The organism is Bacillus sp. NTK074B (assembly GCF_017303375.1).
Taxonomy (GTDB): domain Bacteria; phylum Bacillota; class Bacilli; order Bacillales; family Bacillaceae_B; genus Rossellomorea.
The window spans coordinates 228,771-283,874 of record NZ_JAFKOH010000006.1 but is presented as its reverse complement, the minus strand read 5'-3'; the positions used below and the strand labels follow the sequence as shown (position 1 = coordinate 283,874).

74 protein-coding genes and 2 pseudogenes (2 of these 76 running past the window's edge) are annotated in these 55,104 nt (G+C 43.6%); 65 read left to right on the top strand and 11 right to left on the bottom strand.

Annotated elements, in window-relative coordinates:
- Nucleotides 1–1,512 carry the 5' portion of a sensor domain-containing diguanylate cyclase gene (locus JI667_RS12685; protein WP_206854342.1) on the bottom strand. Its footprint begins 591 nt before the window's first position, so the window shows 1,512 of its 2,103 coding nt (coding positions 1–1,512); its start codon is at nt 1,510–1,512; its stop codon lies off the left edge, out of view.
- Nucleotides 1,513–1,859: 347 nt separating this feature from the next.
- Between JI667_RS12685 and JI667_RS12680 the strand changes: the two genes are divergently transcribed.
- The 3 genes from JI667_RS12680 (at nt 1,860) to JI667_RS12670 (ending at nt 3,714) form a co-directional block, all read left to right on the top strand.
- Nucleotides 1,860–2,237: a DUF3021 family protein gene (locus JI667_RS12680; RefSeq protein ID WP_206854339.1), complete on the top strand. Its 378-nt coding sequence runs from the start codon at nt 1,860–1,862 to the stop codon at nt 2,235–2,237.
- A 306-nt stretch (nt 2,238–2,543) separates the two neighbouring features.
- Nucleotides 2,544–3,083 (top strand): sigma-70 family RNA polymerase sigma factor, encoded by a 540-nt coding sequence (locus JI667_RS12675; RefSeq protein ID WP_206854337.1) that lies wholly within the window; start codon nt 2,544–2,546, stop codon nt 3,081–3,083.
- On the top strand, nt 3,076–3,714 hold the full coding sequence (locus tag JI667_RS12670; RefSeq protein WP_206854334.1) for a hypothetical protein: 639 nt from the start codon (nt 3,076–3,078) through the stop codon (nt 3,712–3,714). Before JI667_RS12675 ends, JI667_RS12670 begins: the two co-directional genes overlap by 8 nt.
- A gap of 42 nt (nt 3,715–3,756) precedes the next feature.
- Here the strand turns inward: JI667_RS12670 and JI667_RS12665 are convergent, their stop codons facing one another.
- Nucleotides 3,757–3,954 carry a hypothetical protein gene (locus JI667_RS12665; protein ID WP_206854332.1) on the bottom strand — a complete coding sequence of 66 codons (198 nt, stop codon included), beginning with the start codon at nt 3,952–3,954 and terminating at the stop codon, nt 3,757–3,759.
- A 164-nt stretch (nt 3,955–4,118) separates the two neighbouring features.
- On the opposite strand from JI667_RS12665, the gene JI667_RS12660 reads away from it, so the two are divergent.
- The 4 genes from JI667_RS12660 to JI667_RS12645 all read left to right on the top strand — a co-directional run bounded on the left by JI667_RS12660 (nt 4,119) and on the right by JI667_RS12645 (nt 5,908).
- Nucleotides 4,119–4,424, top strand: coding sequence for a DUF3784 domain-containing protein (locus tag JI667_RS12660; RefSeq protein ID WP_206854329.1), 306 nt, complete (start codon nt 4,119–4,121; stop codon nt 4,422–4,424).
- Between the two features lie 234 nt (nt 4,425–4,658).
- The gene (locus JI667_RS12655; RefSeq protein WP_206854326.1) at nt 4,659–4,874 is read left to right on the top strand and encodes a hypothetical protein; all 216 of its coding nucleotides are present in this window, start codon (nt 4,659–4,661) and stop codon (nt 4,872–4,874) included.
- A 13-nt stretch (nt 4,875–4,887) separates the two neighbouring features.
- Nucleotides 4,888–5,445 (top strand): TVP38/TMEM64 family protein, encoded by a 558-nt coding sequence (locus JI667_RS12650; protein WP_206854323.1) that lies wholly within the window; start codon nt 4,888–4,890, stop codon nt 5,443–5,445.
- A gap of 280 nt (nt 5,446–5,725) precedes the next feature.
- Complete coding sequence (locus JI667_RS12645; RefSeq protein ID WP_206854320.1) at nt 5,726–5,908, top strand: hypothetical protein; 183 nt, start codon at nt 5,726–5,728, stop codon at nt 5,906–5,908.
- Between the two features lie 70 nt (nt 5,909–5,978).
- Here JI667_RS12645 and JI667_RS12640 read toward each other — a convergent pair whose 3' ends face one another.
- Together JI667_RS12640 and JI667_RS12635 are read right to left on the bottom strand one after the other, a co-directional pair.
- The gene (locus JI667_RS12640; RefSeq protein WP_206854317.1) at nt 5,979–6,554 is read right to left on the bottom strand and encodes a hypothetical protein; all 576 of its coding nucleotides are present in this window, start codon (nt 6,552–6,554) and stop codon (nt 5,979–5,981) included.
- Nucleotides 6,555–6,664: 110 nt separating this feature from the next.
- Entirely contained in the window at nt 6,665–6,805 is a 141-nt protein-coding gene (locus tag JI667_RS12635; RefSeq protein ID WP_206854315.1) for a hypothetical protein, read from the bottom strand.
- A 436-nt stretch (nt 6,806–7,241) separates the two neighbouring features.
- Here JI667_RS12635 and JI667_RS12630 point away from each other — a divergent pair, with 436 nt between their 5' ends.
- The 9 genes and pseudogenes from JI667_RS12630 (at nt 7,242) to JI667_RS12590 (ending at nt 13,896) form a co-directional block, all read left to right on the top strand.
- Nucleotides 7,242–8,435, top strand: coding sequence for an MFS transporter (locus JI667_RS12630; protein WP_206854312.1), 1,194 nt, complete (start codon nt 7,242–7,244; stop codon nt 8,433–8,435).
- Nucleotides 8,436–8,772: 337 nt separating this feature from the next.
- Complete coding sequence (locus tag JI667_RS12625) at nt 8,773–9,561, top strand: hypothetical protein (protein WP_206854309.1); 789 nt, start codon at nt 8,773–8,775, stop codon at nt 9,559–9,561.
- 2 nt (nt 9,562–9,563) lie between these two features.
- A complete protein-coding gene (locus tag JI667_RS12620) occupies nt 9,564–10,025 on the top strand; it encodes a hypothetical protein (protein ID WP_206854533.1) in 462 nt (153 codons plus the stop codon).
- A 285-nt stretch (nt 10,026–10,310) separates the two neighbouring features.
- Nucleotides 10,311–10,922 (top strand): HD domain-containing protein, encoded by a 612-nt coding sequence (locus tag JI667_RS12615; protein ID WP_206854531.1) that lies wholly within the window; start codon nt 10,311–10,313, stop codon nt 10,920–10,922.
- Nucleotides 10,923–11,064: 142 nt separating this feature from the next.
- Nucleotides 11,065–11,238, top strand: a complete 174-nt coding sequence (locus JI667_RS12610; RefSeq protein WP_206854306.1) for a hypothetical protein — start codon at nt 11,065–11,067, stop codon at nt 11,236–11,238.
- A gap of 7 nt (nt 11,239–11,245) precedes the next feature.
- A pseudogene (locus tag JI667_RS12605) lies at nt 11,246–11,607 on the top strand (AAC(3) family N-acetyltransferase); the annotation flags it as partial.
- A 45-nt stretch (nt 11,608–11,652) separates the two neighbouring features.
- Nucleotides 11,653–12,036 carry a hypothetical protein gene (locus JI667_RS12600; protein WP_244668309.1) on the top strand — a complete coding sequence of 128 codons (384 nt, stop codon included), beginning with the start codon at nt 11,653–11,655 and terminating at the stop codon, nt 12,034–12,036.
- A gap of 16 nt (nt 12,037–12,052) precedes the next feature.
- Nucleotides 12,053–12,748, top strand: a complete 696-nt coding sequence (locus JI667_RS12595) for an ABC transporter permease (protein WP_206854285.1) — start codon at nt 12,053–12,055, stop codon at nt 12,746–12,748.
- A 407-nt stretch (nt 12,749–13,155) separates the two neighbouring features.
- On the top strand, nt 13,156–13,896 hold the full coding sequence (locus tag JI667_RS12590) for a phosphotransferase family protein (protein WP_206854281.1): 741 nt from the start codon (nt 13,156–13,158) through the stop codon (nt 13,894–13,896).
- Nucleotides 13,897–13,953: 57 nt separating this feature from the next.
- Here JI667_RS12590 and JI667_RS12585 read toward each other — a convergent pair whose 3' ends face one another.
- Nucleotides 13,954–14,724: an SGNH/GDSL hydrolase family protein gene (locus JI667_RS12585; RefSeq protein WP_206854278.1), complete on the bottom strand. Its 771-nt coding sequence runs from the start codon at nt 14,722–14,724 to the stop codon at nt 13,954–13,956.
- 106 nt (nt 14,725–14,830) lie between these two features.
- Between JI667_RS12585 and JI667_RS12580 the strand changes: the two genes are divergently transcribed.
- Both JI667_RS12580 and JI667_RS12575 read left to right on the top strand, forming a co-directional pair.
- Nucleotides 14,831–15,757 (top strand): ABC transporter ATP-binding protein, encoded by a 927-nt coding sequence (locus tag JI667_RS12580; RefSeq protein WP_206854275.1) that lies wholly within the window; start codon nt 14,831–14,833, stop codon nt 15,755–15,757.
- Nucleotides 15,750–16,748, top strand: coding sequence for an ABC transporter permease (locus JI667_RS12575; RefSeq protein WP_244668308.1), 999 nt, complete (start codon nt 15,750–15,752; stop codon nt 16,746–16,748). The genes JI667_RS12580 and JI667_RS12575 overlap by 8 nt, the downstream gene beginning before the upstream one ends.
- A gap of 84 nt (nt 16,749–16,832) precedes the next feature.
- On the opposite strand, the gene JI667_RS12570 is transcribed toward JI667_RS12575, so the two are convergent.
- Genes JI667_RS12570 through JI667_RS12560 form a run of 3 tightly spaced genes read right to left on the bottom strand, consistent with a single transcriptional unit; the run spans nt 16,833 to nt 20,616 of the window.
- Complete coding sequence (locus tag JI667_RS12570) at nt 16,833–18,200, bottom strand: PTS ascorbate transporter subunit IIC (protein WP_206854273.1); 1,368 nt, start codon at nt 18,198–18,200, stop codon at nt 16,833–16,835.
- A gap of 30 nt (nt 18,201–18,230) precedes the next feature.
- Nucleotides 18,231–18,497 carry a PTS sugar transporter subunit IIB gene (locus JI667_RS12565; RefSeq protein WP_098353994.1) on the bottom strand — a complete coding sequence of 89 codons (267 nt, stop codon included), beginning with the start codon at nt 18,495–18,497 and terminating at the stop codon, nt 18,231–18,233.
- A 19-nt stretch (nt 18,498–18,516) separates the two neighbouring features.
- Entirely contained in the window at nt 18,517–20,616 is a 2,100-nt protein-coding gene (locus JI667_RS12560) for a BglG family transcription antiterminator (RefSeq protein WP_206854270.1), read from the bottom strand.
- Nucleotides 20,617–20,860: 244 nt separating this feature from the next.
- Here JI667_RS12560 and JI667_RS12555 point away from each other — a divergent pair, with 244 nt between their 5' ends.
- From JI667_RS12555 to JI667_RS12455, 22 genes and pseudogenes are all read left to right on the top strand, one after another.
- Nucleotides 20,861–21,181 carry an HIT domain-containing protein gene (locus tag JI667_RS12555; RefSeq protein ID WP_206854267.1) on the top strand — a complete coding sequence of 107 codons (321 nt, stop codon included), beginning with the start codon at nt 20,861–20,863 and terminating at the stop codon, nt 21,179–21,181.
- Between the two features lie 16 nt (nt 21,182–21,197).
- Nucleotides 21,198–21,617, top strand: a complete 420-nt coding sequence (locus JI667_RS12550) for an HIT family protein (protein WP_206854235.1) — start codon at nt 21,198–21,200, stop codon at nt 21,615–21,617.
- Nucleotides 21,618–21,955: 338 nt separating this feature from the next.
- Nucleotides 21,956–22,216: a PH domain-containing protein gene (locus JI667_RS12545; RefSeq protein WP_206854231.1), complete on the top strand. Its 261-nt coding sequence runs from the start codon at nt 21,956–21,958 to the stop codon at nt 22,214–22,216.
- Between the two features lie 186 nt (nt 22,217–22,402).
- Nucleotides 22,403–22,678 (top strand): YesK family protein, encoded by a 276-nt coding sequence (locus JI667_RS12540; protein ID WP_206854228.1) that lies wholly within the window; start codon nt 22,403–22,405, stop codon nt 22,676–22,678.
- A gap of 197 nt (nt 22,679–22,875) precedes the next feature.
- Nucleotides 22,876–23,658, top strand: a complete 783-nt coding sequence (locus JI667_RS12535) for a phosphotransferase (protein ID WP_206854226.1) — start codon at nt 22,876–22,878, stop codon at nt 23,656–23,658.
- Nucleotides 23,659–23,670: 12 nt separating this feature from the next.
- Nucleotides 23,671–24,138 (top strand): GyrI-like domain-containing protein, encoded by a 468-nt coding sequence (locus tag JI667_RS12530; protein ID WP_206854211.1) that lies wholly within the window; start codon nt 23,671–23,673, stop codon nt 24,136–24,138.
- A gap of 2 nt (nt 24,139–24,140) precedes the next feature.
- Complete coding sequence (locus tag JI667_RS12525) at nt 24,141–24,392, top strand: hypothetical protein (protein WP_206854208.1); 252 nt, start codon at nt 24,141–24,143, stop codon at nt 24,390–24,392.
- On the top strand, nt 24,386–24,799 hold the full coding sequence (locus JI667_RS12520; RefSeq protein WP_206854204.1) for a hypothetical protein: 414 nt from the start codon (nt 24,386–24,388) through the stop codon (nt 24,797–24,799). The genes JI667_RS12525 and JI667_RS12520 overlap by 7 nt, the downstream gene beginning before the upstream one ends.
- A 79-nt stretch (nt 24,800–24,878) precedes the next feature.
- Nucleotides 24,879–25,430, top strand: a complete 552-nt coding sequence (locus JI667_RS12515) for an aspartyl-tRNA synthetase (protein ID WP_206854201.1) — start codon at nt 24,879–24,881, stop codon at nt 25,428–25,430.
- A gap of 11 nt (nt 25,431–25,441) precedes the next feature.
- Nucleotides 25,442–25,789 carry a YunG family protein gene (locus JI667_RS12510; protein WP_206854198.1) on the top strand — a complete coding sequence of 116 codons (348 nt, stop codon included), beginning with the start codon at nt 25,442–25,444 and terminating at the stop codon, nt 25,787–25,789.
- A complete protein-coding gene (locus JI667_RS12505) occupies nt 25,786–26,373 on the top strand; it encodes a histidine phosphatase family protein (protein ID WP_206854195.1) in 588 nt (195 codons plus the stop codon). The genes JI667_RS12510 and JI667_RS12505 overlap by 4 nt, the downstream gene beginning before the upstream one ends.
- Nucleotides 26,370–26,834, top strand: a complete 465-nt coding sequence (locus tag JI667_RS12500; protein WP_206854192.1) for an NUDIX hydrolase — start codon at nt 26,370–26,372, stop codon at nt 26,832–26,834. The genes JI667_RS12505 and JI667_RS12500 overlap by 4 nt, the downstream gene beginning before the upstream one ends.
- Nucleotides 26,835–27,154: 320 nt before the next feature.
- Nucleotides 27,155–27,646 carry an RNA polymerase sigma factor gene (locus JI667_RS12495; protein ID WP_206854189.1) on the top strand — a complete coding sequence of 164 codons (492 nt, stop codon included), beginning with the start codon at nt 27,155–27,157 and terminating at the stop codon, nt 27,644–27,646.
- Nucleotides 27,627–27,698 (top strand): annotated as a pseudogene (locus JI667_RS23165) (hypothetical protein); the annotation flags it as partial. The gene JI667_RS12495 and the pseudogene JI667_RS23165, both read left to right, overlap by 20 nt.
- Nucleotides 27,699–27,797: 99 nt before the next feature.
- The gene (locus tag JI667_RS12490) at nt 27,798–28,499 is read left to right on the top strand and encodes a hypothetical protein (protein WP_244668307.1); all 702 of its coding nucleotides are present in this window, start codon (nt 27,798–27,800) and stop codon (nt 28,497–28,499) included.
- Nucleotides 28,500–28,626: 127 nt separating this feature from the next.
- Nucleotides 28,627–28,974 (top strand): ArsR/SmtB family transcription factor, encoded by a 348-nt coding sequence (locus JI667_RS12485; protein ID WP_206854185.1) that lies wholly within the window; start codon nt 28,627–28,629, stop codon nt 28,972–28,974.
- Nucleotides 28,975–28,990: 16 nt separating this feature from the next.
- A complete protein-coding gene (locus JI667_RS12480) occupies nt 28,991–30,280 on the top strand; it encodes an arsenic transporter (protein WP_206854182.1) in 1,290 nt (429 codons plus the stop codon).
- Nucleotides 30,281–30,304: 24 nt separating this feature from the next.
- Nucleotides 30,305–30,724: an arsenate reductase (thioredoxin) gene (gene arsC, locus JI667_RS12475; RefSeq protein ID WP_206854179.1), complete on the top strand. Its 420-nt coding sequence runs from the start codon at nt 30,305–30,307 to the stop codon at nt 30,722–30,724.
- Nucleotides 30,725–30,961: 237 nt separating this feature from the next.
- On the top strand, nt 30,962–31,129 hold the full coding sequence (locus tag JI667_RS12470) for a Fe3+ hydroxamate ABC transporter substrate-binding protein (RefSeq protein WP_206854164.1): 168 nt from the start codon (nt 30,962–30,964) through the stop codon (nt 31,127–31,129).
- A 96-nt stretch (nt 31,130–31,225) separates the two neighbouring features.
- Nucleotides 31,226–31,765, top strand: coding sequence for a GNAT family N-acetyltransferase (locus tag JI667_RS12465; RefSeq protein WP_206854161.1), 540 nt, complete (start codon nt 31,226–31,228; stop codon nt 31,763–31,765).
- A gap of 16 nt (nt 31,766–31,781) precedes the next feature.
- Nucleotides 31,782–32,153 (top strand): iron chaperone, encoded by a 372-nt coding sequence (locus tag JI667_RS12460; RefSeq protein ID WP_206854158.1) that lies wholly within the window; start codon nt 31,782–31,784, stop codon nt 32,151–32,153.
- A 34-nt stretch (nt 32,154–32,187) separates the two neighbouring features.
- Complete coding sequence (locus JI667_RS12455) at nt 32,188–32,781, top strand: YdeI/OmpD-associated family protein (RefSeq protein WP_206854155.1); 594 nt, start codon at nt 32,188–32,190, stop codon at nt 32,779–32,781.
- 26 nt (nt 32,782–32,807) lie between these two features.
- Here JI667_RS12455 and JI667_RS12450 read toward each other — a convergent pair whose 3' ends face one another.
- On the bottom strand, nt 32,808–34,154 hold the full coding sequence (locus JI667_RS12450) for a polysaccharide deacetylase family protein (RefSeq protein ID WP_206854152.1): 1,347 nt from the start codon (nt 34,152–34,154) through the stop codon (nt 32,808–32,810).
- Nucleotides 34,155–34,272: 118 nt separating this feature from the next.
- Here JI667_RS12450 and JI667_RS12445 point away from each other — a divergent pair, with 118 nt between their 5' ends.
- The 5 genes from JI667_RS12445 (at nt 34,273) to JI667_RS12425 (ending at nt 37,304) form a co-directional block, all read left to right on the top strand.
- Nucleotides 34,273–34,620, top strand: coding sequence for a hypothetical protein (locus JI667_RS12445; RefSeq protein ID WP_206854134.1), 348 nt, complete (start codon nt 34,273–34,275; stop codon nt 34,618–34,620).
- A gap of 27 nt (nt 34,621–34,647) precedes the next feature.
- Complete coding sequence (locus JI667_RS12440) at nt 34,648–35,805, top strand: FtsW/RodA/SpoVE family cell cycle protein (protein ID WP_206854131.1); 1,158 nt, start codon at nt 34,648–34,650, stop codon at nt 35,803–35,805.
- A gap of 300 nt (nt 35,806–36,105) precedes the next feature.
- Nucleotides 36,106–36,294, top strand: coding sequence for an SE1832 family protein (locus tag JI667_RS12435; RefSeq protein WP_306465459.1), 189 nt, complete (start codon nt 36,106–36,108; stop codon nt 36,292–36,294).
- 107 nt (nt 36,295–36,401) lie between these two features.
- Entirely contained in the window at nt 36,402–36,587 is a 186-nt protein-coding gene (locus tag JI667_RS12430; RefSeq protein ID WP_206854129.1) for a hypothetical protein, read from the top strand.
- Nucleotides 36,588–37,079: 492 nt separating this feature from the next.
- Nucleotides 37,080–37,304 carry a hypothetical protein gene (locus tag JI667_RS12425; RefSeq protein ID WP_206854114.1) on the top strand — a complete coding sequence of 75 codons (225 nt, stop codon included), beginning with the start codon at nt 37,080–37,082 and terminating at the stop codon, nt 37,302–37,304.
- Nucleotides 37,305–37,592: 288 nt separating this feature from the next.
- Here JI667_RS12425 and JI667_RS12420 read toward each other — a convergent pair whose 3' ends face one another.
- A complete protein-coding gene (locus JI667_RS12420) occupies nt 37,593–37,751 on the bottom strand; it encodes a hypothetical protein (protein WP_206854111.1) in 159 nt (52 codons plus the stop codon).
- Between the two features lie 271 nt (nt 37,752–38,022).
- Nucleotides 38,023–38,442: a VOC family protein gene (locus JI667_RS12415; RefSeq protein ID WP_206854110.1), complete on the bottom strand. Its 420-nt coding sequence runs from the start codon at nt 38,440–38,442 to the stop codon at nt 38,023–38,025.
- Nucleotides 38,443–38,524: 82 nt separating this feature from the next.
- On the opposite strand from JI667_RS12415, the gene JI667_RS12410 reads away from it, so the two are divergent.
- The 20 genes from JI667_RS12410 to JI667_RS12315 form a co-directional block, all read left to right on the top strand.
- The gene (locus tag JI667_RS12410; RefSeq protein WP_206854107.1) at nt 38,525–39,193 is read left to right on the top strand and encodes an RNA polymerase sigma factor; all 669 of its coding nucleotides are present in this window, start codon (nt 38,525–38,527) and stop codon (nt 39,191–39,193) included.
- A gap of 137 nt (nt 39,194–39,330) precedes the next feature.
- The gene (locus JI667_RS12405) at nt 39,331–41,316 is read left to right on the top strand and encodes a PhoX family protein (RefSeq protein WP_206854104.1); all 1,986 of its coding nucleotides are present in this window, start codon (nt 39,331–39,333) and stop codon (nt 41,314–41,316) included.
- A gap of 147 nt (nt 41,317–41,463) precedes the next feature.
- Nucleotides 41,464–41,952, top strand: coding sequence for a hypothetical protein (locus JI667_RS12400; protein ID WP_206854102.1), 489 nt, complete (start codon nt 41,464–41,466; stop codon nt 41,950–41,952).
- 130 nt (nt 41,953–42,082) lie between these two features.
- On the top strand, nt 42,083–42,703 hold the full coding sequence (locus tag JI667_RS12395; protein WP_244668306.1) for a kinase: 621 nt from the start codon (nt 42,083–42,085) through the stop codon (nt 42,701–42,703).
- Between the two features lie 15 nt (nt 42,704–42,718).
- Nucleotides 42,719–43,063: a hypothetical protein gene (locus tag JI667_RS12390; RefSeq protein ID WP_206854099.1), complete on the top strand. Its 345-nt coding sequence runs from the start codon at nt 42,719–42,721 to the stop codon at nt 43,061–43,063.
- Between the two features lie 50 nt (nt 43,064–43,113).
- Entirely contained in the window at nt 43,114–44,373 is a 1,260-nt protein-coding gene (locus JI667_RS12385; protein WP_206854096.1) for an ATP-binding protein, read from the top strand.
- A 279-nt stretch (nt 44,374–44,652) separates the two neighbouring features.
- Nucleotides 44,653–45,138 (top strand): P1 family peptidase, encoded by a 486-nt coding sequence (locus JI667_RS12380; RefSeq protein ID WP_368077905.1) that lies wholly within the window; start codon nt 44,653–44,655, stop codon nt 45,136–45,138.
- A gap of 16 nt (nt 45,139–45,154) precedes the next feature.
- A complete protein-coding gene (locus tag JI667_RS12375; protein ID WP_206854092.1) occupies nt 45,155–45,646 on the top strand; it encodes a kinase in 492 nt (163 codons plus the stop codon).
- Between the two features lie 15 nt (nt 45,647–45,661).
- A complete protein-coding gene (locus JI667_RS12370) occupies nt 45,662–46,093 on the top strand; it encodes a cytidine deaminase (RefSeq protein ID WP_206854090.1) in 432 nt (143 codons plus the stop codon).
- 22 nt (nt 46,094–46,115) lie between these two features.
- Nucleotides 46,116–46,925: an MBL fold metallo-hydrolase gene (locus JI667_RS12365; RefSeq protein ID WP_206854087.1), complete on the top strand. Its 810-nt coding sequence runs from the start codon at nt 46,116–46,118 to the stop codon at nt 46,923–46,925.
- 54 nt (nt 46,926–46,979) lie between these two features.
- A complete protein-coding gene (locus tag JI667_RS12360) occupies nt 46,980–47,537 on the top strand; it encodes an AAA family ATPase (RefSeq protein ID WP_206854084.1) in 558 nt (185 codons plus the stop codon).
- A 52-nt stretch (nt 47,538–47,589) separates the two neighbouring features.
- The gene (locus tag JI667_RS12355; RefSeq protein ID WP_206854081.1) at nt 47,590–48,495 is read left to right on the top strand and encodes a PhzF family phenazine biosynthesis isomerase; all 906 of its coding nucleotides are present in this window, start codon (nt 47,590–47,592) and stop codon (nt 48,493–48,495) included.
- Between the two features lie 14 nt (nt 48,496–48,509).
- On the top strand, nt 48,510–49,106 hold the full coding sequence (locus tag JI667_RS12350; protein WP_244668305.1) for a GNAT family N-acetyltransferase: 597 nt from the start codon (nt 48,510–48,512) through the stop codon (nt 49,104–49,106).
- Between the two features lie 67 nt (nt 49,107–49,173).
- Nucleotides 49,174–49,587, top strand: a complete 414-nt coding sequence (locus JI667_RS12345; protein WP_206854062.1) for a DUF4181 domain-containing protein — start codon at nt 49,174–49,176, stop codon at nt 49,585–49,587.
- A 245-nt stretch (nt 49,588–49,832) separates the two neighbouring features.
- The gene (locus JI667_RS12340; RefSeq protein WP_206854061.1) at nt 49,833–50,390 is read left to right on the top strand and encodes a class I SAM-dependent methyltransferase; all 558 of its coding nucleotides are present in this window, start codon (nt 49,833–49,835) and stop codon (nt 50,388–50,390) included.
- A 285-nt stretch (nt 50,391–50,675) separates the two neighbouring features.
- Complete coding sequence (locus JI667_RS12335) at nt 50,676–51,968, top strand: histidine--tRNA ligase (protein ID WP_280515490.1); 1,293 nt, start codon at nt 50,676–50,678, stop codon at nt 51,966–51,968.
- Between the two features lie 40 nt (nt 51,969–52,008).
- Nucleotides 52,009–52,539: a GNAT family N-acetyltransferase gene (locus tag JI667_RS12330; RefSeq protein WP_206854058.1), complete on the top strand. Its 531-nt coding sequence runs from the start codon at nt 52,009–52,011 to the stop codon at nt 52,537–52,539.
- A gap of 229 nt (nt 52,540–52,768) precedes the next feature.
- On the top strand, nt 52,769–53,203 hold the full coding sequence (locus JI667_RS12325; RefSeq protein WP_206854056.1) for a DUF4367 domain-containing protein: 435 nt from the start codon (nt 52,769–52,771) through the stop codon (nt 53,201–53,203).
- 194 nt (nt 53,204–53,397) lie between these two features.
- Complete coding sequence (locus tag JI667_RS12320; protein ID WP_206854053.1) at nt 53,398–54,231, top strand: glycerophosphodiester phosphodiesterase; 834 nt, start codon at nt 53,398–53,400, stop codon at nt 54,229–54,231.
- Between the two features lie 102 nt (nt 54,232–54,333).
- On the top strand, nt 54,334–55,104 hold the 5' portion of the coding sequence (locus tag JI667_RS12315) for a Nif3-like dinuclear metal center hexameric protein (RefSeq protein WP_206854050.1). 144 nt of this gene lie beyond the right edge of the window; 771 of the gene's 915 nt are visible here — the first part of the coding sequence; the start codon lies at nt 54,334–54,336; its stop codon lies off the right edge, out of view.

Sequence of the window (55,104 nt, the reverse complement as noted above, 5' to 3'; positions counted from 1 at the left end):
GCTCCAGACGATGAAGCAACCAGTGTGGGACCGGGATGTGATCGGGACGGTAAAAGTGGAACCGTCCATAATGCCGGAACGACCATTCTGAAATGATGCATACTGATCGATATAAAAATCCTCGAGGTCTGCCTCTACATTCACCTTTGATACAACATTCCATCCGGTACGATCTCTCGTCAGATAAAAACCTTTCTCAAAATGGGTAATATCCATCAAGCAACGGAGTCCCTCTTGAGAGAGGGGGGTGAAATCGTCTATTTCAGTCATCCGTTGCACGGCATTCTGCAAAAGAGTATGGACGTAGTATTTCTTTGTTTCATACGCTTTTTCTTTCCGTGTCCGCTTGATCCTGTCGGCGAGACCGAGGGAAAGGACCAATACTTCAAACGCAATCCCGACCTTAGGGGCATAGAGAGTCAGGTCCGTTAACGGAAGAAGTTGAAATGCCGCCAGGATGTTCAAGAGTACGCCAATGAAAAGAAGGGACCAGGCAGTGAGATAGAATCGAGCTTCCCTTGTCTTCAGCCTGACCGTCACGGCGATGATGATCAGAAAGAGAACGAACCCTGCGGCCATCACCGTGCCGATCATCGTCATGACCCCGATACTCACGAAGAATGGGAGGATCAGACTTAGGCCGCAAACCCATTGGAAAACCGTGACGAGTTTATAAAGGACGGATGAATGTTCCTTCAGCTGCAGGAAGTGCTTCGCGAACAAAAGGGCGAATAAAGAAGTCCAGATGATGAAAAAGGAATTGGACCTGAGTGCCCACCACGGAAAGTCACCCCACAGAAACTGAAAGGCAAATCCATCCCAGACCGCCTGCATGACGGTAAATCCGGACACAAACAGAATGTAATATAAATAGCTTTTTTCCTTAAGAGATAGGTAGAGAAAGGCATTATAAAGAATCATAGCCAACATGATCCCGTAGAAGATTCCAAGGATTGATTGGTTCATATAATTAGCTTCCGAGAATGCGATAGGGTTCCAGAGGGATACGGGAGCCTGAAAGAAACTATCCGTCTCGATTTTTAAAAAATAGGTCGTGGAAACGTCAGGCAGAAGATTCAATGGAAAGACAAGATTGCGATGTTTATAGTTTCTCTTATCAAAAGGATAGCGGTAACCGATAGTTTCTTCCTTCTGAAGCCGATCGTTCTTTAATGTATAGAGTGTTACTGAGCTTAGATGAGGCTTTTGAATTTCAAGGAGAAAATCCTGCTGTCTTTTGATCTTATTGTCAAGGGATACCTTTAACCAATAAACGGTATCCGATATATCCCCGGAAGGATTCGCTTCTTGTAATGGGACGAATTGATTTCTCTTATCGAGAATCTGTGCCTCATTCAGGCGATCGTGATCTAAATAGACTTCCATATGGTTGGAAAGATCCATTTCCTGCAGAGTGTCAGGAATGACAAGATTATCTGCATAGGCGGAAATGACTGGTCCGAATAGCACATATAAAAGAAGGGTCAAAAAGAGAACGGCGGATTTTTTCATAAATAGAGACTCCTAAAATTAGTTAATACTGTATGATTATAGCACAGACTTTTAATAGGAAAATTGAAAAAACGCAGAAAAATATATTGAAATATGAAACCTCTGATACCCTCTATCTCGTACTAAGGGTAGCAAGAATTCATTCTTCCGGGAGAAAACGTGATGGACGAATTTGAATGATGTGATCATGCATGTTCATCTCCTGTGTGAAAGTTGTGACCGCCTTCAGACATACGGATAGGTTGTGGAACTTTATGAGCCTTAAGGACCGGTGCTAATGAAAATAGCTTATCCAAAAGCTTCTAAAGAAAGGGACATATTGCATACAAAGTAAAAGGGGGAAACAAATGAAGCTATTATTCTCAGGTATGAAACGAGGAGGGATCCCACTCATCCCCTTCCTACTCATCTCATTATGGTTCAGATTCCAAGAGCTAACGGCTCTTTCTCACAATGTATTCTTTTATGGTGTCATCGTCTTTTTCTTGGGGACAGCGAGCATCGTGTATGAAGTCAGGCAATGGAGCTTCAAGAAGCAAATCTTGATCCATTATTGGATTATGCTTGTGACGGTTTACCCGACTTTGCTTCTAAGTGGATTTTACCCTCGGGATTCCTTTAGAGATCTGGTGAACGTCTTTTTCGTATTCAATATGGCAGGGGTTATCCTTTTTTTCACTACATACCTGGTCTTCAGATGGAGGAACAGAAATCACCATGCTTAAAATTAGGAAGAATCTGAGTTCTTCGATGCGCCTTCCTTATTGCCTGTTAAAGCTGCCTTTACCTAATAGAATAATAACGGCTAGCAGAAAGGACCATAGGAATGCTAGTAAGCATCTGTTCAGGGAAAAAAGAAAGGATTGTCTGATCTGTCATGTTTTGTCATAATGAAAGCGAGCACTGCCTGATGAAAGCCTGTCCGAGGAGACTCGACAGGCTTTGTTTATGGATAAAATTGTAAAATAAAACGTTTACTATTTGAGATACGTCTCCTTTAGGTTACATACAAAGCAGGTGAATGGTTGAAAATGGAACAGCGTACGAAATCCGAGAAGGACCGGCTTCTTGAGGAAGCGATGAAGGATTATGGAAATGACGTGTATTATATTGTCTTTTCCTATGTAAAGGAGCACAGCATGGCTGAAGATCTCACTCAGGAGATTTTCATCAAGTTTTATCAAAAGATGGACACGTTCAGGGAGGATTCTTCCCTCCGGACATGGATCATTTCCGTCGCGGTCAACCATTGTAAGGATTATTTAAGGAGATGGGATACGAGAATGATCAGTATCTCCAATAAAATCAATGATATGGTGAAAGGAAAGATGGGGGCACCGGAACAGAGCGTGATCAAGAATGAGGAGAATTCAGAGCTGGTCGGAAAAGTCCTCTCCCTTCCCGTTAAATATCGGGAAGTCATTTTCCTGTATTATTTTGAAGAAATGAAACTTGCCGAAATCGGTGCAAGTCTGGATATCAACACGAATACAGTGAAGACCCGGCTGACAAGAGGCAAGGCACTGCTCGGTTCAACGATCAAACGTAGCGAGGTGTTTAAGAATGGATGAACTGAGATCTTTACGCAGATTGATGAAAGAAGAAACGTTCAAAGGCCGGGGTTTTACCCATAAGATGAGAGAGAATATCCTGAACGAAGTCCATTCTGAACAGGCCAAGTCGTTTTCTATTCCGAAAAAGCCGGTAGTTGCACCCGTCCTGTCTGTGCTGTTCTTCGCCGCCTGTCTCTCGATTTTTGTTTATTTAGGAGGAACTCAGCTGGGCATCTTCGGGAACAATGCGAGCGCTCCTTTGTATGAAGCAAGTGATCGTCCGGAATTCCTGGGGAAAGAGTTCAAGTTCATTACCAAAGTTCCATTCAAAGTGGAAAATGTCAGCACGGAAGAGAAGGAAGGACCCTACGGTAATACGCAAATTGTCACCTTGATGGGACCGCAGAAACAGACGATCACCATGTCTTTTCAGCTCCTTGAGCCCGGGAGCGATCTGACTTTATCGGAGGAACCGGTGACAGTCGGTTCTTCTGAAGGAAGCTATTCCGAATCAGAGGGTCCGTTAAAGTCAAACAGGCTGACATGGATAGAGGGCGAGGCCGTGTACGAACTGAAATATATGCCCGCCAGGTCCGACATCACCCTTACTAAAGACGATATGATCCGGATGGCGGAGTCCTTCCGTTAAGGAAAAAGGATGATGCTTTCCTGCGCCATCATCCTTCTCCTGTTAGTTACCGTAGACCACTTTCACGGTTTTTCCACTGTTGTCATACGTAACCCTTTTCCACTGGCTTCCACCATTCGCGCTTACATATAAGACGATGGTATAACTGCCCGAAGTACTCCGGGAGGCTTCTTTCCAGGTGACACCCCCCTGGCCGCCTCCATCCTTGATGACTTTCGTTCCGTCACTTATCTCAGCCATTGTTTACACCTCCTTGAAGTAGAGCTCTTATTGTTAGAGAATACCATTAATCTATGCTTATCATACTATAAGACTTCGGGTTGTATTTTCCTGTTATATATAGAAATAAAGTGCAAGGATAAAAAAATCATATGATGATTGAACTATTTTAGGAGGAACTCCCTATGTACCTACCCTTTATCCTTTGCTTATGCGTGGGACTTATGATTGTCTACATTGGATATTTAATCCGGGTAAAGAAAAAACTCAGTTTCATTGCCGGCTATCAGGATGATGCATACAAAGGGGACAAAGAGAAACTTGCGAAGATATTTGGCTTATATATAATGATAGTCGGTGTCATGACGATGGTTCTACCGTTTGCTCTTGAATTTATTGGCCCCTTTACGGGAAAAGTATTCGGGGTCCTGATAGGAGTTTCAGCCATTGTCCTCAGTGTGTATGTGATGAGAAATCAGATGAGGTCCTGATTAGAAACGGACTTAGAAACCGACCCGGAAAACAAAACGCTTATAGAACTTCCGAACCGGCCAAATGGAGTGCGAAATATGGATGTCTGGCTATTGCATTATGTAATTTGTTCACGTGTGTGACAAGTTGGGGAGAGAATTGGATCCTTACTGTTCTTTTAGGAATGGGCGTAGTAGTTTGTGGAACGATAGGTATTTTTGATTTTAAGCAACATATGAAAGGATAATTTCTCTATGGTTTCCCGAATCATTGTCTTGATGATTGGATTAATCGTGTACTTTATCGGCAACTCTAAGAAAAATCTCACAATAAAAGGATTGGCTATTGGTTTTATCATTTCACTATTCAGGTTTAAGGTTCCTCACTTCATTGAAGGATTTATTCAAGGAGAACGAAAGGTTTCATGGGTTGAACAATTAAGCAGAAAAATCGACAGGACAGCATCATAAGGAGCGTAGCACAATGGAAACACACCTCTTAGAATGGTTCAACACATTAGGCATCTTTGCCATCGCATTAAGTATTCTCCTAAACATCATCATCAGTGTTCTAGGTGTCCTGCCGAGCGTCGTGATTACGGCTGTGAATATCACTTTTTTCGGATTTGAAAAAGGATTGGCTGTTTCAATCGCAGGAGAAGCGCTGGGGGCAATCGTCAGTTTTTATTTATATCGCAAGGGCATCAAGAAGTTATTTCATCATAAGGAGATAAACAACGGGTTGCTGACACGATTACAGAACTCCCAGGCAGTAGAAGCTTTTTGCCTGATCATTGCCTTCAGGATCTTTCCTTTTATTCCATCCGGTCTGGTGACATTGGCTGCTGCCATCAGTAAAGTCGGGATCATCAACTATTCCATAGCGAGCACGATTGGGAAAATGCCGGCTCTGGTCATTGAAGCCTATTCGATTCAGCAGGTCCTCGTTTGGAACTGGAAAGGGAAAGTCCTACTGAGCGTATGCTTAGTATTTTTCATTTGGCTGATCTTTAACAGAAGGAAACCTGACGTGAAGGAGTGAACAGCTTGAAAATTACAAAACAAAGGCTGGCATGGATCGTTCCGAATGTGTTTTGTTAGCTGATGTTTGCAGGAGGAACCATTTTTATAGCGTAAAATGTAGAGGGATTAGAAGCCATTAACCGGCTGGACATATGGGTGTTGGCGATGATTTTTCTATTCGTTATAACCATTCTCGGTAGTTATAGTATTGTGAAATGGATGAAAGAGGGTAGATTATAGCATGAAGAAGGACATCTTTCCTTTACTCTATATATAAATCAAAAAAGGTGTGCATGACCATGATAAAAAAAAGCATCCAACTTCCCCTGATCTATTTCGTAATAGCCATCCTCTATCAATGGATCAAGAACGGAGAAGTCAGATGGATAGAAGATTGTGCAATATGTGTCTCTATGTTCTTATTGGTATGGTTATTTCATTGGGCTGAAAAGCCGTATAAGTGGAAAAGAAAACAGCATTAAGTGGCATACAATAGTGAGGGGAACGGAGGGATTTTGGTGGGACTGAGTAGTAGACAAGTGCTAATATGCACTACCTCTCTACCCGGTTTTCAAGATTGAAGACCCGCTTATCCAAGTCAGTCATTCTTGTATTCGTATAGTGAAATTCAGACTCTATGCTTTGCCGCGTCACTTTTAGCATCGCAATGACATCTTCGGTTTGTGAGGCTTCAATCCGGTTGACGGTTTCCTTGATTTCCTTCACATCAGCTTGAGTTTCTTTCAAATCGGAACTCATGTTGCGGACATCAGCTTGAGTTTCTTTCAAGTCGAAACGAATGTTGCGGACGTCATCTTGAGTTTCTTTCAAATCGGAACTCATGTTGCGGACATCAGCTTGAGTTTCTTTCAAGTCGGAACGAATGTTGCGGACGTCAGCTTGAGTTTCTTTCAAGTCAGAACGAATGTTGCGGACGTCAGCTTGAGTTTGTTTCAGATCAGAACGGATACTGCTCACGTCCGCTTGAGTCTGTTTTAAATCAGTACGGATGCTGCGAACATCAGCTTGAGTCGTCTTCAGCTCACTTCGAAATTCCTTCATGTCAGTGCGTACTTCTTTCATCTCACCGTGTAAATCCAACAGAATTTCAAGTATCTGCTTTTCCATTTCTCTCACCTCCTTCCCCTTATTATAAGACATCTGATTCGGACATTCTACCTTAAATCATTTCCTTTTTGGAAGAAAAAAGGGGACGATGAGATCGCCCCTCTGCTTCATTAATCCCGCATGGCTCCTGCTTCCCGGGAAGTTATCGCACCCTGTCCTGCCGCTACATCTTTTTGAATTTGTTTTTTCACCTGCTGTGGGTCCGTACCTGATGCCGTGGTCTTCATATTCGTTTGATTAGGCTTTTTCATTAACCGATCACCTCCTTAAGCCATTAGTATGAACGGTACTGCCAGGTGATATGAAAAATCTTCTCTTGTCCAAAAAAAGGAAGAAAGCTATAATGAAATAGAATCTTATAGTATAAAGGAGGGAATATCATGCATACGTTCACTGTAGACATCAAAAAATACCAACTATTAATGATGTCTATTATTGGAATTTCAGCCGTCCTCGGGACACGTCTGTCCTTTTTTAGCTGAATTTTCATAGTGATGAACGAGTGTATGATTTCCTAAAATAGCGACAGCCATGGGGAATGATTCCCTATGGCTTTTTTTGCGCAATTCCGGCGGCTCGATGGGAAACGTGTGTTTATTCAGCTGCTGAATTTCAAAGGATTTTCAGCAGCTGAAACCCAACCCGTCCGAGCCTGTTTATTTTTTTGTTATGAGAGGACGAAGTGAAATGATGAAAATTAAAAACAACATATATCTGCTCTATGTTTATTTATTTTTTTCCCAACTGTTTTTCGACCGGGCGTTATGGGTCATCTATCTTGGCGACAAGGGGATGACCTTAGGTGAAGTCGGGATCCTTGAGGCCCTGCTCCATTTGGCCATCGTGTTATTCGAAGTACCGACAGGGATGATTGCTGATTTATACGGGAGGAAGGTAAGCCTTGTGATCGGGAATGTGTTCAGTCTGCTTTACGGATTGTTCATGCTGATGAGCGGCTCGTTCTCACTATTCACGTTGGCGTTCCTGTCCATGGGGCTCATGGTCACCCTTCATTCGGGGGCCGAGCAGGCATTTGCTTATGACACGTTGAAAAATGAGAATCGGGAAAAGGATTATACGCGGGTCATTGGAAGCATGACGGCGATTTCCCTGCTATCCCTGAGCCTCGCGAAATTCCTTGGCGGCTTTATGGCAGAAGTGAGCTGGGAATGGGTTTATGGATGTACGATTATCACCCACATCCTGGCGGTCATTCCTCTTCTGTTCATGAAAGAACCAGAGCGGGAGAAGACCGAAGAAATCAGCGGACGCTGGTACAACCAGTGGGGCCATCAATTCCGGCTAGGGGTAAATGTGTGGAGGAACAACAGGACTATTCACGCACCGGTTGTTCTTTTTATTCTGGCAAGTGCGGTCATGGTGATCATGGTATTCTACGGACAGGAATATTTCGTGGAACTCGGTTATTCATCCATCGTCGTAGGAGCTGTCTTCACGATTGAAGGCCTCCTCGGTGTTGTCATGGCAAAGATTGCGTACAAGGTGGAAGAACGATTCAAGTTCTTCAACATCCTGTATTACGGATTAGGACTTTTCCTTGTGTTTTTCGTGTTGTTCATCTTTTCGACGGACTGGGCGATCCTGCTGTCGTTCCTGATCCTCGCTCAGCTGTTAAGTTTGTTCGAACCGATCTTCAGCTCGTTTGTACAAAGCTTTTTGAAGAGCAATATACGGTCGACTTTCCTTTCCCTGATCGGCTTGATGGAGAGCTTTGTGATCATGATCAGCTTCCCGCTCTTCGGCTACGCGATCGAACGGATGGGATTTACCGACGGGTTTGCCTGGCTGCTCGTGATTTTCTTTGTACTCGCTGGTGGGTATCTGGTTGGTCAGAGGGTGAAAATGAAGGGACAGGCATAGGAGGAGAGCTTCTCATCTTTTTAGGTGGGAAGCTTTTTTATGATATCAAAAGGGAAATGATGGTAAAATGTACGTGTTAGGGAGGGGTATACATGACAGTTAAATAAATGAGAAAAATGTTTCGTGTCGAAGGATTAAAAGGAAAGGAGCCTTTGCTGATTTTAGTTCGGAAGTGCCGAAGCGGGCCAAAGAATTTTTGATGAAATTACATGAAGTGGAAGCCGTCCATTCTTACGGCGAATCCTAGCCAAGGGACCTGACCAAGAAACTTTTTTCATAAATGTTTTAAAGTATGGAAAAATAAGAGCAATATTGAACGTATGAGGATGGACTCTTATTGGATAATTATTCGAACGATAATACGGCAAGAAGGTATAAAGCTCATGTCAGCATTTTGGGAACGACCCAGATCCATCTAAGAAACCCTTATATCATTGCGTGGTGGTCGGTGTCTTTCCCGGGTTTCGGTCATTTGCTGTTGTCTAAATATATCAGGGGATATTTATTACTGACCTGGGAAGTGGTCATCAATTTGAAGGCTCATGTAAACCTGGCGATGATCTACTCCTTTCAGGGAAACATCCCCATGGCCAAAGAGGTTTTGGATACGCGGTGGCTGTTGATTTACATACCTGTATACATCTTTGCGATCTGGGATAGTTATCGGACGACCGTTGACTTGAATAACGTGTATATCTTAACAGAACGAGAAGAACACCAAATCAATTCCTTTAGCATCGGGGCATTGGAGATCAATTATTTAGACAAGCGGAACCCATTACTAGCCGCTCTCTGGTCCTTATTCATGCCCGGTTTGGGGCAGCTTTACGTCCATCGGATCGTGACGGCATTTGTTGTGATTATCTGGAGTATCATTTTCTTTTATTATTCCCACATGTTAGAAGGCGTTTCCCTTCTCTTTTTAGGGGAAATAGAGAAGGCTACAGATGTGCTGAATCCTGAGTGGCTTCTAATGTTCCCTTCCTTATATGGTTTTGCAATTGTTGATGCGTATATGAATACCGTCGAGAATAATAAGCTTTACGAGAAAGAACAGAGGCGGTTTCTGATAGAGCATTATCAAGGAAAAACATTTCGCTTGTTGAAAGGAAAAAAACTCATATGAATATGCAGGTGTTTTCCACTTTTGAAAATCATATCTACTTAGAAATCGCCATTTCGAATTTAGAGAAAATAGGAATCAAAAAGGAGAGTATATACGCAGTCCCACTTGATAATCGTAAAGAAAACAGAAAACTGTTTGATACGCTGCACCGGTCAGACGGTATGTCGCTGATCGATATTGCCATGCCACTTGCCACCGCCCTGGCCGTCATCACGGCAAGCATCGGATTTGAACTGAAGTGGGGGCCGATCTATTGGGGGTTAATCGGTGCTGTTGGAGGTTTTATGATTGGGTTGATCATTCGATTGTTCCTTGCCTACACGACGAATAAGGGGGAGCAACGACTGAAAGGAAAGCAATCCGAGGTTATTCTTATTGTTGAATGTGATGAAACAAAAGGGGAAATCGTCGAAAAAATACTTTGGGAACATCTCGCTTTAGGGTTGGCTAAGATCATTAAATGAAATGGGATACCACTCGCATTCACCCTCTTGTAGATATAAAAAAAGACAGCCGAGGCTGTCTTTTTCGTATCTATCTCCATTATACCACTCCTTCTATGAAATTATCAGTCTACTATATTTTGAATAAATTGGTAAAATGAATCCTGGATTGAAGGGGAGGGATTGGAATTTGGAGAGGACGCCGGGAAACAATTACTACCTCTGGCTTCACGTCTTGGAGGACGAAATCAATCACCGGGGTCAGATCAGAAGCCAGAAGCGGAGAATAAAGAAGGGGAATATTATATGAAGACAGATCTTGTAAACATCTTGACACTCATCAAACTGGGAGAAAAGCTGAAATCCGAAATGAGGCACAGCTGGCTCTCGAACGGCAGACAGGAAAGCGTGGCCGAACATACGTGGAGAGTCTCCCTGATGGCCATGCTGATGGAACCTTACTTAACGCAAAAAGTGGATTCGGAGAAATTATTAAAGATGATCATCATTCATGATCTTGTCGAAGCGGAAGTCGGGGACATTCCGGCGTTTGATACGTTGAATGACGCAGCGGCGAGGGAACAAAAGGCACTCAATGAGAGGATGTCCATTGAGAGAATTAGGGATATGTTAGACGATCGGTTAGGAAAAGAGTTTTATGAACTGTGGCATGAGTTTGAAGAGAAAGAAACATACGAAGCCAAAGTCGCCAATGCGTTGGATAAATTGGAAGCCCAGATCCAGCATAATGAAGCAGACATTTCAACATGGCTTGAAATCGAACATAAAATGAGCTTTATGATGGATAAGCATGTCGAGTTTGATGGTGCATTGCAGACATTCAAGGACATCATTGAGAATGAGGCAGATCTGAAGTTGCAGGACGCTGGAATCGATACAGAGAATTTAAAAGTCTGAGGGGAGCACCTAGCTCCTTTTACGCTTGTTTTGATTGTTAAACCACCACTATGCTTCCAGAAAAAATTATAAAAAAAGATTGTGAATCCCCTGCTAATTTGAAATAATTGGAATTATCAAGGGGCGATCGGAGGAGCCAAACATGAAAACGGTTAAGCTACTATTCATTGCAGGGTTACTCCTCTTTATGCTGGGAATCTATTTATCTACCTACATCGTAAGTGTGGGAACGTTACTAGGCGCAGGTGGGGGTATGATGCTTGGGGTCGGAAGTTATTATATAGGAACCAATCAGGTAAACAGACATAGAGGGTGAATAGATTATGGAAAAAGCAAAACTCATCACCAAAAATCATATTGTAAAAGATTTAAAAAAGGTGGGTGTTAGAAGGGGAATGACCCTCATCGTTCACTCACCCTTAAAATCCATCGGCAGAGTCATAGGCGGGCCGGTTTCAGTCATCCTGGCACTGGAAGAAGCAGTCGGTACCGGTGGGAACATCGTCATGCCCACCCAAACCGAGCATCTTTGTGATCCGACGGAATATGGAAGTGGATATACGGATGAAGAGCTGGAACTCATCAGGGAAAACATGCCGACTTTTCATCCCGACCTAACACCTACCTCCTACATGGGATTCATCCCCGAGACGTTCAGAAACAAGACGGGGTGAGACGCAGTCCACATCCTCACACGTCCTTCGCTGCGTGGGGAAAGGATGCTGCTTATGTGGCGCAAAGTGAATTGGAAGATATCCTTGCAAACGTAAAGAAGGAAGGAATCAGTATCATCTTAAGCTGTCATGAAACACGGTTGTTGGAATATCTGGTGGATGAGGTATTTGTGATAAAGGATAAAAAGATCATTCAACGGAATGAGTCGACGGGAGTTCCCTCTGCCGTCTTAATCTTTGAGATAGGGGAGGAAGCATTTGAAGGAGTATCCGGTCCCCTGGAGGTTGAAAAAGTGCGTGTGCTTGAGAATGGGATCAAGAGAGTGGAAACAAGGGTGAACACCATTCATGTCGATGATGTGCTGCTTGAACTCCTGACAAGAGGGGCATCCATCAAGGAGGTGCATTCCTCCGCTCATCATTTGAAAGACTACTTTTAGGACAGGAGACGGGAAATTGAACGCTTTAGTACGTTATCATCTCATCCATTATCTAAGGTCTTTTACTTACATACCTCCATTAACCCTCTTTATCTTTACTTTGATGCTGAATTATACATATACACCTAATCCTATATATGACAGATACTCATTTACATCATTGGCATTGTTTTTTATGATGGGATGGTTTACGGTGACGGTTTTTCACAGTGAGGATAAGGGACAGAAAGAGATTACATTGCTACATTCGGAAAGGCCATGGAGATACCATCTGGGTTTATATACCGTTTGTGTGATCCTGGCATTCTTGTTAAGTCTCGTTTCTGTGCTCTATCCCATCGTATGGCAAGTCTTTGGAAGTGAAGTTTATCCATCTCACTTTATCCTGGGCTTTCTGTCCCACTTTAGCTTAGCGATTCTTTCTATAGGGGTATCGGCCATTTTCACAAGGGAGCTTGTACGTCATTCGCTGAATACATGGTGGGGAGTTCTCAGCATTCTCATTCTTTCACTGGCAGCCTCCGCATTTCCAGAAACGGGTTTGCTGGTCTGGCTGTTGCCACCTGTTGAGTTATCACTATCCATGATGAGTATCAGCGATGGGGTTGCGTTCATTCCACTTCGTTTTTATTGGCAGTATGGCTGGATCATATTGTACGGATGTCTTTTGATAGGCTTATATTTTGTATGGATGAAGAAAAAGAGGCGTTAGCTGAAGGCCGAATGGTACTTTCTAACCTGACATATGAAAATAGGGAAGAGGAGGGTTACAATTGAAAAAAGTACTCAGTACGGGTCATTCATTATTTTTCTTATCGGTGTAGTATTCTATTTTTTAGCTCTGTTAGGGAGAGATACATTCTTACTTCCTGGGGTCATCACGGCAATCGTAGGTACTGTGACAGGATTGCTCGGAGAAAAAACAGTCCTCAGGAAGATTGGCCTGTTTGGAAATGGTCTTATATTAGTGATCGGTCTGCTTCTTCCGTTTGTGGTGACGACGTTTTTTTGGAATAAGCCTTAGAGGCCATATGCTTAACGTCAAGAACTTCTTGGGAAAAGAAGTTCTTTTCTTTTCTTTAATAGAAATACAATACATGCACATTAGGAGGAGAAACAATGAACTTGGGCACCCCAACCGCAACCGGCAACACAGCCATCGTCTATCTCTATGAAAATAAAATATACAAAGTCTTTAACGACTCCTTACCAGCAGGTGAATCCATGAAAGAAGCAAAGAAACAGCAGTATGCCCGCTCTTGCGGGCTGACCGTTCCGGAAATCTATGATGTCACAAACATAGATGGGAAGCAGGTCATTATCATGGAGCACATGAAAGGGAGGCCGATAGGGGATATCCTGGCTGACAATAGGGAAAGAACGGAATACTATATGGGCATGTCTGTAGATATCCAAATGGGCATTCATCAGATCAAGGCCCATTCCATTGAACCGATGTCTGAAAAGCTGCATCGCCAAATAGAATCAGCACCCGAATTGAATCATTACATGAAGTCCATCTTACTGAAAAAACTAGATTCCATGACCTTTGAAGAAAAGCTCTGTCACGGTGACTTCCATTTATATAATTTAATTTTGTCAGAGGAAAAAGTCTCCATCATCGACTGGGTTGATTCCAGTGCAGGGGATAGGCGGGCGGACGTGTATCGTACCTATCTTCTGTATTCCCAGGTATCAAAGGAGCTGGCGGATATGTATATGCGGCTTTACTGTGAGAAAAGTGGTCTGTCTAATGAAGAAGTATTTCAATGGGCGCCCATCATTGCTGCGGCCAGATTGTCAGAAGGGGTTTCTGCCGAAGATCCAAAGCGGCTGTTGGAGATTGTACATCAGATTTGATGAAGAGCCTAGGGGAAGGAAAGAGCCACGGTACCTGTCCCCATGGCTTTTTGGTGATTACTGTATAATGTTTTTTTCAATCACAAGTGACAGGCTATCAGCTATTTCCTGATAAGTAGCGTCATTTGGATGGAAGTTGTCACTTGAAAGATCGCGTTTGGCATCGGTTACCAAATTGAAGGTGTCCACCACTTGAACGTCGTATTTCAAGCCTAATGTGCGGGCAGATTCATTCCATTTTTGAATGACCGAGTCAAAGGAATCCCCTTCCTGTAATTCCTTAAAGGGATTATATAGCCCCATATAGAGGATGACGGCATCCTTGTTTATGTCCCGAATGGTTTCAAATGTTTTTTCCAAGTTCGGAATTTCGGTTTTCAGAATAGCAAGGGCGGCAGCTTCTGAATAATTGTTTAAAATCTCACCAGAATTAAAGAGGTTATTTCCCCCGATCGTGATGGAAATGATTTTGGCGTCCTTAAGAGATCTTTTGACATCTTTTTGTTCTAACTGGGCCAGTAAATCTTCTATCCTGGCACCCCGAATCCCTAAGTTCTGGTACCGCTCCACCGTATTGGTTTCTTTAAGTGAATCTCCAACCAGGGGGACAAAACCTTCTCCTTTTGAGGATCCTACCCCTCTTGTCAATGAGTCGCCAAGGGCAATATACGTTTCTCCAGGAGTAGCGGGGGCTTCTTCCGATTCTGCTGTGATCTTCTCTTGGGGAGGGTTGGCGATATCCGAATAGGCTCTTATAAATCCATATCCAAATAGAACGGTCAGCCCAAGGGAAAGGGTGATAAATAGTTGCCACATCCATTTTTTCATCTCTTAATCTCTCCTTCTATTATGATTGTACCAACTTTTACTCATGCTGAGTATTGAAAAGAGCAATTGAGAAAAAAGTTCGCTAGAATAGATGTAGGGTGATGATATGAGCATCAAGCCAACCGTTCAATTGAAAAATGTAACGAAAGTAATAGGGAAAAAGACGATTATTGATAATATATCATTTGACATCTATCCAGGAGAAGTATTTGGATTCCTTGGTCCCAATGGTGCCGGGAAAACGACTACGATCCGGATGCTCGTCGGTCTGATCAAGCCGACATCAGGAGTCATAAAAGTCTGTGATTTTGATGTGAGAAAGCAATTTGTACAAGCAATGCAACGCCTTGGTTCCATCGTAGAAAATCCAGAGTTATATAAGTATTTGACCGGTCGGGAAAATCTTCAACTGTTTGCACGGATGCTACCTGGGGTGGACAGTGAACGAATACAGGAGGTCATTGATCTGGTTGATCTGACTGCACGGATCGATGACCAGGTACAGACCTATTCACTGGGAATGCGTCAGAGGCTCGGAATTGCCCAGGCATTGTTGGGCCGACCGGAAGTGCTTATATTGGATGAACCTACCAATGGATTGGATCCAATGGGAATAAAGGATCTTCGTACATTTATCAGGAAACTGGTCGATGAAACGGGTCTTTCCGTTCTTGTATCCAGTCATATATTAAGTGAAATCGAAATGCTTGCCGATCGAGTGGCGATCATGAGCCGTGGGAGAATCGTGAAGGTAGGAAAGGTAAGGGATTTAGTGGATGAATTGTCATCAGGTGTGGACTGGAGAGTCAATGATACTTTTCGTGCACTTGAAATCCTTAAAGCATCTCCCTATGTCCAATCTGCAGAACTGTACGATGATCATACGATCCATACGCTGATGGATGAAAGCAAAACGTCGATCCTGAATGAATCGTTACTACAGGCGGGAATTGAGGTATGGACCATCGAAAGGAAGGTTCAGACATTGGAGGACTTATTTATTGGTTTGACAGGGGGCGATCATATTGTCTAATCCGAATATGATGGGTCTGATTCATAATGAAGTCATGAAAATTGCTTCTAAAAAACGCTTCGCCGTTGTCATCGCGATCTTAATCATTCTCGTCTCCATGTTTACATATGCACAATACCGGGAGATACAAGACAAGATAGAAAAGCAGGGTACGCTGGACTGGCGGGTGGAGCTGCAGCAGGAGATCGTCGACCGGCAAAACCGGCTGGCATCCAGTGGGATCCAGGATGAGGCCAGGCAATTCCTCGAACTGGATTTGAAGCAAAAGCAATACTACCTGGACAATAATATCAATCCGAACTATCCTGGAGCACCTACATTCATTCGCATTTTTTTCTCGCAGGGACTCACACTGGTCCTGCCTTTACTCATCATTATCATGATGGCTGATGTTGTGAGTGGGGAATACAATGATGGGACCATCAAGACATTATTATCCCGACCGATAAAACGTTGGAAGATCCTGATGGCCAAATGGCTGACGGTTTTGCTGTATACATCGATGCTGATAGCGGCTACGGTGATTGTCTGCTATGGAATTTCAGGCATTGTCCTTGGATATGATGGCTGGACGGCACCAATTCTGACGGGCTTTCAAGCTTCTCCATCAGGTGAATTTTCGACGACCTATATCCATACCCTCCCGATGTGGGAATACTTGCTGATGTCAGCGGGTCTTGCATGGGTCGTTACAGCGACTGTTGCAACGATAAGCCTGATGATTTCAGTGCTTGTGAAAAATACAGCAACCGGTATCGGGGCCATGATGGCTGTGTTGATTGCAGGCACGCTCTTATCTTCCATCGGTTCTAGCTGGACGAGCTCAAAGTATTTGGTAAACTTGAATTTTGATCTGATCAATTACTTAGAAGGTCAAGCTCCTCCAATCGAAGGGATGTCACTGCCGTTTTCATTAACAGTACTTGCAGTATGGACGGTCGCTTGTCTTGCCGTTGCGTTTTGGAATTTTACTCAGAAGGATATGTATTAAGTGCATCATTTAGTGTGCATCGTAATGGAAGATTGAACAAAAAAGTAGCCACCCTGACAAACATAGAGGGTGGCTACTTTCATCTTACGCTACTTCCGTTTCTTCCTTCTCCCCAGTCCCTTTCGACTTAAAGCTGATAAAGAACAGGACGGCGAGAAGAACAATGATGGATACGAATACCATCATATTCGATTCGATCAGACTGACAAGGTTACCAAGTACGATGCCGACCAATCCGAAGTCTGCATCTCCGAACGTGGTTCCCTGGAATCCGAGTGAGCTTAACACCGGTAATAGGAGGGCCGGCAGGAAGCTGATCATGACCCCGTTCGCCATGGAGCCGATGACGGCACCGCGGCGTCCGCCTGTGGCATTACCGAATACTCCGGCAGCTGCCCCTGTAAAGAAGTGGGGGACAAGGCCTGGAACGATGACTTTCAATCCTAGTAGTGGAAGGAAAAGCATGCTCACAAGTCCGGCGATGAAGCTGAATAGAAATCCGATGATGACGGCGTTCCCTGCGAATGGGAAGATCGCCGGGCAATCAAGGGCCGGTTTGGCATTCGGGACGACCTTATCGGCAATTCCTTTGAAGGCAGGTACGATTTCACCAAGGAGCATGCGCACCCCGGCTAAAATGATGTACACGCCAACGGCGAAGGTGATCCCTTGCATAAAGGCGAAGACCAGGAAGTTCTGTCCGCCGCTTAATTCTCCTTCAACGAAAGCTGGACCTGCTGCGCCTGCTACGACGAAGAACAGGATGACCATCGTCAGAGAAACAGAAACGGATGTATCGCGCAGGAAACCGAGTGACTTCGGCACCTTGATTTCCTCTGTTGATTTGCTTCCTTTTCCAACGGCTTTCCCGACCATGGCTGAAACCAAATACCCGATTGAGCCGAAGTGACCGACGGCAAAGTCATCGGAACCCGTGACTTTCCGTGTGAATGGCTGAAGCATGGCAGGTGACAGGACCATCAGTGCCCCAAGGATGATGGAACCGAGAACGATCAACGGTACTCCCGTGAATCCTCCGGTTGTCAGGATGACGGCGATCATGCAGGCCATGAACATGGTATGATGTCCGGTTAAAAAGATGTATTTAAAAGGACTGAATCGTGCAATCAGAATATTGACCACCATACCGAACAGCATGATCATCGCGGTTTCCGTCCCGAAGCTTTCCTGTGCAAGAGCCACGATCGCTTCGTTATTCGGGATGACCCCGTCGACTTCGAAGGCATGATTGAACATGCTGCTGAACTGCCCGAGGGACTGGACGAGTACATTCGCACCCGCCCCGAGGATGACGAAGCCCATGACCGTTTTAAGGGTTCCGGACACGACATCCCCTGTATTCTTCCGTTGAATCAGGAGCCCGATTAAGGCGAATAGACCGACAAGGATCGCAGGTGTACCGAGTATATCCTTCATAATGATATCAATCATGTGTATCGCTCCTTTCTAGTTCAAAGTGGTCTAAATATTTTGTTCCAACGCAGTACGCAATTCGTTCTTATCCATCAGGTTCTTCAATTTCACTACGTTTTTGCGGCCGTCTTCAAGGCTTTCTACGATATCTTCAGAGCCCAGGAATAGATCTGCCTGTTCAGTCTTGGCTGTTGTCAAATCCGTGTGGGAAACTTCTGCTTCTTTTCCCATATCCTTCAGTGCTGCTTTTACGTTCATTTCTACGATCATGCTGCTTCCTAATCCGTTTCCACATACGACTAATACTTTTTTCATTTTCATTTCCTCCTCAAATTTATACTTCTACTGTTTGATTGATTAATTCAATGACGGTTTCTTGATCACGCGCTTCGATCAACTTTTCTACGTTGCCTTCATTTGATAATAATTCCGTAAGCTGTGCCAGTGCTTTCAAGTGCGTTTGATTATCGATTGCCGCGAGCACGATGATGAGCTGGGCGCGATGCTTTTCTTTTTCGGAAAAATAAACCGGTTCCTCCAGGCGCAGGAAGCTCATCCCCAGCTGCTCGACTCCTGTTTCAGGACGTGCGTGGGGGATGGCGATATTCGGTGCGATGACGATGTAAGGACCCAATTCCTTCACGTTCCTGATCATCGCCTCCACATAGTCCGGTCGGATCGATTGCTGGTCGACGAGGGGCTGGCTTGCGACCCTGATGGCTTCTTCCCAACTCGAGACACGTTCTTTCAGCTGTATCGTCTGTTCTGTCAATAATTCATTAAGCATAGGCTTTCTGATCTCCTTTATCGTGGGAGTAGTTTGTTCTAAAAGCTGGACCAGTTCTCTCTTCAGTGCATCCTCTTCATGTATCGTTGCGTGACGCTTGATCACATCCATCAGAAGGTCGGTCCGGTTCTTTTCGGTCGGTTTCGAGTCGAAAAGCTCGTTCATCCTTTGCATGACCCGTTCCTTTTCAAGATTCGTCAGGATGGCAGGAACGTGGATGACAGGAATGTCTTTTTCCTTTATATAATTGGTGGAAAAAATAATATCCGCTTCGTACTCGTTCGTTCGATATTCCCTCATGGAGAGGGTCGTGATGACATTCAGCCCGGCAATCAGATTCTCGAGCTGGGTCCGGAGCATATTGGATGTCCCGATCCCGTTTTCACAGACGATAAGGGCCTTGAACTTCGTCTCGACCTTCTTCTTCTCTTTCGTCAACCATCCTCCGAAGTGGAGGGTGATATAGGCTGCCTCTTCATCCGGTACCGTTTTTCCCACATACAGTTCCAGGTGCTTCATAACGCGCTTTGTCAGGTGAAAGATATCCGGGTACGTCGTTTGAATGCTGTCGGACAGATCATTCGCGATGGAGAGTCCGTACTTGAGCCGGTAAAAGGTCGGTTTAATATGGGAGATCAAGTTTTCTTCCAGTCCATTTTTGTCATCGAATACAACACAGGAGTAAAGCTGGAAATCATGAATCATTCGTTGAACGACTTCCTTCAGCCCTGACAATTCCTGCTCTGTGTAACGGTTGAAATTATCCTGCTGGACTTTGGATCCAAGCAGGTTCATTGTGATGAAGCAAATTTCATCATCAGGAAACGTGACGTCAAGCTTATTGGTGATATGAAGCGCAGCCCTGTAGGCTTTTGTTTGCTTTAATACTTCTTTCTCCGCTTCCGGGACTGAAATGTATTTATGCAGTTCAATCCGCTTCATGATCATCAGGATCTGCAGCGAAAGGATCTCGACCATTTCATCGGTCAGCGTCAATCCCAATTCCTTTTCAGCCTCATACAGGATCTCCCTCACCATGCGTCTTTGCTCCGTTTCCTGTGACCAGGTGTTGGCTTCCGGCTGAATCATCCTGTGAACTTCATTCCGGACATTTTGCCAATCCTGATGGGAGAAGATGGTCGCAAGGATCGTGGAAAGCATCGTTCGCTTTGCTTCCTCGGGCCCCCTTAACCGGTAGCCTGAACCTTTCTTGTAATAAAGGTCCAGACCCGCTTGACGAAATTCCTTCTTGATGTCTTTAATCACCTTCGCGATCGTTCCCCGGCTCATGCTGGTCAGATTCATGAACCGCTGCATGGACGCATCCTGTTCTTCCAATAGGATAGAGGCTTTAATCAGAACTTCTCGCTCTTCTTTCGATAACTGATACTGCCAGTCTTCAAAACTCTGATCCTTCGAAACCATCAGCTTGGATTTCGAGTCAGGGGGTAAAAACAATCCCTTCCCATGCTGGCTCTCAATCGGTTCCAAGCCTTCCGTCCTCAGCCAGCTGTTGATCTGATCAAGGTCGTAATAAATGGTCCGTTGGGACAGGTTCATCCTGGCAACCAGATCCTTCGTCGGGACCGGGTCGGGTGAATGTTGAATGATGGATAATAAGTGTGCACGTCTTTTATCCAGTACCATGAGGATCCCCCTCTAGATATTTTTGCATTTTTATATTCTTGTTTAATAGATGATCATCTTATAAGTCTAGTATAGAGGCTATGAATTAGTAATGAAAGGGGTTTCACTGTATAGAGTTCGTAAGGGTCATTTTTGCAAAATTGAACAGTAAGGAGATGATGCCTGTGAAATGGGGTTTTGGATTGTCAAAACGATGAGGGTTTGAAATAATTGGAAAGAGAAAAGGTATCCGGGAGGTCAAACAATGACGAATGATTTTTATTGTGATGAAGTGTTAAGTGGGAAAACAGAGGTGAAGAAGGTGCTGGAAACTGACCACGTCCTCGCTTACCATCATACGAGGCCATTTTATCCAGTTCATATCGTGGTGATTCCGAAACGACATATTCCTTCCCTTCTGACTCTGGAGGATGATGGTCTCTTACTGGGACTAATGGGTGTCATCAAAAAGGTGGCCCAAATGGTCAAGGATGAACATGGGGCTTGTAAGGTGATCACAAACTTAGGGGACTATCAGGACTCGAAACATCTGCACTGGCACATCGTCTCCGGCAAGCCACTTTGATAAAAGGAGAGGGAAGATGACTATTGAAGAAACCTGTCCATTCTGCCACCCAGAAAAGGACGAAGATCAAAACATCGTATTTGAAAACGAATCCTGCTATTTCCTGCAGCATAACCTGCATCAGGATGTACTGGAGGGATCGGGTGTGATCGTTCCAAAGAATCATCATAGAAACGCATTCGAGTTGACAGAGAAAGAATGGAACGATACATACCAATTATTGCAAAAAGCAAAGACATACTTGGATACAGCATATTCTCCGGACGGCTATACGCTCGGATGGAATGTCGGAGAGGTGTCCAATCAGTTTATCTTTCACTGCCACCTGCACGTTATCCCAAGGTATAATGACGAGCCGCTGGCTGGAAAAGGGGTGCGTTACTGGTTGAAGCAGCCGGAGAATAAGAGGAACAAAAAGAAAACCCACCTCGAATGAAGTGGGTTTTTGTTGTAGTCAATCTTAAGATGACCTTCATCATATCATATACGTTTCATTTCAAAAAATATAATTGGAATATAAGTATTTAGGAGGGATTCTATGTTAATGAAACTTTTTTTATATTGTCAGGCTTATCCGTAACTGTATCGATTTTTTTCCATCAAGAAGCGGTTGGATTCCTGACAGCGATGATGTTTCTGTTGATCGCTGTTTTTTTCAGTAAACCAAGGTTTGGGGTGAAAGGAAAAAAATAATTCAGGTGCGGCCAAATTGGAAATAATTGAAACTTTTCGTGGTGACTAACGTATATTCATATAAAGACAGGAGTGGTCACAATGGAAGTAAAGGTATCGGGGAATGACGGGAACTTACGTATAAAGTGGCAGTTAAGCCAGATAGACATTCCTATTTCGGATATTAAAGGTGTTTCAATGGATCATACATATAGCGGTGAAGAAAGAAAGGCTGTAAGAATCGGTTTGCCTTATGGACACACAGACAGAATTGTAATTAGGACCAGTTCAGAAACGTATATTCTTTATACAAGTAATGGCGGAATGAAAGAAAAGATTCTTTCATTCATGGAAGCGAGTTAGATGAGTTTCTGGATGTGGGTGGCCATTTCTATCCCATTGGTTGGAGGGATCGTCGTTGCTAATTCGGAAAATAAAAAAACGGATAGAAAATATGTGTTTGCGTTCTTTTACTTTTTTATCGCTGTCATTCTTTTTTTCGTTTGGTGGTTTACCAGATGATCAGCATTCTAGACAAGAGGTGGAGACATGTTGATGTTAGAAGGGTGGCTGCCGATTATCGTGCTTTTTATCCTTGCAGCCTGTTTGGTGGTAGTGTTGGCCAGGTATACACGGAATCTCATCGTATTCAGTTTGTCAGCCGTATTGGGCATTATTTGTTTAGGAACCATCCTCTTCAGTATATTTATGGTCGGCGGCTGGGATGGAATGGCCATCGGTTTTTATGCGATTGCTGCGTTTCTTGGCCTTTCGATCGGAACGGCTATGAGCCCGTTCATTAAGAAGAAGAGCGTGGATAGATAGATAATCGTTTGAGGAACAACTTAACTCTGCACTTAAATGTGAAAATGATCCTCTGGATAGATAAGGGGGTCATTTTTTTGTGAGATGGGGATTGTTAAACGAGTGGTGTTTTGAAATAATTGGAATTATAGGATGACGATAAACGGAAAGCTCTATAGATTAGGGAGTAATTGTTCAGATGAAAGGTGGAAGTCCACATGTCACACGAAGAAAAATTAGCCGGTGGGAACGTCTCAAATGTATACCGTTCCGGAGACACCGTCCGTCGGGAACTCAAGCCTGAGAGCCCGAAAATTCATAAACTCCTGAACCATTTAGAAGGGAAGGGATACCCTCATGCCCCGGGGTTTCGCGGTATCGATGAGAAAGGCAGGGAAATCTTATCGTTCATTGAAGGAGAAGCGGGGAATTATCCGCTAAAAGAATACATGTGGTCAGATGGTTCCCTTGAAGAAATAGCACGTATGCTCCGAAAGTATCATGATGCGGTAAGTGACTTTCCAATAAGCGAAGACTGGGAGCCGATCGATCTCACACCCAAGCCGTTTGAGGTTCTATGTCATAATGATTTTGCTGTCTACAACATTATCTTTAACGGGAAAAGACCGGTAGGAATCATCGACTTTGACGTCGCGGGACCTGGTCCTAGAAGATGGGACATTGCGTATACCCTTTACACCTGTGTTCCTTTGAGCAGGGTACGTTACTCTGAAACGGGTGAGGCCATTCACTACGATTCATCTAGGGATGCCGGGCGGTTCAAAGTAAGAGTGAAACGATTCTTTGATTCGTACGGTTTAGATTTTAGGGTGGACGATCTTCAAATGGTCCTGCTCCGACTGGAGGCCATATGTAAAACGATCCACCGGAAAGCAGAAGAAGGCGATGCCGCTTTTCAGAAAATGATAGACGAAGGTCATGTGGAACATTATCAGAAAGACATTGCATTTATACAGGATCATCTCAAAGATTGGATATAGGAGGCGAACGTGATGAGGAGTATCGTAAAAGAGTTAGGTGAAGTGAGGCTTGTTGGTTTCAGGGTTCTTTGTCCAGGTGAAAAGTATGTGGAAGAAATTCCGAAAGCAGCCATGCGTTTGAAAGAGAGAACAGAAGAAATCCGGAACGCACTGCAGCCCAGTCAACAGATCGGGGCATTTGTCGTCGAAGAATCCTCACCCGAAGAAGACGGGTACTGGATCGGATTGCAGGTCAGTGAATTCAGCAACATTCCATCTGACATGACGACCCTGACCATCCCTCCACACCGATATGCCACCATTCTCCATCAGGGTCCCAATGACCAGATCAGAAACAGCTATGAAGAACTGCACAAGTGGATCAATGAAAAGGGTTATACCCGCTCCACTCAAAGCTGGAATCTTGAAATCTACGAAAACCAGAATCCACTTGATGTCCGTGTGGAATTATACGATGCCATTTTGTCAGAGGAGGAATAGGGATGAAAAGAACCTCCCTCATGTTTGCGGGCTTATTATTGGTCGGCTGCCAGGGCATCGAATCAGAAATGACGGAAGAACAGGCGAAAGCCGTGGTGCTGGAACACCACGGCGGTACCGTTGAAATTGTCTCCGTAACGAAGGAATGGAATAAGTACATTGTGGCGTGGGAGAACGAAGAGGATTGTGAGACGGGTATAGACACCGTGAATAAAAAAGGTGAAGTTGAAACACAGGGGAGGGCCATATGTTGAAACGTGGACTCAAATCTCTTATTACGATTGGTGTAGTCTTAATGTTAGCAGCCTGTTCAGGTGAAAAACAAAACATCGTCGTGGAAAAAAGGGTTGGCGACGAAAATAAGTATGAGGACGTTAACGAAGTCACAGACACAAAGCTAGTTGAAGAGGTGAGAGCCATTCTTTCTGATACTCATTGGACTGAGGCACAAGTAGATTTCATCCGTCCTCCGGATTATCAATTCATCTACGAATTTAAAAACTCCGATATCGAGGCAAAACCAGAGCTTCACAAGCTGTGGATCAGTCCGAAAAAGGATAAGCTTGAAGTCATTCAAGGGGAATTTGACTATGCGCAGCTTCCAAAGAAAGAGTCTGCCCGTTTGTATGAGATTTTGACGGGTGAGAGTTTAGGAGAGTAAGGAATAAAGAAACTTCGACTATCCGGCATGATTATTTCTATTCCCGCACGATTAATAGATTCTCCTGAAAGGATTGAACATGAAAAACAAAACCATTTTCGCCACGGTCTCTTGGCTGATGGTGGTGATTGCACTCACAAGTCTTTGGGCTTATGCAGAGCATCAGGACTCTTATTCAGATCCCCATGTAGCCATTCTGTCAGAAGACAGTAAACTCTTATTGATCCCCGCATATAAACTGGGGGACGAATCATTATACTTTATTATCAAAAGTAAACATAATCTTGGAGCGGTTTACGCACATGAAGGACTTTTAGGTTGGAAGAGTGGGATGCTTACATGGGGACCCATCGATCCTGATAGAAAGTTTGATATGTTGGAAGGACACAAGGGCCATGGGGATCATCTGATTTATGGGTTATTCAAGAAGGGAGATGAGCGAGTGGTCAAAGTGGATGATCAGCAAGCGACCATCCTGAACCTCGCCTTGTTATCTCCTGAAGCAGTAAAGGAATATCACTTGGAAGACGTGTATCTTTGGTATTTTGAGAAGGATCCGGACCGTACTTATCACCAGATAAAGCTGGTTGAAAAAGAGACGGATGAAGATCTTCAAATTATAGATTTATAGGGGGAGACCACATGGAGAAGCGTCATCTCGTAGAAGTATTAAGAAGATCCTGGTCCCTGAAAACGAGTTCCAAATGGACGGCTGAAATTCCTGCAAAAGGGCAGTGCGGGGTGACATCCCTGGTGGTCAACGACCTGCTGGGAGGAGAGATTTATAAAACCCGTCTATATGAAGGCTGGCATTTCTACAATGTGATCGATCACATCCGTCATGATTTTACTGCTTCTCAATTTGGAGGAGCCATTCAGTATGATGACATCCCTTCTAATCGGGGTGAAGCATTTCAGGATACGGACATGGACCAATACAATGAACTGAAGTGTAAAGTACTGAAACATTTGGGAGAAATCGAGCATTGAATACATACCTCTACATGGTAAGACACGGTGATTCGCCGAAAAAAGGAAATGAACGGATCAGGGAATTAACGCCAAAAGGGATGTCCGATGCCCGAAAAATAACGGACCTGCTAAAAAAGGAAAACATTGATGTGGTGGTGTCTAGTCCTTATCTCCGCTCCGTTCTAACGGTTGAAGGCATAAGTCGGCATATTGGCCGGCCCGTCATGATCGAGGAAGATCTGAAGGAAAGAATCTTCTCATCGGAAATCAACCGGATATCTGATAGGGAGCTCCGGCCAATCCTTGAGAAATCCTTTAAGAATCCTGATTACGCAGTACAAGGCGGGGAGTCCAATGCCGAATGCCAATCGAGGGCAGTCGCCGTATTGAACAACTTGTTGAGTACATATGAAGGAAAGGATATCGTGATTGGAACGCACGGAGCGATTATGACGCTGATGATGGGATATTTCGACAGTCGCTATGATCTCGATTTCTTACATACTACGTCCAAGCCGGATGTTTACAGGATGGCATTCAACGGGCTGGAATATGTGGGGGTTCAGCGGTTGTGGTCTGAAAGAGAGGGGATGATGACATGACCAAAGTTCCTATTAAATGTACAGGGATAGCGGTCATCCTGTTGAAAAAAGTGGAAGGTGAATACCGCGTATTATTGATGAAAAGGGCAGAATCTGTTTTGAAGGATGTATGGTGCTATATCGGCGGTGGCATCGAAGAAGGTGAGAAAGCCTGGGAAGCGGCATATAGAGAGGTGAAAGAAGAAACAGGAATCATAAACCTTTCTTTATACTCTGCCAATACCTTTGACAGAATCTATTCCATCGAAGGAAATTACATTTACATAGCACCCGTATTTGTAGGGTTCGTCGCGGCTGATCAGGAAATAAACATAAATGAGGAACACAGTGACTTTCGATGGTTGACCTTTCAGGAAGCCATGGACACGGTGTCGTTGCCGGGTAATGATGAGGTGTTGGCTTTCATTGAAAAGCATTTTGTGATGAAGGAAGCTCCCGGATATTTAAAAGTGGGTGACTGATCACCTTGGTTGGGTGTTGCTTGTGCAGTTCAAAATAAAGAAAACTCGACAGGTGTGCCCGATTATTTCAAATTCCGCGCGATTATTATCAATCCCAGGGCGAAAATTTGGATAGTGGCATGAATATTCCTTATCCGGCATGAAAGCTGGGAGTTTCCGGATGATTATGACTGCTATGCAGCCTCATTGCTTGGGATGAAAGAGGAAATTCAGAAATGGGCTTGGGCTTCCAAGCTTATTTTTTATGGTGGATAAAAACTTTAGTTTTTTTGTAACGAACAACTCGATAAACAGATATATAGACGAGAGGGGGAAAGCCTTTGGGGGAATTAGAAGAAATTTATCACACATACGCAGATGAAGTATTCCGTTATTTAATGGTTCTCTGCCGGAATCGGGATGTAGCGGAAGAATTGACACAGGAAACTTTTTATCAAGCCGTTAGGTCCATTGATAGGTTTAATGGAGAATGTAAGATGTCGGTTTGGTTATGCCAGATCGCTAAGCATTCCTATTATAAGTATGTCGATAAAAGCAAACGGCAGAAGGTGGAAGTTGATCAGTGCGCTCCTGTGCATCCTTCTCCCGAATCAGAATACATCCAATCAGAAGAAAAGGTGGTTCTCTATAGAAATATCCACTCCCTGAATGAGCCTTATAAAGAGGTATTGTTACTGAGAATGCTTGGGGGCCTGAGTTTCAGAGAAATTGGAGAGATACAAAGGAAGAATGAGAATTGGGCAAGGGTGACGTACTACAGAGCTAAATTGAAACTGAAGGAAGGGAGCGGTGATGGACATGAAAAAATGTAATATAGTGCAGGATTTATTGCCTTCCTATATTGATGAGATATGCAGCGGAGACAGTAGGGAATTCGTACAAGAGCATCTGTCATTATGCAAGGAGTGCAGAGAGATATACATCAATATGAAAAGTGGGGAGGACATAGAGGATGACCTAGTCATGGAGAGAATAGAATCCAAGAAGCCGTTTCAAAAGGTTTCCGTTTTTTTTCAAGAACAAAAAAAGCTGACACGTTCTGTCTTCGTTTCGGCTCTAATCTTCTTGCTCATTGGAATCCTACTTCTTGGTAACTCCATCATGATAATGAATGAAAATAAGAAAGAATTGCACGAACTGTCTGTTGTAAAGAGTGAAAGAAACATGATCATGGAGGATGTGTTCCATACCCTGCACTCATCTTCGAATGCGGAAGAGTACGAAAGTGAGATACAGGATATCTTCAATCAATATGATGATAAACTCCAGTATCTTGCTGTATTTAAAACAGACGATTTGCAAGAATGGCTGGCAAATTCATCGGAAGTGAAGGAGGAACCAACCAATATCTACCCCGTTGATTATAGAAAGGCGGAAGTGGTCTTCGGCAGCGAGGGAATCATCTCTAATAAAGCCGAAATCATCCCTGGTGAATATGACTTGGGGAATGTTGTCCTGGCAGACGATAACTGGATCGTGCAGTTCGAATACAAAGAATCGTATGAACGGACGATTGAAAGATACCATCAATTGACCTATTACGGGCCAAGCACATTGACCATTTACTGGCCACCCATTCTGTTTATCTCCATCTTTAGTATTCTATTTATCATTTGGTTGTGGTTGAGAAAGCATAATGATCGGTTGAAAGATGTGATGGGATAAAACTATTCTCCCTGGGAATCAACCCCAGGGTTTCTTTCCCCCAATAACACTCTTTCAAAAAACCCCTTGTCATCTATATATAAGTGAACTATTATATAAGCATACATTAATATATGGAGGCGAGTGGATGAAAGCATCGACGGTTGAAATAGACAAATCCGCGACCATTCTTAAGTTATTAGGGGATAAAACCCGGTTGACCATGGTAAAGATACTAGATACCAATGATTGTTGTGTATGTGAATTTGTGGAGATTTTTCAAGCGAGTCAGCCTGCTATTAGTCAGCACGTCCGTAAGTTGAAGGATGTAGGGATCGTGAGGGAGAAGCGCCGTGGTCAATGGATCATTTACTCCCTTAATCGTGAAAGTGAATACTTTCCGCTGATTCAAAGCCTTCTGGACCACCTGCCGAACCAGGACTTTAAATTGAAGGAATTGGAGGAGCAGGGCTTACGCATTTCATGTGATCAATAGGAGGTAAAAAGGAATTATGACTATTTTAGCATCTGTGATTTTTCTCATCACCCTTGTGTTCGTCATTTGGCAGCCTAAAGGGCTTTCCATCGGATGGTCCGCAATCGGCGGAGCCATTTTGGCGCTGATTGTGGGGGTTGTCGATTTCAGCGATGTGGTGGATGTGACCGGCATCGTCTGGAATGCGACATTGGCATTTATTGCAATTATCATTATTTCTCTCATCCTTGATGAGATCGGGTTTTTCGAATGGGCTGCTTTGCATATGGCAAGGGCGGCAAAGGGAAACGGAGTGAGGATGTTCGTCTACGTTTCACTCTTAGGAGCAGTGGTGGCGGCACTTTTCGCCAATGATGGAGCGGCACTAATTCTGACACCGATCGTCCTTGCGATGGTACGGAACCTGAATTTCAGTGAAAAGCTTGTCTTCCCGTTCATCATTGCCAGCGGATTCATCGCCGATACGACGTCCCTGCCTTTAGTGGTCAGTAACCTGGTAAACATTGTGTCTGCTGACTTTTTCGGAATCGGGTTTGTAGAGTTTGCTTCACGTATGATCGTTCCGAACCTGTTTTCATTAGGGGCAAGTATCCTGGTCCTTTATCTCTTTTTCCGAAAGAGCATCCCAAAGGATTATGATGTTTCTCAGCTTAAGAAACCAGTGGATGCCATACAGGATATCAAGATGTTCCGCCTTTCCTGGGTGGTGCTGTCGATTCTCCTCGCCGGCTATTTGGCAAGCGAGTTTATAGGACTGCCGGTCTCCATTATTGCCGGGATCGTGGCCATCTTCTTCTTGGCGATGGCCAGAAGAAGTGCAGCCGTCAATACGACAACTGTCATCAAAGGGGCTCCGTGGGCCATCGTGTTCTTCTCCATCGGTATGTACGTGGTCGTATATGGTCTTCGTAACGTAGGACTGACGAATGTGCTGGCGGATGTCATCCAGATGACGGCTGATCAAGGACTATTTGCTGCCACGGTCGGAATGGGATTCATCGCGGCCATCCTATCGTCCATCATGAACAATATGCCGACGGTGATGATCGATGCTCTGGCGATTTCAGGTACGGACACGACGGGTGTTGTGCGTGAAGCGTTGATCTATGCCAATGTCATCGGATCGGACCTAGGGCCAAAGATCACCCCGATCGGATCACTGGCCACTTTATTATGGCTTCACGTCCTTTCATTAAAAGGAGTGAGAATCTCTTGGGGAACCTACTTTAAAACAGGGATCATCCTGACCATCCCAACCCTGTTCATCACACTGGTCGGGCTTTATATTTGGTTATTAATCATCTAACAACAATTAAAGGAGAGATTCAACATGTCAAAGAAAACCATCTACTTCCTATGTACAGGGAATTCATGCCGGAGCCAAATGGCAGAAGGCTGGGCTAAAAAGCACTTGGGTGACGAGTGGAACGTATACAGTGCAGGAATCGAAGCACACGGTTTAAATCCAAATGCAGTGAAAGCGATGAAAGAAGTCGATATCGATATTACGAATCAAACGTCCGATATCATCGATCCTGAAATTTTGAACAATGCTGACTTAGTCGTGACACTATGCGGGGATGCGGCGGATAAATGTCCGGTGACACCACCTCAAGTGAAACGCGTACATTGGGGATTTGATGATCCAGCCAAGGCGGAAGGAACAGAAGAAGAGAAATGGGCATTCTTCCAACGTGTACGTGATGAGGTAGGGGAAAGAATCCATCGTTTTGCGGAAACAGGGGAATAATCATCCCTGTAAAAAAAATTAGAATAATCGATAAGGGACCTGTTTCCTTATCGATTTTTTTATAGATCCATGGCTTACGGGTGAGTGAGGAACTAATATTATTCTAGATAAAGCTTGAGTAACCGATAGGGATTTGAAATAATTTACTATATCGAGAATGAATAGGGAGTAAAAGGGTAACTCACAAAGTGATAGATATAGTATTGAAGCTTCACCATCATGAAAAGGAGGGATAGAATGTTCGGAAATAAACCATCTTGTGCACAATGCGAGAGAGAAATAAAAGGAAATGACGTTGTCTATATAAAGATGAGATACCCCGAAAGAAAGGGCATGACTGAAATAAAAGCTTATCTGAATAATGAAGGTACGTTTTTATGTGAAGAATGTTTTAAAGGGGAATAAATTCTGTAGGCTATCGATGATTTCTCAGAGGAAAACAGGAAAGGGAAAGAGAAGATAATAGAAGGATCAGATTGTGTATGTGGAGGTAATAGAGAAATGCATCTCATGTACGAAGTCATTCCGGAATCACAGGCTGAATCGTGCCGTGAACTGTGCAATGAGCTGATGCTCTTTCAGAAATCGAAGGCATCCATTGCACCCGAACGGTTCGACAGCATGAATTTCGAAACAAGGTTGCTTCCATCGATTGAAAATGCCGACCATAATTATCTTGTGATCGTCAAAGATCCCGAAAAAAATGAAGAGATCATTGCCTATGTGTATACCAACATATCGCCAAAAGAAGCCTATTCAAATGATTTTGCCAAATTTTTCGATCTTTCGTCTGTCCAAAACGAGAATGTAGGTTGTTTATCTCAATTTTACATAAAGGAAGGCTACCGACAGTTCGGTATCGGATCGAACCTGGACAGCATGTCAATGGAGTGGCTCGCAACGTTTGAAGATGTCGAGGATTATTTTGTCTTCACCTCGAATGGGAATCAGGAGGCGCTGGCATTCTATCAAAAAAAAGGATTTACGATCTCCCATGATATACTGGACGGTTTTATCACGGTTTTACGAAGAAAAGCATAGAAAAGAGGGAAATAAAATGAACGCATTTTCTACTTATTTAGCAGAAATCGATCAGCCCGATCATCGCCAGCGGATGGAGGAAATCCTGACGTGGGTGCGGGAGACTTTCCCTCAAATGGAACCCGTCATCAAATGGAATACACCGATGTTTACGGATCACGGCACCTTCATCATCGGGATCTCGACGGCGAAGCATCATGTGAGCGTAGCGCCTGAAGAAGTCACCATGGTACATTTCGCAGACCAGATCAAAGAAGCCGGATATAGTGCCACGAAAGGATTGTTTCGCCTGCCCTGGAAAGATCCCGTGAATTACGAATTACTTGAGGGAATCATTACATATAACATGAGGGAAAAGGCAGAACTCACGAGCTTTTGGCGGAAATAGACTGCATGAAAAAAGGTGTCAGGAGGATTCTACGATGATAAAACCGAATCGCAAGGTTGATGGATTTATTAAAAAAGCGAAGCAGTGGAAAGAAGAATATGAGCGGCTGAGAAGTATCCTCCTTTCATTTGAGGAGCTGGAGGAAGAAATCAAATGGATGCATCCCTGTTACACGTTAGAGGGGAAAAATATCGTGTTGATGCATGGATTTAAAGAGTACTGCGCCCTTCTGTTTCATAAAGGCGTGTTACTCAAGGATCCTCAAGGGATTCTCATTCAACAAACCGAGAATGTACAGTCAGCCCGGCAGATCCGGTTCACCAGTCCAGAAGAAATCATTGAAATGAAGCCAATCCTGGAAGCGTATATCCAGGAAGCGATCGAAGTTGAAAAAGCAGGTCTCGAAGTGGAACTGAAAAAGACGGAAAAATATCCTGTTCCAGATGAACTTCAACGAAAATTCAGTGACATGCCGGAGTTGAAAACGGCTTTTGAAAACCTGACGCCGGGACGTCAGAGAGCATATATCCTTTATATATCAAAAGCGAAACAATCGAAGACCCGGGAATCAAGGGTTGAGAAATATGTGCAGCACATACTGGACGGTAAGGGCATGAATGATGAATAAGGAAAAGGGATGAGCTTTAGTCAGCTCTATCCCTTTTTCATATTTCCGTAAAAAGGGCCTGCCGTTTCTACAACGAGTCTCGCCTGCAGCTGTGAGACAGTGAGGAATTCGTATCCTTCCTTCTCAAGCATGGTCAACAATCCAGGGAGTGCATCGGCTGTGGTGGAATGCACATCATGAAGGAGGATGATGGCACCCGGAGCCATTTCCTGCTGAACAGTAGAGTGGATGGCATTCACATTCTTGTATTTCCAATCAAGTGAATCGACGGACCAGAGGACGAGGGAGGAACGGTTATCATGTGCAAGCTTCTCTACTTCTTTATTGATTGCCCCATAAGGCGGACGGAGAACGGTGGGAAGCTGGCCCGTCGCGATCATGATTTTCTGACTGGAGGCGCGGACCTCCTGCACCATCTGCTCTTCCCCGATCTTCGTCAAATCCTTGTGATGGTCCGAGTGATTGCCGATTTCATGCCCGGCTCCTGCAACGTCCTTTGCGACGTTCGGGTATTTCTCCGCCTGGCTGCCCAGCATGAAAAAGGTAGCTGGTGCGTTATGATCCTTCAATACCTTCAGAATTCTGGGGGTGACGTCGGGATCGGGACCGTCATCAAAGGTGAGGGCAACATATTTTTCACCAGGTTCAACCGATACCGTTGCCAATGAACCGGCTGTCTTTTTATCGAGATAAGGAAGGATGGATTGAACGGGAATTCGCACTGGGGTGGGTCCGGCTTCCTGGATATCATTGAAGTACAGGGAGAGCACTTTCTCGTCGAGGGTCCAGTTCCAAGATTCCGGGTTCTGTAATGCCTCCTGTACTTTATTATCAGAGTGTCCCTTGAGACGGTTCCGGATCATATTAATCGCCTCTTCTTTCGCATCCATGATATCAGGCAGCTTGACGATTTTTCTTTCAGCGGCATTGATCGTAAACGTCTTTACGTGTTCCTTCCCCCTGACGTCATGGACGAGCTGATAGGAGTGAAAGAGGATATGAAAGGTATCGTCTGTCGATTTCTTGCGGTCTGCCTGAATGATGAGGTGGGCCCGGGAGCCATTCCCAAGCTGACTCTTATTTTCCTTCACTTCTTCCAAAAAGGCTTCCTTTTCATGATTGATCCACCCTTGAATGGGTTTCTTTATGGTCTCATCTTCCATCATCGGGATGCTGATGGACATGGTGTACGTATCTGCATCCTTGGTTTCCGTTTTAAAGTCAATGGTCACAGGGGACGCACTGCCTGATTCAGGCTCGAATGGAATGGCGGCGACAAGCTGCGTCATGCCATATACGAATGAAAAAGCCATCAAAGCCAACACCACCCAATCTGGCCAGCGTATCCTCTTAAAGGGAATTTTCTTTAACATCGCAAATCCTCTTTTCTGGAAAAAAGTCATCTATCAAATTCCAATTATTTCAAATTATTCACGATAATTCAATGATTCTTTCACGATTTTCTACTAAAATGGGAAAGAGTGGATAAACATGAAACTTCTTTACTCCTACAGTCGTCTATTAAGAAGAGAGTTCTTTAGAAAGGCGGTCATCACTGTGAAAAGATACTCATGGCTCAGTTATGTGTCAGCTGGAATCCCGCTCGCATTGTTTGTTCTTTTGTTCATCGTTTCAACCATCCACGATCGATCCGTCGTTTATACGATCTTTTATACCCTTTTCATCGGTGCTCCGATTTCCATTGTCTTAAGTATCATTGCTCTCAGAAAACGAAATGAAAAAAACGGGTTTGCCCTCGTGGGGTTAACGTTTGCCGTATTATTAACTGTTTCCATTTTGTATGTAGTGATTCTGGGGACGGGAATGGGAGAAACGTAATGTTGGAAGGACAGGGTGGGTGGGTTTATGGAAAACAGTAAATGGAAAAAACTCGATTTGGATTTAATGTTTCTTGTATTTGTGTTCATGATCATCAGTTGCGTCTCGATCTACAGTGCGCAAAAATATTTACCCTACGAAGAGAATTTCGCCATGAAGCAAAGTATCTGGTTCATCGGAGGGGCGATCTTGACTTCCATCGTGTACTACTTCGATTTTGAACAGCTGAGGAGGCTCTCCCCATTTTTGTATGGATTCGGTGTCCTGTTGCTGGCGTTCCTGATGGTTGCCCCTTCAAGCATCGCGCCGATCATTAAAGGGACGAAGGCATGGTTCTCCATCCCTGGATTCGGTTCTCTACAGCCTTCGGAATTCATGAAGGTCTTTCTCATTCTTTTCTTGGCCCATGTCATTTCACGGCATAATGAAAAGGTGGAAGAAAGGACATTGTCTTCGGATTCTCTTTTATTGGTTAAAGTCGTGACCGTCACCTTTATACCCCTGGCGCTGATCCTGAAGCAGCCAGATGCGGGAACAGGGATGGTGATCATGTGCATCATGATCGGAATGATTTTTATATCAGGGATCAATAAATATATCCTCATGCTCTTATCATTTCTTGGGGTAGCAAGTATCGCTTCACTGGTGTGGGTGTTCATTTACCGTCCGGAAATATTGTTAGCATTTATGGGTCAGTATCAGCTGGATCGAATCTACTCTTGGCTTGATCCGTTCGGAACCGGTCAGGGGATAGGTTATCAGTTGAGATTGTCTATCCTAGCATCGGGATCGGGCAAGATGACGGGGAAAGGGTTTAACGACGGGCAAGTGGCTGTTCCTGAAGCCCACTCCGATTTTATCTTCACGGTCATTGGAGAGGAATTCGGGTTTATCGGATCGTCCATTGTCCTGTGCCTGTATTTCGTGTTGATTTATAAAATCATCACCATCGTACTGAGAAATAAAGGTCACTATGAAATCCTCATCGGGGCCGGCGTCATCTCCATGCTGACCTTTCATATCTTTGAAAATGTGGGAATGGTCATCGGACTGGTCCCGATTACAGGGATCCCACTTCCGATGCTCAGTTATGGGGGCAGCTCCGTACTTGGCACGATCTTCGCCTTAAGCATTATTAATAACGTGTCGGCTACCACGAATGTGTATATGTTCGGGAGGAAATAGATGAGAAAAGGAGCAGGACGGATTTTTGGAAAAATACATACAGGAAGAAGACGACTATGAACATCATTCATAATGACATTTTCCAATTCATCTGGTATTTTGCTACATATCATGGTCATCTTTTCATTTGACGCCTACATGCAGTGGAGAGGCGATGAGAAAGAATATAGGATGACGCTTTTGGGACTGACTACTTTTATGACGTTCATTGTAATCGGGTATTCATTTGACTTATTACTTTAATTTAGTTGAACTTTGATTGATAATAGCGGTATCACTACATACTGAAAGGCAGGAATCATGATGAACAAAACAGAGCTTGAATACCAAATAAACGAAGTGAAACTCGATTATATCCGCATCCAGGGGGACCTTGAGAAGCTCGAATCCTTCGGAAGAAACACGGATATACAACAAAGGAAATTAGATGAGTTGGAACAGGAGCTTTCTCGCCTGAATAAAGAACTGGATGCGACCCTGCAACTCTAATCATTGGTTTCATGAATAATGAGCTTAGTAGGGAAATAGGTATATAGAAAGACATATGGTACGAGTTCCTTCTTGTACCAGGGGCTCTTTGATGGGAGCTGATGGCTATGTATCGAAATCGAGACAGGCAGGTCAATATCGTCATCCTGTTGCTTTTTTGCATCCTGATCTTTCACATCGTCCGGATCATCCTCCACGTGAGGGTGTATTTCGTATACAGCATGGGGATGGGATATCTCTTGTTTCTCTTTCTGCTCATTTTTGTTATTTTATTCCTTTTGTTTAAAAAGTAAGGAGCGGGTGCTTTTCTTTATTAAAGAAAAGCATCTCTTTTTTATGGAGAAACAAAGTGTCTATAATCAGGAAAATGATGTTAAAATCAAGGGGGTAAAGTAGATAAGTGGCGGTTCAATATGAAAAATAGAAGTAAGTAGGCACTGATTGTATCACTCATCGTTCTAGTCGGTTTTCCCGTTCTGTTCCTTATCGTATCTGTGTACACAGAAAAATGGGGATATCTAATGTGGAGTCTGCTGCCTTCTTTTACAGGGGGATTTACGGGGCTGATTTTTTCTCTCAATACGATGAAGAAAGAGAGAAGAGAGGCATAGTCAATGGACTGGTTATGTATGTTTAATCTGTTCAGAAATATCATTCGACTTTTTGGGATTTGGGGAGTCGGCTTTTTTTACTTGTTGAATAAAACGTGTCAAGGATGAACCAGCTAAAAGAATCCGATATGTGAGATATGCTACTTGATAAAATAGAATGGTTGAGGTGAAAAAATGACAAAAGAAAAAATCTATCCGAAATTCTGGTTGTTTGCTACCGGCTTTACATGCTTCTGGATTTTGTATGGGTGCTTTATTCTGATCAAGGATATGGTCATTAAAGATTCATTTAACTGGCAACCCCTCTATTTAATAGGAGGGATGGCTATTATGCTGGCCAGGTCAGTGCAGGAATATAAAATGGCCAAGAATCATGATACTAAATTCGTACAAAAATAATGGACTTGACCACCAGGAAGGAATGTATATGGATTGAACACATGATGTTGATGCTTAGTCTGTCCGCTGGAATCGTGGTAATAGAAGAACTTCAAAAAGACCATAAGGGGGAGAGGGTGGTTATTACTCTCAGCCGGCTTCCTTTGCCTGTACTCTTCGATTCAAGGATTTTTATTTATCCATTAAAAGGACAGTCTCATCGATGATCTACCATTAATTTCTGCAAAATAACCGATAAGTAGCGGTCCGATGATCTGGAAATGACAGAGGGTTGATTCCATATATTTCTTACACCATCAAGATCAACTGCTCCGTAGACGTCCTGCATCCTGTCACCCTATAGCCTGTCCGGAACATAAATGCTTCATAATCCTGATAAAATTTCTTGAAAGAATGGTGGTCCCTGGATAGTAAACAGGTCATCAAATCCAGTTTATTCATCTTCATGAAAACACCTCCGCTTTTATACTCATGTATCCATACCCTTCATTAGCCAGGTAATAACTCTATTTCCATCTTTTATTGAATAAATGTGTTTTAACGTGGTATACATACGTTAAAGGCGGATTCAAGGAACATCCCGAAACGGTTGTGAAGTGGCAGAAAGGGAAGGCCATCTATACCATTACATCGAAAGACAAAGAGCCATTCGATGCACTCGAAACGGCCGTTGAATCAGAATGAAAAGGTGACCGGGATTCCGGTCACCTTTCTTTCCTCAGCTATTCATTTCCTGAAGCTTTTTCACATGATCCGAGTGAAATGGAGATCCTTCTACCTCGCTCACCACGCTGAACGGATTCCCATCAGGGTCAAAGAAATCAAAAAAGCGCATCCCGCCAAAGTCGTCGATTTCCGTTGTCACTACTCCTTTCCCGTTCAATTCATTATGAATCGCATCGACATCCTCAACGACAAAGTTGAAATAGCTGTTCTTCTGCTTTCCTTTAATGACAAACTCCGTCGGCTGAGGGGTTTCCACTTCGATCAAGCCAAATTGGGTCGAACCGTTTGGGAGGTAAAACCCTGCACCCCCATCCCATGAACCGATTTTCTTCACGCCTAAATGCTCCTCATACCAGGCGGATGATTTCTCAAGATTCGTGACAGGGACAAATACACTTCCAATTTTAAACATCGTATCCTCTCCTTATAAATGAAATTCCTATGTATAACGAATATAATGAAGAAAAAGTTACAAAAAATGTGAGGTGGCTGGAATGATTTTTGAAGACCTGGAACAAACGGTCAGCAAACTGTATCGATATTGCTTGAAACTATCAGGCTCATCCTGGCAGGCAGAAGATCTTGTACAGGACACGCTGTTGAAAATCTACCGGCTGAAAAAGTCCGATCCCGGTCGGGAGTTCACTTTCTCTTTTCTATACAAAGTGGCCAAAAACCTTTTTATCGATGAGAAAAGAAAGAAGAAGGAGTTTCTTTTTCATCATGAAGACATTCGGGAAGTAAGCGACCCTTCCGAATTCGACGCTTTGATTGAAATCATACTTGCTTCACTCCCCCTGCAACAGGCGATGCTCTTAACCCTGAAAGATGTATTTAACTATAAGACTAAGGAAATCGCCGCTATGCTCAGGGTCCGTGATGAGTCCATCAAGACAGCTCTTCATCGTTCCAGAAAAAAACTGAATGCCGCTCCGAAAGATCTGCCTGTTCCGGAATTCTCCAATCCGCACTTGATTAAGGAGCTCTCAAACGCGATCAAGCAGTCGGACCCTTCCCGGATTTTTCTATACTATCGCCTCTTGGAAACGCGCCACTTTCAGACGAGGAGATCTCAAGAAGGATCAGTTTTTTACATAATCGACCCTGAGGGGAATATTCTGGAGGTTGCCTCTCTCCATCACCATCCCCTAAATAACCCATGACTTTATGCATATGAATTGTTATCATACCGTAAACGAATATTTACTTAGATTTTAATTTCCCCCACTTGTATTCATACTGACTTAAACATTCCATGTTTTACTAGAGTAGTAGCAAATACAGTAGGAGGTTTTATCAGATGAAAAAAAGACTATCAATCGGATTATCGATGGCGCTACTGGCTTCTTCATCTTTAGCAGCCATGGCTCACGACAATGAGGACCACGGCAAAAAGAAAGACTCACACAAGAAAATTGAAAGTGTTGAATTTTCTTCCATGAAAGCTCCTGACAACATTAAAAATATGGTAAAAACGTATACAACAGCAACAGTCAAAGTGACCTATAAAGACAGGACTGTGAAAGAGCTGCCTCTTAACTATGACCAACTCTACCTATCAAAAGATAAAATCGTCGACAATAAAGGAGAAATGATTCCAGCAGGTACTCCGATCGATGTGAACGGAGATCCGATCATGGACGAAAGCGTTCCAGCAAATCCTTCCTACTTCATTTCAGATGCACCGGATTCGAACAGTCTTCTGACGAAGGGGAACCAATCATTCATGATTTCTCACTTTGAATACGATTCCCAAAACAATGCAGGCGAAGAGATTTCTGGCCTTCCTGCGTCCATGACACTATCTGAACTTGACCATGATAAAAAGACGGGCAAGCTTTCGGTGAAAGAAGCACATAAGATTGATTTCTCAAGTGTAAATGGACTGTGGAATCCATGTAACGGATCCACAACGGATTGGGGCACGCACCTTGGTTCAGAGGAATATGAGCCGGATGCAAGAGAATTTGAAAACAAAGATTCCGATGCCTATAAAGAAGTCAGCAACTTTGCGAACTATTACTTCCATGATGAATCAAAAGCAAATCCTTACAATTACGGATGGATCCCGGAAATCTCCGTCTCACATGATGGTAAGCCTTCTGTCGTCAAGCATTACAGCACAGGCCGCTTCTCCCATGAAATGATGCAGGTCCTTCCGGATAACAGGACGGCCATTTTCGGTGACGACGGTGGCAATACGATGATGTTCATGTATGTAGCCGATAAAGCAGAAGATTTCTCAGCTGGAACTCTATATGCGGCTAAGTTCAACCAAACAGGTACAGAAAAAGGCGGGTCTGGTGATCTAAACTGGATCAAGCTTGGACACGGTACCGACAAAGAAATCAAAGCCATGATCGACAGTGGAGTGACATTCAGCGATATTTTTGAAACAACCGAAGAGCCTACTGAAGGGTTTACGCCTGTTATGACGAACTCACATGATTCTGTTGAATATCTAAAAGTGAAACCAGGCATGGAAAAAGCGGCAGCATTCTTAGAACCGCGCCGTTACGGAGCCATCCTTGGTGCGACTTCTGAATTCAACAAAATGGAGGGACTTGCCGTCAACGCGGAAGATCATAAAGCGTACATGGCCATCTCTTATCAAGAAGGAAGCATGGAAAAGCAGGATGGAGCCGTTCAGGACGACATTCAACTTCCGAAGATTGAATCAGGTGTCACGTATGAATTGAATCTCCAAGAAGGTCAAACGGATCGTGACGATGAGAAAATTGACAGTGGCTATGTTCCTGCCAGCATGAGCGGATTTGTATTAGGAGAGGACCTTGGTTCTCCGGATGCACTAGGAAACACGGCAAACCCTGATTTAGTAGCTAACCCTGACAACCTGAGTTTCTCAGAAGATCTAAATACCCTCTTCATCGGAGAAGACAGCGGTATGCACACGAACAACTTCGTGTGGGCGTACGATGTACAAACCAAGAAGCTTTCCAGAATCCTTTCCGTTCCGGTCGGAGCAGAAGCAACCGGATTACGAGCGGTGGGTTCCATGAAGGACTCGAATTATATCCTAAGCAACTATCAACATCCAGGGGCGGATCTTGATGAGAAAGAAATCACAGCCGTTGATAAAACAGAATTAGAGCAGGCCATGAAAGATACGCTTGGCATCATGGAAACAGGCGGTGTCGGATATATCTCCGGAATTCCTGGTGTGGACTCGAAAGAAGACCATAGTAGGAACCACCATAGATACAATGAGGATGATGGAGAGCATGACGATCATAAAGGTCATCATGATTATGATACAGAAGAATAAGATCAAGTGAAAAGGGTCTGTCCAACGACACGTTAGGCGTGGAGAAGGACAGACCCTTTTTAATGAAAAAAATGCTGCTGATACATAAAATTCCTTATTTAGGAGAACGTTACAACTATTATCTAATCGACTATTGGAGGCCATATCGTGTCTAGTAAGAACTCAAAGATATTATCTACCTGTACTTTGGTTCTTCCCTGGTTTAGCGCACCATACCTCGGGAAAAACGTGTTTGTTCGCTTTACTTCAGTCGCCCTGTTTACGAATATCATATGGAGTATCCTCAGTATCTTCGCCAATAATAAGAAATGGTGGAAAGCGGACCCTTTCATTTTAAAAAAGACCAAAATCGATCTTCCTTTTGTAGGGGGAATGTTTTTCATCACAACGCTGTGGGTATTTAAATGGACCTTTGGTGACTTTAGAAAGTATGTTGCCTTAAATGCTCTGATTGATTTTCTACTGGCTTTCCCGATTGTGAAATTCTATGATAAAATGGGCGCATTTAAATTACGGAAGATGAGCAATCTGTTCTTTTACTTGATCATCCTGTCATTGGCCGTCCTCATATATTTCTATCAATGCATCTTGGAAAAAGTAATTCAGTGGCCGACTCAAAAGGCAAAGAACATGTAACGTGATTCTTTATGCAGGAACTCAATTCTCTTTTTAAAAAGAATTGAGTTCTTTTTAGTTTTTTGAAATAATTGGAAGGGGGAAAGGAATGATAAAAAGAGGGACGTATAGCAGAAAGGTGTGGAATTGAATGAATGATCCGTTTGATATAATGATGAAGACATTTCTCACCCATTATCATAAAAGATGTTCCCAACACCGTCCATTCATTGTCGGAATTGATGGGCTGGGAGGGGCCGGTAAATCGACGTTTGCAGAAGCGTTAAAAAGAGAAATCAAGTATAGCGCATCCATTCTCCACTTGGACGATTACATTGTGGAAAAGAGCCGCCGATACGGGACGGGGAACGAAGAATGGCATGAATACTACGCCCTTCAATGGGACATCGCATCCCTCACAACAGATTTGTTTCAAAAGCTGCATCATAACCTGGAAATCATTTTACTTTTCTATGATTCTTCCACTGATACGATTGTTCAGAAGGAATTTCACTATACGAAAGACACCCTCATCCTGATCGAAGGTGTCTTCCTCCAGAGGAAAGAATGGCGTGAATTCTTTGACTATGTGATCTTCCTGGACTGTCCCTCAGAAACACGAGTCGAAAGGGTCATCAGGCGGGACGTCTATCTTGGGGATGAACAGGAAAGAATCGCCAAGTACGAACGGAGATATTGGAAGGCGGAAGACTATTACCTTCTTCTTGAGAATCCAGTCGGCAGGGCGGATGATATTTTCAGGGTGCGATAAGGGGGGCGCCGGTATATGCAAGAAACGTTCTACACAATGAAGCTGCTTCTTTTTATTACCGTCCCATTCTTTCTGCTATCACTTGCTTTCGTGACCGTCACCGGCATGTATACCGATAGCGGGGACATTGCTCTGCCTGTTTTTTTGGTGGAATCGATCGGGGTGCTCCTCGTTTTTTTGCTTATATGTTTTATCATCCACACTGCTTTTCATCTGCTCAATCGAAGATTCCGCTTCATGAAAACGGATCGGTATTATATTGCATTACGGGTTGTAAGCATTCTTTGTTTTTTCATTCCTTTGGGCGTGGGCGCGATCGTGTTTTTTATCTTATTTCCTTTAAGTTTTAAATTTGTCTGACTTTTGCTAAAATTAAGAAGTATATAGAACAGAAGGCGAATGATGCCCAAATGAGTATAGTAAAAGATTTCCTGCTGCAATTGACACTGATCGTCATACCGATATTCAGTTATTTCACCTTTATTCTGGAGAAGGTAAAGGAGGGACGGACCATTAAGATGGTTATGACCCTGTTATGGGGAGTGTCCATCCTGCTCTGCATGTCCTTCCCGGTGGAATATGGGGAAGGGCTGCGCCTCGATATCCGATTTATCCCGCTTCTTCTCGGAATGTTGTATCTGGGCGCGCTGCCGGGAGTGTTTCTGACGGTCCTGATCATCCTTTATCGCCTTTCCTTCGGTATCAGTACAGGTTTCTATACGACGGTCCTGATGTTAGTCATCGTCCTTCCTTTCATACTGTTCGCAGAGCGCTTGTTCGTCAAAGTGAAAAGAGATCGAAAAGTGCTGCTGGCAGGTGGTTTATCCCTCTTTTATTGTCTTTGCGGTATAACCGTGTCAGGTGCGGTGAATGGATTTTCAAGTGCTGAATTGAAGGTGCAAAGCATCCACCTTCTTTTTACCGTTGCGGTTACCTTATTCTCCACGCTTCTCATCGAAAAGATCCGGGAAAGTCACCAGCTAAGGCTTCAGGTTCAGGATGCCGACAAATTCCGGTTGATCAGCGAACTGACCGGAGTGTTCGCTCATGAAATCCGGAACCCGATGCAGGTGGCCAGGGGATTCCTTCAGATCCTTAATGAACCTGGACTGCCTCCTCATAAAAAGGAATATATCAGCGTATCGATTGAAGAATTAGACCGTGCCAATGAAATCATCAGTGATTTTCTCTCGTTCGGCAAGCCTTCCTTAAATACCTACGGAAAGATCAATGCCGGTGAACAATTGAATCGTGCTGTCACCATCATCCAAAGCTTCAGCTTGAATCAGCAGATTGAATTTAAATCTGATATAGAGGATGGCTGTTGGATGGAGGCGAACCCTCAAAAATTGAATCAGGCCTTGATCAACATTTTGAAAAATGCAGTAGAATCCATGTCACAGGGTGGGATCCTCTGGACGACCTGTCGACAAACGGATGATGGGCAGATCAGGCTCACCATTAAAGACCAGGGGAGCGGCATGAATCACAAACAGATCGAGCGTCTTGGGTCCCCATATTATTCCCTGAAGGAAAAGGGGACGGGGCTTGGCATGATGGTCAGCTTTCAAATTATCCGATCGTTCAATGGACGGATTAAAGTGGAAAGTGAAGAAAGCGTCGGTACAGAGTTTGTCATCGAATTCCCCCGTATTGATGAAACGGCTTAGACCAACATGGGTCAAAGCCGTTTTTTTCTGCTGAATGCTTTATGTTCCAATGCTCCTGTTTAAAGGAAATGCGACACTGTTGCTCGATTCTTCCCATAAACGGCATGATAAAGTGTAAACCCGCACGATTTTTGCCATTTCCGCATGAATACTCCAAAACCTGCACGATTTCCTTTTAAGCTCGCATGATTATAGGGCAACGGCTGTCTTTAAGAGCTTTTCCGCTTCATCAAGGGAAGAAAGGATTGAGTTTACATCAATATTTTGGAATAATTGGTAGTGAATCTCCCATTTCATTCTTACGCAGTTAACGTTTCTGACAGTAACACTCGTCTTATCTTACACGAACGAATTTTTCGGAATATTCACCTAAAGGAGATTGAATCACGGGAGGAACGTCACAAAGGATTCGTCATCATCATTGCAGGGACGGACCTCCCTGTATCCGAAAGACAACTCAACCGGATTATCAAACGGACGGTGACAGGACTATCCAGGACTGGTTCTATCATTACAACCGAGAGCGGTGAAGTGGCCATCGGCTTCTCGACGGCGACCAGGATCCCTCATGACCAGACGTCTCAATGCATGTCCGTCCCTATGATTCATGAAGAAGAAATCGACAATGCCTTCAGGGCGATAGGGGAAGCGACGGAAGAAGCCGTGTTAAACTCATTGATCACGGCCAGGCATGTAGTCGGCAGGGATGGGAACGAAAGGCCTGCATTAAAGGATTTATTAGAAAAACATACTATCAAACGATAAATGACAAGGAGGAAATATGAAATCAACGCTAATCATCATCCGGGGAAACTCGGGAAGTGGAAAAACCACGACGGCTAAACGTCTTCAACAACATTATGGCAGAGGGACACTCCTTGTCTCACAAGATGTCGTCAGACGCGACATGTTGAAGGTACAGGACCGTGACGGCAATCTGTCTTTGGATTTGATCCGGCAGATTGCTGAATATGGTAAAGGGAAATGTGAAGTGGTCATTGTAGAGGGGATCCTCACTCAACAGAGATACGGTGACATGCTGAAGCAACTGATCAGCTTCTATAACGGGAATGCCCATACATATTATTATGATTTATCGTTTCAAGAAACCGTCCGTCGTCATAATGGGCGTGGGAAAAATACAGAATTCGGAGAAGATTCATTACGTGACTGGTGGACTCCAGGGGACTACCTTGGTGTGACGGGAGAAGTTCAGTTGACGGATAAAATGACGCAGGATGAGATAGCAGAATTGATTATAAAAAGAATATGAAATGAGGAATTCACCATGTTAAACGTAAAACCATTAGAAGAAAAAGACTTTGAATTAATTAAAGAAGCCGAAAGAGTCATCGAAACAAATTATCGCTATGGTCGACATCATATCGGATCAGCCGTCAGAGCAGCGTCGGGCACCGTTTATTCCGCTGTCCACGTAGAAGCAAACGTCGGCAGGATCACCGTATGCGGAGAGGCAATGGCCCTCGGGAAATCCATCTCGGAAGGGGACCACGAATTTGAAACAATCGTGGCAGTGGCTCATCCTCACCCCCATGAAGATATCGACAAGTGCTGGGTCGTCGCTCCATGTGGGATGTGCAGGGAGTTAATCAGCGATTACGGGACACAAATTGATGTCATTCTTTCTTATCGGGGTGAACTGGTGAAGTGTAATGTGTTGGAATTGCTCCCTGAGAAGTATGGGAATGAGATGGAATAATACGTAATTCTAGGAGGAAACCATGATCCACTTTAAAAATGATCATCTAACTGTTTTCAGAAGCTCTTTATATCAGACCACTTCCGCCGTCATTCAAACCGACGACGTGATGATTCTGACTGATCCCAATTGGCTTCCAAATGAAGTCCAAGCCATTCGGGACTATGTGGATAGGGAACTTTGGAACAGGAAGCTATATATTATTTACACGCACAGTGATTTTGATCATATCATCGGATCCGGTGCTTTCCCGGAAGCGAAGGTAATCGCAACGGAAGAACTCAAAAATCATGAATATAAAAACGAAATTGTCCAAAAGATCCATCAGTTCGATCAACGGTATTATATAAAAAGAGACTACGTGCCCCACTTTCCTCATGTGGACCACGCAATATCCCATGATGGTGAAAAGCTTGATCTGAGTGATCTTTCACTTACATTTTACAAAGCACCGGGCCACACACACGATGGTCTTTTCACGGTTGTAGAGCCCTTGGGTATCTTTTTATCAGGGGACTATTTATCTGATGTCGAGTTTCCGTTTATATTCAGCAGTTACATAGATTATAAGAATACGTTGAAAAAAGCAGAATCAATCCTGCGGGATCATACGGTCCACATTCATGTACCAGGTCACGGTTCGGTGACGGAGGACCCTGCAGAAGTGGAACGTAGAATGGATGAATCGACCTATTATATAGACAACCTTTTACAGGATAGTGACAACATCGAAGCCTTTTGCCGGGAACGGTATGCTTTTTTTGAAGGAATGAAGAATATTCATTCTGAGAACATCGAGATGGCGAAGAAAGAGACGGAAAGGTCCGATTAGAGCCCTGATATCAGAACAAATTCATAGGAAAGCAACAAAAGAGGGGGGATATCATTGAAACTCATACTACTATTCGGACCCCAAGCCGTTGGGAAAATGACGGTAGGACAAGAATTGGAAAAAAGAACAGATCTGAAACTATTTCATAACCATATGACCATCGAATTACTCCAACCCTTCTTTGGATTCACCGAAGAAATGTGGAGGATATGCAACTTGTTGAGAGAAGAAGTCTTTGAAGCTTTCGCGAAAACGGATCAGTACGGGATGATTTATACCTTCATGTGGGCCTTCAACGAAGATGAGGACTGGAAATGGGTCGAGAAGGTCTCAAACATTTTCGAGTCCAACGGGGCAGAAGTATATTTCGTGGAGCTTGAATCCGACCTCGAGGTGAGGCTGCAAAGGAACATTACTCCGAACCGTCTGCAGCATAAACCGTCAAAGCGTAATATTGAAGACTCCGAGAAACGTTTGCTCGCTTCCTTGGACACACTTCGTCTGAATTCAATTGAAGGGGAAATAGAAAGAGAGAATTATATCAAGATCAATAATACGGATTTGAGTCCGGAAGAAGTTTCTGAAAAGATTATCAATAGATTTCAGCTTTAATAGAGAGAACGTGCCTTCTAAAGAAGGGGAGAAACGGGAACGGAGGATAACAATGAAATGGACTAACATTCTGCACTACGACGCGTTTACAACCATCCCCGACAAAGGAAATCCAGCTGGAATCGTCTTACATGGAGACAGCTTTACAGATAAAGAGAAACAGGAGATCGCTTTTAAAGTCGGATTTAATGAGACGTCATTTCCAGTAACATCCGATGTTGCCGACCTTGGGATCAGGTTTTTTACACCAGGGAATGAAATGAGCCTGTGTGGTCATGGAACCATCGCCACCATTTATGCATTAAAAAATAGAGGGATATTGGAAGATAAATCACATTATACAATTGAAACAAAAGCAGGTATCCTCCCAATCAAGATGGAAAGCGGAAATACGGTCACTATGAAACAGGCTAAACCTCAGTTCCGTGAGTTTCATGGATCATTGGGAAAATTAGCTCATTCCATAGGACTCAAACAAGAGGATATCAATGAAGATTTGCCGATGGTTTACGGAAGTACCGGCAATTGGACGTTGTTGGTCCCTATCAAATCACTGGAGTCTTTCCGAAGGATGAACCCTGAAAATCAATTGTTTCCATTAATCTTAACGGAAATTCCCCATGCCTCGGTCCACCCGTTCTGTATGGAAACACATGACCAAGAGGCAGATATGCATGGCCGGCATTTTTCTTCTGCATATTCCGGTACCGCAGAGGATCCAGTCACTGGAACGGCGTCTGCCGTGATGGGAGCCTATTATGCTGAATATCTATCAAACCAAACTTCTCACTCTCTCCTGATCGAACAAGGCCAAGAAATGAACAAAGACGGCCGAGTAAAGGTCCAAGTCTTAAAAAGAAACAATGAAATAGATGTCCAAATAAGCGGCCATGCCGTTTTTGTAAAAGAATTTACTGTTCATTACGGTGAGGGACGGACCTCAACGAATGAATCATGAAAAGAGGAGGACTTATGAAAACCAATATTTTTCATTCCCCACCAACGTTGGAAAACGAGAAAATTAAAATGATTCCCCTTGAGGCTCAGCATGCCGGCGATCTTCTTAAAGCAAACGATTCCGAAATTTGGCGTTTTATGCTTTCCGAGATTACAACCCTTGAACAAATGGAACACTGGGTCACCGCTGCTATAGGGTTGAGGGAACAAGAGATTGCCTTACCGTTTTCCGTAATATTGAAGAAAGAAAATAAGATCATTGGGTCTACGAGGTTGTTCCAAATTGATCTTTCTCATAAATCATGTGAGCTCGGTTCCACCTGGTACAGCAAAGACCATCAGAGATCTTTTGTGAACTCCAATTGTAAGTATCTGATCCTCCAATACTGTTTTGAAGTACTCGGAATGGTACGGGTTCAGCTTAAAACAGACGAACGGAATCTCCGTTCTCAGAAAGCCATTGAAAGAATGGGCGCTGTGAAAGAGGGAGTCCTGAGGAAAGAAAGGATTTTGTCAGGAGGCTACGTGAGGAATGCCGTTGTTTATTCGATTATTGATGAGGAGTGGCCGGCTATAAAGGAAGGGTTCGTGTTAAGGGATTCGAAGTATTGAGCAGGGGTGGTGAAGTGTATTGATCCTTTTTTTATTCTGACGAAAGGAGAGGGAGGTAGTGGGGTTTATGACGACACTTTTTCTGAAAGTCCTCTTCATCATAGCGATGTATACCATTTCCGTTACCTTGTTTCATCGTATAGCAAGCAAGCGGCTCGGGGTGAAAAAGAGGACGTTCTTTTCTTCCGACACCGTCAATGAGGAACATGAAAGAGGCGATAAAATTTTAAGGTATCTTACCTTAGTAATATTGGCAGGAGGGTTCATTCTTTATGTCGTGAATGACTTCGATAGCGAATACTGGTTTTTTCAACCCTATTTTATCGTCGCCTTCTTTTTCATTGTGAGGAACTTATGGAAAGCACTAGTGGAAGTGAAAGCGTTCAGTGACAATAGAGAGTCTATTTATACATTAATGGAAACAGGTATTAATCTTTTACTGTTCGCTGCTTTATTCACGTCTGGTTTTTGGTTGTTTTGAGTTGAGTAGGGGGAGAGTATCATTCAAAAAGACTGGTTAATCAATAAATTTGATTAATTAAGAAACAGAATTTTAAAGGCGATGGCTCAAATGAAGAATTCCTCAAAACTCAATTAGTCAGAGCAGAGAACGTACCAATCTGAAAATTCAGCATGAATGCGCCACACACTTTCCCAAATATATGGGACAAATTCTATATTTCTCTAAATTGTGTTTAATAGATTGATTAAGTGAGGAGAGCTTGAATGAATTCTAGCCAGACAGATCTCAAAGTCGTCATTGGAGCAGGAGAATATAATAATAATCCTGGTTGGTTACATACTCAAGAAGAAGATGTAGATTTACTGGATGAATCAACATGGAGAAGCATGTTTAAAGAAAACTCCATTTCCGCTATATTAGCTGAGCATGTATGGGAACACCTTACCTACCAAGAAGGGCTACAGGCAGCAACAATATGTATGAAGTACCTTAAGCCATCTGGATACATTCGCTGTGCGGTACCCGATGGGTATTTTCCTGATGAAACCTATCAGAGTATTGTGCAGATAGGTGGTCCCGGCCCCGAAGATCATCCTGCTGCCAGTCATAAGATCGTTTATAACTATAGATTATTAACGGAGGTATTTGAGGCCGCTGGATTCGAAGTGAGCTTACTAGAGTATTTTGACGAAGAAGGACATCTTCATGATAATGGATGGGATGGTGCTGACGGGGTCATCTTCCGTTCCAAGAAGTATGATCCTAGAAATCACGGAGAAAGGCTAGTTGCTCCTTCTCTCATCATTGACGCCTTTAAATAGAGAAATCAATAGATATTGATAAATCATCAAAGTTTATTGAAAACGATCTTCTCCCGTGATAACATAAGTGGAAATAAGAGGTGGATACACATGACTTTCATCAACAAGCAACGCTCATTCATACAATTCCATCATCATATCAAGTAACCTTGCTATCCGATTTTTAAACAATCGCACATAGGAAGGTTATTTCCCATAGAACCGCATTTGATTAAGTTTTTCACTTATATCAAGTGCGGTTCTTTTTGTTTTCCAAAAGAAAAAAGGAGGAGAAGAAAGATGAAAATGAAGAAAATGGATTACCAAAATGTCAAAGGGACACAGGATTATTTACCGGAAGCGGAAGGAATCAGACGGGAAGTCAGACGGACCTTGGAGGACGTGTTCATCCAATACGGCTGCAAGCCCCTCGAAACACCGATATTGAATTACACTGATCTGCTTGCCTCGAAATATGCGGGAGGGGCTGAAATCCTGGAAGAGATGTACACCTTAACGGACAGGGGAGAAAGGGATTTAGCCCTGAGATATGACCTGACGATTCCCTTCGCCAAAGTGGCAGCCATGAACCCGACCATCCCCATGCCGTTCAAGCGCTATGAAATCGGAAAAGTGTTCAGGGACGGACCTATCAAGGCAGGACGGTTCCGGGAGTTTACCCAGTGCGATGTGGACGTTGTGGGCGTTGATTCACAGGTGGCGGAAGCTGAGCTGATGGTGATGGCGCTGGATGCGTTCGGTAAGCTAGATATGGATGTGACCATCCAATATAATAACCGAAAACTTCTGATGGGCATGCTTGAGGGGTTTGGTGTGGAACCGGACAATCTCAACCGGGCTGTCCTCATTCTGGATAAACTTGAAAAGGTAGGGATAAAAGCGGTTGTTGCAGAACTTGCAGAACTTCAGATCACAGCCTCAACCAGAAGCTCAATCGAACAATTTTTAACCGATGAAAACAATACCAGCCTTGATTATTTCGACTCGTATCCCAAAGAAAACCCGAACGTCAGAGATGGGTTAGAAGAGGTAAAGGAACTGCACTCTTATCTTGATTACCTGGGTATAACAGGACAATGTGTATTCAATCCCTTTTTAGCAAGAGGATTGGAAATTTACACAGGAACCATCTATGAAATCTTCTTAACAGACCGATCCATCACTTCAAGCATAGGGAGCGGAGGACGGTACGATAATGCCATTAGTGGGCTACTTGGAACAGATGAAACGATTTCGACCGTCGGCATCTCCTTTGGGCTGGATGTTATTTACGCAGCGATTACCGCTTCCCGGCAAGACGTTCAGCAGACTTCAGGAATTGACTATTATATTATTCCACTAGGAAAAGAGAAAGAGGCTTTACGAGTTGCTGCTGACTTACGGCAAAATGGCTATACGGTGGAACTTGAGATGAGCAATCGGAAATTAGGCAAGCTTCTGGAGAAAGCAAATAGAGAAGGATTCCTAAATGTTGTCGTCATTGGGGAAGAAGAGATAAGAAAGAATCAGTTTAAGGTAAAGAATATGATAACCGGAGAGGAAAGGGTAAGGGAGATGAGTCTGTCTGAGAAGTCTTAACCGTGGTCAATGAAGAATAGATAAGGAGGACGGTGATTCTATGATTAAACTAACGTATTTTAAAGAAGAAGACTTCAAACAACTGATGGATTGGATCGAATCCCCTTCATTCCTTCTCCAGTGGGGAGGCCCTGGATTTCATTATCCACTGGATAAGTCCCAACTTGAGAAATATATGGAGAATGCCAATCGAGATGGTGCAGAAACCTTGATTTATAAGGTGATGGAAGACGATCAGGTCATCGGCCACATATCCCTCGGCAGGATTGATCGTGAGAACCGCTCGGCAAGAATCGGAAAAGTCCTGGTTGGAAGCGAAAATACCCGTGGCAAAGGCATTGGTCAACAAATGATCCATTGTATCCTTCATATTGCTTTTGACGAGCTCGGTTTACACCGTGTTACCCTGGGGGTCTTCGATTTCAATACCTCAGCCATTCGTTGTTATGAGAAGGCAGGGTTCATCAAAGAGGGACTTCTGAGAGATGCCAGGATGTCCGGGGATGAGTATTGGAGCTTGTGGGAAATGAGTATATTGGAAAAGGAATGGAGGGTGATTCATAGAAAATAGAGATTATACGACGATCCGGCAGATTACCTCTAATCCCGCATGTTTATTTTACATATCGCATGAAAAGTCTATAACCTGCTCGATTATCCTTCTTCTCGCATGAAAATGGTTTGAACCGGCATGATCAAGATTCAAATCGTTACAATAAGTAAGAAACCTTTTCCTAACTAAATCGTATAGGTAATATACAGGGGGGATATCCATGAAAAAATGAAAGGTTGTAGGCGTGATGATTCTATTATTCGTGGTGGGATGCAGCAACGGACAAACACTAACTAAGTATAATCATGATCAACTTTCCGAAGATCTAAAAAAAGAAGGCATTGACCCTAAGCTCCCCACCCGATTTCCGATGGCGGTGAAGGATGCCAAAATTCAGATGCCTCCCCACAAATCTGCTATTTACTCTGTTATGTTCAATGGGGGAGACGGTGAAGTATTTGATCTGAGAATCCATTCTGGAGATGTGACATTTGAAGGGGACTTTGAAAAAGAAGAGGTAAAGATAAACGGAAAAGATGGCTTTTATACAGAAGACAAGGCTGGTCTTGATGTGAATTGGAAAGATGGAGATTATTTTTATATTTTAAGCTACCAGACTATTGGATTGGACACAGAAGTGACAAAGGAAACTATGATTGAAATAGCAGAGTCTTTTAGGTAGAGGAACTACCTTACTATCGTAAGCACAATATACTACATCGGGGCTATCCTTTCTTTTATTGTAAAATTCCGTAAGAAAAAAGGTTGGATTTCCTTCACACAACCTTCATCAAACCCAACAGCTAACTATATATCCACTCAACATCCCTCTCCTAAAATGTAGTCGAATACATATTAGAGATAGGAGATGAGGGAATGAACAAAAAAGTACTAATCGGAACAGGAATTGCATTCTCGTTGTTGTTGAGCCCGTTCAGTCAGGCGTTTGCTCAAGAGCCTACAACGGGTGAGAAAAAGCAGGTAGAGAATATCGCACATCGAGGGGCGGCTGCTTATGCACCTGAAAACACGATTGCAAGCTACGACCTGGCCGTTGATATGAAGGCCGATTATATCGAGATCGATGTCCAGCGGAGCAAAGATGGGAAATTGGTGGTCATCCATGACACCACGGTGGACCGCACAACTGACGGAACGGGTAAAGTAGGGGAACTAACACTTGAGGAAATGAAGAATCTTGATGCGGGGAGCTGGAAGGGTAAGCAATTTGCAGGAGAGGAAATCCCGACATTTGATGAAGTACTAAATCGCTATCATGGAAAAGCGGGGATCCTGATCGAATTGAAATCTCCAGAGCTTTATCCGGGGATTGAGGAACAAGTGGCTGACGCATTAAAGGAACGTCAACTTGATAAACCGCAAAATGAAAAAATCATCCTTCAATCCTTTAATTTTGACTCGATGAAAAAAATGGATCAACTTCTTCCAAAAGTTCCAGTCGGCGTTTTAGCCTGGAGCCAGGCCCAAGCCACACCAGAAGCGTTAAAAGAAATTTCCACGTATGCGGAGTGGTTCAATCCAAGCTACGGGATCGTGACAGAACAAGTAGTGAAGGACGTTCACTCCCTGGACATGCAGATTGGATCCTGGACAGTGCGCAGTCACGAAGCGGCAGCCTTCCTGTTCGACATGGACGTGGATGCGATCATTACAGACTATCCGGATTATATCGATCCTAGAAACGAATAGATTTATAGAAGAGAAGTGGCGGAGGCTGCTTCTTTTTGATTTGCCTGTTTACCTAATATAGGAAAAAATGTATAGTTAGTAAAAAAACAGAGGAGTGGTCCAGTGGCAGGGTTAAGCGATATTGTTCAACGATTGGATCAGACGTTTGAAATAAAAAATTATGGGAAGGATCCTGCGTTCAGCCGGTTCATTCCACAAGTATACGAAGAAGAAATGGACTGGAAGGGAATATTCGAGCCCGCCTTCACTGAATTATTCAATGGACTCATGATTCAAGGGGAAAGTGAAGTAAATAACGTTTTCCTCGCTGTTTTTCCGACAGAGGATGTATTGGAGGCATTCATTCGAGAAGGGGAACCTGGTGATCTATTATTTATGCACCACCCGCTACTCATGGAGTGTGGCGATCCGAAAGGAAAGTGGGGAAGAGGGTTCGTTCCCATCAAGGAATCCCTGATAGACTCAGTGAGGAAAAAGGGGCTTTCCATCTATACGTGCCATGCTCCCCTGGATTATCACCCTACTTTAGGTACGAGTCAGGCGATGGCAGAAGCAATGCATGTAGAAATAACCGACCGATTTATTCATGATGAGAAATATGGAGATATCGGAGTCATCGGAGAGGTAAACGAAACGGATACAGAGGAATTGATAGAGAAGCTGAAAGATGTATTTGACATTCCCTACGTCGACCTCGAAGGGAAGAAAAGAGAGATAAGAAAAGTCGCCTTTGTAGCAGGCTGCGGCGATAAAACGGCATGGATGAAAGAGGCTGAAGACTTAGGGGTCGATGCGTATATATCCGGAGAAATCCATTGTCATATAGACAATGGGTACGGAAGAAAAAGATACGAAGAAATAATGACTTATGCG

Coding starts and splice junctions, on each gene's coding strand:
- JI667_RS12415 (WP_206854110.1), bottom strand. CDS start 38,442: ATGTTTAAAATTGGAAGTGTATTTGTCCCTGTCACGAATCTTGAGAAA.
- JI667_RS12350 (WP_244668305.1), top strand. CDS start 48,510: ATGAAAACCAATATTTTTCATTCCCCACCAACGTTGGAAAACGAGAAA.
- JI667_RS12650 (WP_206854323.1), top strand. CDS start 4,888: ATGGAAACACACCTCTTAGAATGGTTCAACACATTAGGCATCTTTGCC.
- JI667_RS12455 (WP_206854155.1), top strand. CDS start 32,188: ATGATAAAACCGAATCGCAAGGTTGATGGATTTATTAAAAAAGCGAAG.
- JI667_RS12425 (WP_206854114.1), top strand. CDS start 37,080: ATGACAAAAGAAAAAATCTATCCGAAATTCTGGTTGTTTGCTACCGGC.
- JI667_RS12630 (WP_206854312.1), top strand. CDS start 7,242: ATGATGAAAATTAAAAACAACATATATCTGCTCTATGTTTATTTATTT.
- JI667_RS12565 (WP_098353994.1), bottom strand. CDS start 18,497: ATGAAAAAAGTATTAGTCGTATGTGGAAACGGATTAGGAAGCAGCATG.
- JI667_RS12335 (WP_280515490.1), top strand. CDS start 50,676: ATGAAGAAAATGGATTACCAAAATGTCAAAGGGACACAGGATTATTTA.
- JI667_RS12430 (WP_206854129.1), top strand. CDS start 36,402: ATGTATCGAAATCGAGACAGGCAGGTCAATATCGTCATCCTGTTGCTT.
- JI667_RS12555 (WP_206854267.1), top strand. CDS start 20,861: ATGACGAATGATTTTTATTGTGATGAAGTGTTAAGTGGGAAAACAGAG.
- JI667_RS12435 (WP_306465459.1), top strand. CDS start 36,106: ATGATGAACAAAACAGAGCTTGAATACCAAATAAACGAAGTGAAACTC.
- JI667_RS12670 (WP_206854334.1), top strand. CDS start 3,076: ATGGATGAACTGAGATCTTTACGCAGATTGATGAAAGAAGAAACGTTC.
- JI667_RS12560 (WP_206854270.1), bottom strand. CDS start 20,616: ATGGTACTGGATAAAAGACGTGCACACTTATTATCCATCATTCAACAT.
- arsC (WP_206854179.1), top strand. CDS start 30,305: ATGTCAAAGAAAACCATCTACTTCCTATGTACAGGGAATTCATGCCGG.
- JI667_RS12590 (WP_206854281.1), top strand. CDS start 13,156: ATGAACTTGGGCACCCCAACCGCAACCGGCAACACAGCCATCGTCTAT.
- JI667_RS12615 (WP_206854531.1), top strand. CDS start 10,311: ATGAAGACAGATCTTGTAAACATCTTGACACTCATCAAACTGGGAGAA.
- JI667_RS12480 (WP_206854182.1), top strand. CDS start 28,991: ATGACTATTTTAGCATCTGTGATTTTTCTCATCACCCTTGTGTTCGTC.
- JI667_RS12420 (WP_206854111.1), bottom strand. CDS start 37,751: ATGAAGATGAATAAACTGGATTTGATGACCTGTTTACTATCCAGGGAC.
- JI667_RS12515 (WP_206854201.1), top strand. CDS start 24,879: ATGAAAAACAAAACCATTTTCGCCACGGTCTCTTGGCTGATGGTGGTG.
- JI667_RS12540 (WP_206854228.1), top strand. CDS start 22,403: ATGTTGATGTTAGAAGGGTGGCTGCCGATTATCGTGCTTTTTATCCTT.
- JI667_RS12530 (WP_206854211.1), top strand. CDS start 23,671: ATGAGGAGTATCGTAAAAGAGTTAGGTGAAGTGAGGCTTGTTGGTTTC.
- JI667_RS12535 (WP_206854226.1), top strand. CDS start 22,876: ATGTCACACGAAGAAAAATTAGCCGGTGGGAACGTCTCAAATGTATAC.
- JI667_RS12500 (WP_206854192.1), top strand. CDS start 26,370: ATGACCAAAGTTCCTATTAAATGTACAGGGATAGCGGTCATCCTGTTG.
- JI667_RS12485 (WP_206854185.1), top strand. CDS start 28,627: ATGAAAGCATCGACGGTTGAAATAGACAAATCCGCGACCATTCTTAAG.
- JI667_RS12340 (WP_206854061.1), top strand. CDS start 49,833: ATGAATTCTAGCCAGACAGATCTCAAAGTCGTCATTGGAGCAGGAGAA.
- JI667_RS12660 (WP_206854329.1), top strand. CDS start 4,119: ATGTACCTACCCTTTATCCTTTGCTTATGCGTGGGACTTATGATTGTC.
- JI667_RS12405 (WP_206854104.1), top strand. CDS start 39,331: ATGAAAAAAAGACTATCAATCGGATTATCGATGGCGCTACTGGCTTCT.
- JI667_RS12410 (WP_206854107.1), top strand. CDS start 38,525: ATGATTTTTGAAGACCTGGAACAAACGGTCAGCAAACTGTATCGATAT.
- JI667_RS12365 (WP_206854087.1), top strand. CDS start 46,116: ATGATCCACTTTAAAAATGATCATCTAACTGTTTTCAGAAGCTCTTTA.
- JI667_RS12395 (WP_244668306.1), top strand. CDS start 42,083: ATGAATGATCCGTTTGATATAATGATGAAGACATTTCTCACCCATTAT.
- JI667_RS12635 (WP_206854315.1), bottom strand. CDS start 6,805: ATGAAAAAGCCTAATCAAACGAATATGAAGACCACGGCATCAGGTACG.
- JI667_RS12490 (WP_244668307.1), top strand. CDS start 27,798: ATGGAGAGAATAGAATCCAAGAAGCCGTTTCAAAAGGTTTCCGTTTTT.
- JI667_RS12525 (WP_206854208.1), top strand. CDS start 24,141: ATGAAAAGAACCTCCCTCATGTTTGCGGGCTTATTATTGGTCGGCTGC.
- JI667_RS12345 (WP_206854062.1), top strand. CDS start 49,174: ATGACGACACTTTTTCTGAAAGTCCTCTTCATCATAGCGATGTATACC.
- JI667_RS12645 (WP_206854320.1), top strand. CDS start 5,726: ATGATAAAAAAAAGCATCCAACTTCCCCTGATCTATTTCGTAATAGCC.
- JI667_RS12680 (WP_206854339.1), top strand. CDS start 1,860: ATGAAGCTATTATTCTCAGGTATGAAACGAGGAGGGATCCCACTCATC.
- JI667_RS12370 (WP_206854090.1), top strand. CDS start 45,662: ATGTTAAACGTAAAACCATTAGAAGAAAAAGACTTTGAATTAATTAAA.
- JI667_RS12675 (WP_206854337.1), top strand. CDS start 2,544: ATGGAACAGCGTACGAAATCCGAGAAGGACCGGCTTCTTGAGGAAGCG.
- JI667_RS12440 (WP_206854131.1), top strand. CDS start 34,648: ATGGAAAACAGTAAATGGAAAAAACTCGATTTGGATTTAATGTTTCTT.
- JI667_RS12510 (WP_206854198.1), top strand. CDS start 25,442: ATGGAGAAGCGTCATCTCGTAGAAGTATTAAGAAGATCCTGGTCCCTG.
- JI667_RS12320 (WP_206854053.1), top strand. CDS start 53,398: ATGAACAAAAAAGTACTAATCGGAACAGGAATTGCATTCTCGTTGTTG.
- JI667_RS12665 (WP_206854332.1), bottom strand. CDS start 3,954: ATGGCTGAGATAAGTGACGGAACGAAAGTCATCAAGGATGGAGGCGGC.
- JI667_RS12445 (WP_206854134.1), top strand. CDS start 34,273: ATGAAACTTCTTTACTCCTACAGTCGTCTATTAAGAAGAGAGTTCTTT.
- JI667_RS12325 (WP_206854056.1), top strand. CDS start 52,769: ATGATTCTATTATTCGTGGTGGGATGCAGCAACGGACAAACACTAACT.
- JI667_RS12620 (WP_206854533.1), top strand. CDS start 9,564: ATGCAGGTGTTTTCCACTTTTGAAAATCATATCTACTTAGAAATCGCC.
- JI667_RS12375 (WP_206854092.1), top strand. CDS start 45,155: ATGAAATCAACGCTAATCATCATCCGGGGAAACTCGGGAAGTGGAAAA.
- JI667_RS12580 (WP_206854275.1), top strand. CDS start 14,831: ATGAGCATCAAGCCAACCGTTCAATTGAAAAATGTAACGAAAGTAATA.
- JI667_RS12390 (WP_206854099.1), top strand. CDS start 42,719: ATGCAAGAAACGTTCTACACAATGAAGCTGCTTCTTTTTATTACCGTC.
- JI667_RS12545 (WP_206854231.1), top strand. CDS start 21,956: ATGGAAGTAAAGGTATCGGGGAATGACGGGAACTTACGTATAAAGTGG.
- JI667_RS12655 (WP_206854326.1), top strand. CDS start 4,659: ATGGTTTCCCGAATCATTGTCTTGATGATTGGATTAATCGTGTACTTT.
- JI667_RS12330 (WP_206854058.1), top strand. CDS start 52,009: ATGATTAAACTAACGTATTTTAAAGAAGAAGACTTCAAACAACTGATG.
- JI667_RS12450 (WP_206854152.1), bottom strand. CDS start 34,154: ATGTTAAAGAAAATTCCCTTTAAGAGGATACGCTGGCCAGATTGGGTG.
- JI667_RS12470 (WP_206854164.1), top strand. CDS start 30,962: ATGTTCGGAAATAAACCATCTTGTGCACAATGCGAGAGAGAAATAAAA.
- JI667_RS12520 (WP_206854204.1), top strand. CDS start 24,386: ATGTTGAAACGTGGACTCAAATCTCTTATTACGATTGGTGTAGTCTTA.
- JI667_RS12385 (WP_206854096.1), top strand. CDS start 43,114: ATGAGTATAGTAAAAGATTTCCTGCTGCAATTGACACTGATCGTCATA.
- JI667_RS12640 (WP_206854317.1), bottom strand. CDS start 6,554: ATGGAAAAGCAGATACTTGAAATTCTGTTGGATTTACACGGTGAGATG.
- JI667_RS12585 (WP_206854278.1), bottom strand. CDS start 14,724: ATGAAAAAATGGATGTGGCAACTATTTATCACCCTTTCCCTTGGGCTG.
- JI667_RS12465 (WP_206854161.1), top strand. CDS start 31,226: ATGCATCTCATGTACGAAGTCATTCCGGAATCACAGGCTGAATCGTGC.
- JI667_RS12355 (WP_206854081.1), top strand. CDS start 47,590: ATGAAATGGACTAACATTCTGCACTACGACGCGTTTACAACCATCCCC.
- JI667_RS12610 (WP_206854306.1), top strand. CDS start 11,065: ATGAAAACGGTTAAGCTACTATTCATTGCAGGGTTACTCCTCTTTATG.
- JI667_RS12460 (WP_206854158.1), top strand. CDS start 31,782: ATGAACGCATTTTCTACTTATTTAGCAGAAATCGATCAGCCCGATCAT.
- JI667_RS12550 (WP_206854235.1), top strand. CDS start 21,198: ATGACTATTGAAGAAACCTGTCCATTCTGCCACCCAGAAAAGGACGAA.
- JI667_RS12570 (WP_206854273.1), bottom strand. CDS start 18,200: ATGATTGATATCATTATGAAGGATATACTCGGTACACCTGCGATCCTT.